At 53.3% G+C, this 57,671-nt stretch carries 50 protein-coding genes and 1 pseudogene (2 of these 51 cut by a window edge); 39 read left to right on the plus strand and 12 right to left on the minus strand.

Features of this window, described 5'->3' with window-relative positions; all coding sequences use genetic code 11:
* The 14 genes from F556_RS0117945 to F556_RS0118015 form a co-directional block, all read left to right on the plus strand.
* Positions 1-931 carry the 3' portion of a LacI family DNA-binding transcriptional regulator gene (locus F556_RS0117945; protein WP_020618368.1) on the plus strand. It extends 68 nt beyond the left edge of the window, so only the last 931 of its 999 coding nucleotides appear in the window; its start codon lies off the left edge, out of view; its stop codon occupies positions 929-931.
* Positions 932-1,216: 285 nt separating this feature from the next.
* Complete coding sequence (locus F556_RS0117950; RefSeq protein WP_020618369.1) at positions 1,217-2,146, plus strand: ABC transporter permease; 930 nt, start codon at positions 1,217-1,219, stop codon at positions 2,144-2,146.
* A gap of 3 nt (positions 2,147-2,149) precedes the next feature.
* A complete protein-coding gene (locus F556_RS0117955; protein WP_020618370.1) occupies positions 2,150-3,004 on the plus strand; it encodes a carbohydrate ABC transporter permease in 855 nt (284 codons plus the stop codon).
* A gap of 263 nt (positions 3,005-3,267) precedes the next feature.
* Positions 3,268-4,815 (plus strand): extracellular solute-binding protein, encoded by a 1,548-nt coding sequence (locus F556_RS0117965; protein ID WP_020618372.1) that lies wholly within the window; start codon positions 3,268-3,270, stop codon positions 4,813-4,815.
* 88 nt (positions 4,816-4,903) lie between these two features.
* Positions 4,904-5,947, plus strand: coding sequence for a Gfo/Idh/MocA family protein (locus tag F556_RS0117970; protein ID WP_020618373.1), 1,044 nt, complete (start codon positions 4,904-4,906; stop codon positions 5,945-5,947).
* Between the two features lie 78 nt (positions 5,948-6,025).
* Positions 6,026-7,018: a Gfo/Idh/MocA family protein gene (locus F556_RS0117975; protein WP_020618374.1), complete on the plus strand. Its 993-nt coding sequence runs from the start codon at positions 6,026-6,028 to the stop codon at positions 7,016-7,018.
* Positions 7,019-7,057: 39 nt separating this feature from the next.
* On the plus strand, positions 7,058-8,224 hold the full coding sequence (locus F556_RS0117980; RefSeq protein ID WP_020618375.1) for an MFS transporter: 1,167 nt from the start codon (positions 7,058-7,060) through the stop codon (positions 8,222-8,224).
* A 38-nt stretch (positions 8,225-8,262) separates the two neighbouring features.
* Complete coding sequence (locus F556_RS0117985; protein ID WP_020618376.1) at positions 8,263-9,207, plus strand: sugar phosphate isomerase/epimerase family protein; 945 nt, start codon at positions 8,263-8,265, stop codon at positions 9,205-9,207.
* Position 9,208: 1 nt separating this feature from the next.
* The gene (locus F556_RS0117990) at positions 9,209-9,721 is read left to right on the plus strand and encodes an MgtC/SapB family protein (RefSeq protein ID WP_020618377.1); all 513 of its coding nucleotides are present in this window, start codon (positions 9,209-9,211) and stop codon (positions 9,719-9,721) included.
* 379 nt (positions 9,722-10,100) lie between these two features.
* Positions 10,101-11,201: a metallophosphoesterase gene (locus F556_RS0117995; protein ID WP_020618378.1), complete on the plus strand. Its 1,101-nt coding sequence runs from the start codon at positions 10,101-10,103 to the stop codon at positions 11,199-11,201.
* A 72-nt stretch (positions 11,202-11,273) separates the two neighbouring features.
* On the plus strand, positions 11,274-11,819 hold the full coding sequence (locus F556_RS0118000) for a hypothetical protein (protein WP_157272809.1): 546 nt from the start codon (positions 11,274-11,276) through the stop codon (positions 11,817-11,819).
* Positions 11,820-11,823: 4 nt separating this feature from the next.
* Entirely contained in the window at positions 11,824-11,991 is a 168-nt protein-coding gene (locus F556_RS37840; protein ID WP_020618380.1) for a hypothetical protein, read from the plus strand.
* Positions 11,992-12,182: 191 nt separating this feature from the next.
* Positions 12,183-13,739 (plus strand): glycine betaine uptake BCCT transporter, encoded by a 1,557-nt coding sequence (locus F556_RS0118010; RefSeq protein ID WP_020618381.1) that lies wholly within the window; start codon positions 12,183-12,185, stop codon positions 13,737-13,739.
* Positions 13,740-13,761: 22 nt separating this feature from the next.
* On the plus strand, positions 13,762-14,157 hold the full coding sequence (locus tag F556_RS0118015; protein WP_020618382.1) for a hypothetical protein: 396 nt from the start codon (positions 13,762-13,764) through the stop codon (positions 14,155-14,157).
* Between the two features lie 187 nt (positions 14,158-14,344).
* On the opposite strand, the gene F556_RS38825 is transcribed toward F556_RS0118015, so the two are convergent.
* The 8 genes and pseudogenes from F556_RS38825 to F556_RS0118050 form a co-directional block, all read right to left on the minus strand.
* On the minus strand, positions 14,345-14,428 hold the full coding sequence (locus F556_RS38825; protein WP_281167912.1) for a putative holin-like toxin: 84 nt from the start codon (positions 14,426-14,428) through the stop codon (positions 14,345-14,347).
* 89 nt (positions 14,429-14,517) lie between these two features.
* Positions 14,518-15,363: pseudogene (locus F556_RS0118020) on the minus strand (formylglycine-generating enzyme family protein); the annotation flags it as partial.
* A gap of 265 nt (positions 15,364-15,628) precedes the next feature.
* Positions 15,629-16,957, minus strand: coding sequence for a hypothetical protein (locus F556_RS0118025; RefSeq protein WP_020618384.1), 1,329 nt, complete (start codon positions 16,955-16,957; stop codon positions 15,629-15,631).
* Complete coding sequence (locus tag F556_RS0118030) at positions 16,947-17,474, minus strand: sigma-70 family RNA polymerase sigma factor (protein WP_342663313.1); 528 nt, start codon at positions 17,472-17,474, stop codon at positions 16,947-16,949. The genes F556_RS0118025 and F556_RS0118030 overlap by 11 nt, the downstream gene beginning before the upstream one ends.
* Positions 17,475-17,550: 76 nt before the next feature.
* A complete protein-coding gene (locus tag F556_RS0118035; RefSeq protein WP_169447609.1) occupies positions 17,551-17,760 on the minus strand; it encodes a hypothetical protein in 210 nt (69 codons plus the stop codon).
* A 242-nt stretch (positions 17,761-18,002) separates the two neighbouring features.
* On the minus strand, positions 18,003-18,842 hold the full coding sequence (locus F556_RS0118040) for a carbohydrate ABC transporter permease (protein ID WP_020618387.1): 840 nt from the start codon (positions 18,840-18,842) through the stop codon (positions 18,003-18,005).
* The gene (locus tag F556_RS0118045) at positions 18,842-19,741 is read right to left on the minus strand and encodes a carbohydrate ABC transporter permease (protein WP_020618388.1); all 900 of its coding nucleotides are present in this window, start codon (positions 19,739-19,741) and stop codon (positions 18,842-18,844) included. Before F556_RS0118045 ends, F556_RS0118040 begins: the two co-directional genes overlap by 1 nt.
* Before the next feature lie 78 nt (positions 19,742-19,819).
* A complete protein-coding gene (locus tag F556_RS0118050; RefSeq protein ID WP_020618389.1) occupies positions 19,820-21,139 on the minus strand; it encodes an ABC transporter substrate-binding protein in 1,320 nt (439 codons plus the stop codon).
* Between the two features lie 318 nt (positions 21,140-21,457).
* On the opposite strand from F556_RS0118050, the gene F556_RS0118055 reads away from it, so the two are divergent.
* From F556_RS0118055 to F556_RS0118065, 3 genes are all read left to right on the plus strand, one after another.
* The gene (locus F556_RS0118055) at positions 21,458-22,213 is read left to right on the plus strand and encodes a response regulator transcription factor (RefSeq protein WP_020618390.1); all 756 of its coding nucleotides are present in this window, start codon (positions 21,458-21,460) and stop codon (positions 22,211-22,213) included.
* Positions 22,210-23,976 carry a sensor histidine kinase gene (locus tag F556_RS0118060; protein WP_020618391.1) on the plus strand — a complete coding sequence of 589 codons (1,767 nt, stop codon included), beginning with the start codon at positions 22,210-22,212 and terminating at the stop codon, positions 23,974-23,976. The genes F556_RS0118055 and F556_RS0118060 overlap by 4 nt, the downstream gene beginning before the upstream one ends.
* Before the next feature lie 62 nt (positions 23,977-24,038).
* On the plus strand, positions 24,039-24,923 hold the full coding sequence (locus F556_RS0118065) for an AraC family transcriptional regulator (RefSeq protein ID WP_020618392.1): 885 nt from the start codon (positions 24,039-24,041) through the stop codon (positions 24,921-24,923).
* A gap of 79 nt (positions 24,924-25,002) precedes the next feature.
* Here the strand turns inward: F556_RS0118065 and F556_RS38830 are convergent, their stop codons facing one another.
* Positions 25,003-25,770 (minus strand): LysM peptidoglycan-binding domain-containing protein, encoded by a 768-nt coding sequence (locus tag F556_RS38830; protein ID WP_020618393.1) that lies wholly within the window; start codon positions 25,768-25,770, stop codon positions 25,003-25,005.
* Between the two features lie 198 nt (positions 25,771-25,968).
* Positions 25,969-27,591 carry a helix-turn-helix domain-containing protein gene (locus F556_RS0118075; protein WP_020618394.1) on the minus strand — a complete coding sequence of 541 codons (1,623 nt, stop codon included), beginning with the start codon at positions 27,589-27,591 and terminating at the stop codon, positions 25,969-25,971.
* 183 nt (positions 27,592-27,774) lie between these two features.
* On the opposite strand from F556_RS0118075, the gene F556_RS0118080 reads away from it, so the two are divergent.
* The 9 genes from F556_RS0118080 to gtfA all read left to right on the plus strand — a co-directional run bounded on the left by F556_RS0118080 (position 27,775) and on the right by gtfA (position 36,993).
* Positions 27,775-28,755, plus strand: a complete 981-nt coding sequence (locus tag F556_RS0118080) for a LacI family DNA-binding transcriptional regulator (RefSeq protein ID WP_020618395.1) — start codon at positions 27,775-27,777, stop codon at positions 28,753-28,755.
* A 25-nt stretch (positions 28,756-28,780) separates the two neighbouring features.
* Entirely contained in the window at positions 28,781-29,479 is a 699-nt protein-coding gene (locus tag F556_RS0118085) for a tyrosine-protein phosphatase (RefSeq protein WP_020618396.1), read from the plus strand.
* 287 nt (positions 29,480-29,766) lie between these two features.
* Positions 29,767-31,080: an ABC transporter substrate-binding protein gene (locus tag F556_RS0118090; protein ID WP_020618397.1), complete on the plus strand. Its 1,314-nt coding sequence runs from the start codon at positions 29,767-29,769 to the stop codon at positions 31,078-31,080.
* 92 nt (positions 31,081-31,172) lie between these two features.
* The gene (locus F556_RS0118095) at positions 31,173-32,072 is read left to right on the plus strand and encodes a carbohydrate ABC transporter permease (RefSeq protein WP_020618398.1); all 900 of its coding nucleotides are present in this window, start codon (positions 31,173-31,175) and stop codon (positions 32,070-32,072) included.
* A gap of 4 nt (positions 32,073-32,076) precedes the next feature.
* Complete coding sequence (locus F556_RS0118100; RefSeq protein WP_020618399.1) at positions 32,077-32,931, plus strand: carbohydrate ABC transporter permease; 855 nt, start codon at positions 32,077-32,079, stop codon at positions 32,929-32,931.
* Between the two features lie 30 nt (positions 32,932-32,961).
* Positions 32,962-33,798 carry an MBL fold metallo-hydrolase gene (locus tag F556_RS0118105; protein ID WP_020618400.1) on the plus strand — a complete coding sequence of 279 codons (837 nt, stop codon included), beginning with the start codon at positions 32,962-32,964 and terminating at the stop codon, positions 33,796-33,798.
* A 19-nt stretch (positions 33,799-33,817) separates the two neighbouring features.
* The gene (locus tag F556_RS0118110; protein WP_020618401.1) at positions 33,818-34,531 is read left to right on the plus strand and encodes a metallophosphoesterase family protein; all 714 of its coding nucleotides are present in this window, start codon (positions 33,818-33,820) and stop codon (positions 34,529-34,531) included.
* 24 nt (positions 34,532-34,555) lie between these two features.
* Positions 34,556-35,527, plus strand: coding sequence for a carbohydrate kinase family protein (locus F556_RS0118115; RefSeq protein WP_020618402.1), 972 nt, complete (start codon positions 34,556-34,558; stop codon positions 35,525-35,527).
* On the plus strand, positions 35,524-36,993 hold the full coding sequence (gtfA, locus tag F556_RS0118120; protein WP_020618403.1) for a sucrose phosphorylase: 1,470 nt from the start codon (positions 35,524-35,526) through the stop codon (positions 36,991-36,993). Before F556_RS0118115 ends, gtfA begins: the two co-directional genes overlap by 4 nt.
* A gap of 71 nt (positions 36,994-37,064) precedes the next feature.
* Here the strand turns inward: gtfA and F556_RS0118125 are convergent, their stop codons facing one another.
* Positions 37,065-38,975, minus strand: coding sequence for a sensor histidine kinase (locus F556_RS0118125; protein WP_020618404.1), 1,911 nt, complete (start codon positions 38,973-38,975; stop codon positions 37,065-37,067).
* A gap of 253 nt (positions 38,976-39,228) precedes the next feature.
* Between F556_RS0118125 and F556_RS0118130 the strand changes: the two genes are divergently transcribed.
* The 4 genes from F556_RS0118130 to F556_RS0118145 all read left to right on the plus strand — a co-directional run bounded on the left by F556_RS0118130 (position 39,229) and on the right by F556_RS0118145 (position 44,457).
* Positions 39,229-40,032, plus strand: coding sequence for a carbohydrate ABC transporter permease (locus tag F556_RS0118130; RefSeq protein WP_425414009.1), 804 nt, complete (start codon positions 39,229-39,231; stop codon positions 40,030-40,032).
* On the plus strand, positions 40,032-40,865 hold the full coding sequence (locus F556_RS0118135) for a carbohydrate ABC transporter permease (protein ID WP_020618406.1): 834 nt from the start codon (positions 40,032-40,034) through the stop codon (positions 40,863-40,865). The genes F556_RS0118130 and F556_RS0118135 overlap by 1 nt, the downstream gene beginning before the upstream one ends.
* 68 nt (positions 40,866-40,933) lie before the next feature.
* Entirely contained in the window at positions 40,934-42,235 is a 1,302-nt protein-coding gene (locus tag F556_RS0118140; RefSeq protein WP_020618407.1) for an ABC transporter substrate-binding protein, read from the plus strand.
* A gap of 191 nt (positions 42,236-42,426) precedes the next feature.
* Complete coding sequence (locus F556_RS0118145; RefSeq protein WP_020618408.1) at positions 42,427-44,457, plus strand: beta-galactosidase; 2,031 nt, start codon at positions 42,427-42,429, stop codon at positions 44,455-44,457.
* A gap of 1,309 nt (positions 44,458-45,766) precedes the next feature.
* On the opposite strand, the gene F556_RS0118150 is transcribed toward F556_RS0118145, so the two are convergent.
* Positions 45,767-46,648 carry an SDR family oxidoreductase gene (locus F556_RS0118150; RefSeq protein WP_020618409.1) on the minus strand — a complete coding sequence of 294 codons (882 nt, stop codon included), beginning with the start codon at positions 46,646-46,648 and terminating at the stop codon, positions 45,767-45,769.
* A gap of 197 nt (positions 46,649-46,845) precedes the next feature.
* On the opposite strand from F556_RS0118150, the gene F556_RS0118155 reads away from it, so the two are divergent.
* The 9 genes from F556_RS0118155 to F556_RS36405 form a co-directional block, all read left to right on the plus strand.
* Positions 46,846-47,481, plus strand: coding sequence for a TetR/AcrR family transcriptional regulator (locus F556_RS0118155; protein ID WP_020618410.1), 636 nt, complete (start codon positions 46,846-46,848; stop codon positions 47,479-47,481).
* Positions 47,478-48,155, plus strand: a complete 678-nt coding sequence (locus F556_RS0118160) for an MBL fold metallo-hydrolase (protein ID WP_020618411.1) — start codon at positions 47,478-47,480, stop codon at positions 48,153-48,155. The genes F556_RS0118155 and F556_RS0118160 overlap by 4 nt, the downstream gene beginning before the upstream one ends.
* A gap of 27 nt (positions 48,156-48,182) precedes the next feature.
* Positions 48,183-49,055, plus strand: a complete 873-nt coding sequence (locus F556_RS0118165) for an AraC family transcriptional regulator (protein ID WP_020618412.1) — start codon at positions 48,183-48,185, stop codon at positions 49,053-49,055.
* Positions 49,056-49,385: 330 nt separating this feature from the next.
* Complete coding sequence (locus tag F556_RS0118170) at positions 49,386-50,306, plus strand: ABC transporter permease (RefSeq protein ID WP_020618413.1); 921 nt, start codon at positions 49,386-49,388, stop codon at positions 50,304-50,306.
* 22 nt (positions 50,307-50,328) lie between these two features.
* Positions 50,329-51,222: a carbohydrate ABC transporter permease gene (locus F556_RS0118175; RefSeq protein ID WP_020618414.1), complete on the plus strand. Its 894-nt coding sequence runs from the start codon at positions 50,329-50,331 to the stop codon at positions 51,220-51,222.
* Positions 51,223-51,347: 125 nt separating this feature from the next.
* Complete coding sequence (locus tag F556_RS0118180; RefSeq protein ID WP_051108739.1) at positions 51,348-52,946, plus strand: extracellular solute-binding protein; 1,599 nt, start codon at positions 51,348-51,350, stop codon at positions 52,944-52,946.
* 270 nt (positions 52,947-53,216) lie between these two features.
* Positions 53,217-54,200 (plus strand): N-acetylglucosamine kinase, encoded by a 984-nt coding sequence (locus F556_RS0118185; protein WP_020618416.1) that lies wholly within the window; start codon positions 53,217-53,219, stop codon positions 54,198-54,200.
* A complete protein-coding gene (locus F556_RS0118190) occupies positions 54,197-55,507 on the plus strand; it encodes a 6-phospho-beta-glucosidase (protein ID WP_020618417.1) in 1,311 nt (436 codons plus the stop codon). Before F556_RS0118185 ends, F556_RS0118190 begins: the two co-directional genes overlap by 4 nt.
* Positions 55,508-56,141: 634 nt before the next feature.
* Positions 56,142-57,671, plus strand: the 5' portion of a protein-coding gene (locus tag F556_RS36405; RefSeq protein WP_020618418.1) for an S-layer homology domain-containing protein. It continues 1,809 nt past the right edge of the window; only the first 1,530 of its 3,339 coding nucleotides appear in the window; its start codon is at positions 56,142-56,144; the stop codon falls past the right edge of the window.

Raw genomic sequence — 57,671 nt, forward strand, 5'->3', positions numbered from 1 at the left:
CAACCGGACCGGCAATATCAGCGAAGCCACACGCTCCAAGGTGATGCGGATCAGCCGCGAACTGAACTACAAGCCCAGTATGGTCGCTTCGGCGCTGGCGGGCAAGAATACCTTCTCGTTAGGATTGCTGATTCCGGACTTGGTCAATCCGTTCTTTGCCGAGCTGGCTCGGCATGTCGAGGATAGAGCACATGAACAGGGATACAATCTCATTATCTGTAATACGGACAACGATCTGAACAAGGAGACCCAATACATCCAACTGCTGCGCCAAAAGAGTGTCGATGGCATCCTTGTAGCTACCGGGGTAAGAGATGATGATGCACTAAAAGAGCTGATCGATCAGCGTGTGCCGGTTGCGCTCGTTGCCCGGGAGATGTCGGTGCTGGCGGTGAGCACGGTGCTGGTGGACGATTTTGCCGGCGGTTACAGTGCAGCGTCCTATCTGCTCGAGCTTGGGCATCGCCGAATCGGGGTAGTAGCCGAGAGTCTGACCGTATCGAGCAGTAAAGCACGTGTCAAGGGGTATCGATTAGCACTGGAAGAAGCGGGACTAACGTACGAAGAGGGGCTGCTCGCCGTAAGCGACTTCTCGGTGGAAGGCGGCAAAGCAGCAGCAGCCACATTGCTGCAAGAGGCGCCAACGGCCATTTTTGCCTGTAATGATGTGCTGGCCATCGGTGCCATGCAGGCGGCCAAGGAAGCAGGACTCTCGATCCCTGGGGATCTCTCGATCGTCGGATTCGACAACACCATTCTGGCCACAATCACGGATCCGCCGATGACCACGATTGCCCAGCCGATTCGGGCGATGGGTCACCAGGTGGTGGACTTAATCATACGAGAAATTCAGGAAGATCAGGTGATCAAACAACGGGTAGTCTTGCTGCCGGAGTTAATCAAGCGCGGCTCCGCCCAGAGCCGTAAATAGCAAGGCTTCTTTACGCCCGTTTTTGAAAGCGGTTTAAATTTATCGGGAAAGTAACCGTTTAACCCATGGAGCCTGATTGATCGGGTTGATTTGATAGGAAATAAAAACAATTATTAAGGAATTGCAAAGAAAGTATTGACTCCAAGCGGGGTTTATTCTATGCTTTCTAGGTAAGCGGTTACTCTCCAGTTATTAACTTGTATACGTTTACTTTGTCTATACACGCAAGATTTTTAGAACAACCTCTATAAACTCAATAAGCGAGGGGTAGCGATGACACAACCAATGCAGTCTACAATTCCTGACAAAAAGAAACCGCTTGCAATTAGGATGTGGAAGGAGCGCTGGCTCTATCTGTTCCTGACGCCGGGCCTGATCTACTTCATCATCTTCAAGTACATGCCGATGTGGGGCGTACTGATGTCCTTCCAAAACTATCAGCCCCATCAAGGGTTGCTGGGCAGCCAGTGGGTTGGCTTGCGGCATTTCGAACGCTTTTTCAACGAACCGGAGTTCTGGATGCTGTTCCGCAATACGCTGTACATTGCCTTTATGGACTTGGGCATTTTCTTCCCGCTCACGATTATTCTGGCACTGATGCTCAATGAGATTGGCAGGGAGCTTTTCAAGAAAACGTTCCAGACGCTGATCTATGTCCCTCACTTCCTGTCATGGGTCGTCGTCGTCGGTATCTGCTACCTGCTTCTCACAACAGAGGGCGGCACGATCAACGAGTTGCTCGCTGCCATGGGTTTTGAGAAGGTCAACTTCCTGATGAGTGAATCCTGGTTCCGGCCGCTCATCATCATGCAGATGATCTGGAAGGACGCGGGATGGGGCACGATTATCTTCCTGGCTGCCCTGGCGGGCGTCAGCCCCCACCTGTATGAGGCTGCACGCATTGACGGCGCGAGCCGGATGCGGATGATGTGGCATGTCACACTCCCATCGATTCGCAGTGTCATCGTCATTCTGCTCATTCTGCGTCTGGGCAACTTCATTGATCTCGGCTTCGAGCAGATCTTCCTGATGGTCAACGCGCTGAACCGGGAAGTCGGCGAGGTATTCGATACTTATGTCTACCGGGTCGGTATGCAGCAGGGACAATTTAGTTACAGTGCCGCCGTCGGTCTGTTCAAATCATCGGTCGGTCTTGTGCTAATCGTGGTCGCCAACTGGCTGGCCAAAAAATTCGGTGAGGAAGGGGTGTACTAATCCATGGTTAAAGACAGAAGCATTGGCGGCCGCCTGTTTGATACGTTTAACTATATCTTTCTAGGCGCCTTCGCCCTCGTGACTTTCCTGCCGTTCCTGTACGTGGTGACCTCCTCCTTCTCGCTGACGCCAACGCTCTTTCCTCGGGAGTTTAACCTGGACGCCTACATCTACATTTTCTCGGCGCCAACCTTTACCCGCAGTTTGCTCATCTCGATTTATATCACCGTTTTTGGAACAGCGATTCAGTTGCTGCTCACGGTATTGATGGGCTATTCGCTCTCGTACAAGCATCTGCCTGGACGGCGGTTGATCCTGCTGGGTGTCCTGTTCACGATGGTATTCAGCGGTGGCATGATCCCGACGTATTTCGTTGTCAAATCGGTCGGGATCATGAATACGCTATGGGCCTTGATGCTGCCAAGCGCAATCAGTGCATTCTATCTGATCATCCTGAAGAACTTCTTCCAGGCGATCCCCGATGAGCTGAAGGAAGCGGCCAAGATCGACGGCTGTCACGAGGTCGGTATTCTGTTCCGCATCATTCTCCCGCTCTCCCTGCCGGCATTGGCTGCATTCGGTCTCTTCTATTCCGTCGGTATCTGGAACCAATATTTCAGTGCGATTCTCTATATTACAGATTCCAGCAAGTATCCGGTGCAGGTGCTGCTGCGGCAGGTTATTATTCTCAGTCAGGGCTCCATCGGCGACTCGACGGAGATCGAGACTGTCCCGGCGTATGCCAAGTCGATCAAAATGGCGGTCATCGTGGTTGCGACGCTGCCCATTATGGTGGTCTACCCATTCCTGCAGAAGCATTTTGCCAAAGGTGTACTGATAGGCTCAGTTAAAGGATGAGTTTCTCGTAGAGGATGCTCAGCAAATACGGGTGAAAGCAAGGCATTGAGGTTACGGGTCGTTCTTCCGATCGCTGTTGTCCCCAGATTTCTTGATTTATTAACCGCTTGAGCGGTTGAAATCCGGGGACAAAGGCGAACATTCCATTTCTCCAGAACCGACCCGCACCTCTTTACCGCTTTTCAACCAAGCTGACCACACACTAATAGGGCCTCATCATTTAATAGCATCACAAAAAAACTATGAAGAAGCGAGGGGTACGAATGAACAAGGGACAGAGACAGATGAAGCAGTTCATGGTAGGTACGATCGCACTGGCGATGTTGGTAACAGGTTGCTCTTCCGGTAATGAGGGTCCTGCGACGGGTACGAATGGCACGAATACGGGCAATGGCAATAGCAATGGAGGCAGCGAAGCCCCGTTTGAAATGCACTTGATGTATAACTTCGATGGTGTGGAATTCCCGCCGGCTGGCAATGAAGTGCATCAGCGTATTGAGCAGCTGACGAACACGACGCTGCGCATTGAGCAGCTGCCAGGCTCGGCATTTGAAGAGCGCTTGCCTGTCATGCTGGCATCCGGTGACCTGCCGAGTGCTGTACCGATTCCAAGACGGCATCAGAAGCTGCCTTATGTAGTCAATGCGGTAAACTCCGGCTTGTTCTGGGAGATTGGCCCGTACCTGGATCAGTTCCCGAATCTGTCCCAGATTAATCCGGTCATCAACGAGAACATCATGTATGACGGGAAGACGTACGGGCTGCCACGCGTGCGGCCGCTGGCGCGCCGGGCGTTCCATTACCGGGCGGACTGGACAGAGAACCTGGGCATGGAAGAGCCGAAGACGATTGAAGAATTCTACAACATGCTGGTTGCATTCAAGAATGATGACCCCGACGGCAATGGTCAGGATGACACGAATGGCATGGTGATGATGCAAAATCAGATCGGCCGCTACTTCACCCCATTCTTCGGTGCGCCGAACCAATGGGAAGAGCGGGACGGAGAATTCATCCGTGATGCGATGACCGAAGAGTTCCTCGAAGCGCTCAAATTTGAGAAGCGTCTCTATGATGAGAACTTGCTGAACCGCGACTTCGCGATCATGGACCGTCCGGAATGGACAGCCGCTATCGAGACGGGTCGGGCTGGCGCGCGTAATGATGTGACAGGCTCAGCGATTGTAATCCAGGAACCCCTGCAGCAGAATAATCCGGATGCCCGAATCGGCCTGTTCAGTATTCTGGAAGGCGATCATGGCAAGCGTGTATTCGCAGAGGGTGGTCACAACGGGTTCTTCCTGTTCCCGAAATCTTCGTTGCCTACCGAGGATGATCTGTTGAAGGCGCTGCGCTTCTTCGACACACTGGCGGGCGAAGAAGGTGCCAACCTGCTCTTGTGGGGAATTGAAGGCACGCATTATGAAATGGTAGACGGCAAACCGCAACATATTGAGGCAGGCAACTATGGAGAAATGGTTGGTTCTCCTTACTCCGCGCCGCTCTCTACATTACCCGGTACTGTGAATGCGATGGAAGGGGACAAGGAAGAGCTGGAGATCCGGGCGACCGAGATCGAGCTGGAGAACGAAGAGTTCATGGTATCCGATCCGACATTGCCACTTATTTCCGAGACGTTCCTGGAGAGCGGAGCTCAGATTGAAACCATTCTGGAAGATGCGCATGTGAAGTTCGTCATGGGCGAAATCAATGAGGAGCAATGGCGTGCCCAGGTTGAGGTGTGGCGTTCGCGGGGCGGCGACCAGATTGCAGCTGAGTATGCAGAGGCGTTTGCTCGCGCCAGTGAATAATTCAATGTAAATGATCCCAGGAAGCAGAGCAGGCGGTTCGCCCTTGCTCTGCTTCCATGCAACAAGAGAAGCTCAGGAGGACAATCGCATGACAAAACGTTTGAAGGTAGGCATTATCGGCGCCGGCGGCATCGCCCGGGGCGCACATATCCCCGGTTATCTCAAATTGTCAGATCAAGTCGAAGTGGTTGCTGTGGCCGATGTCGTTAGACGCAACGCAGAAGACTGCGCGACAAGCTTCGGCATTCCGAACGTCTACGATCGTTATGAAGACATGCTGGCAGCGGGCGGATTAGACGCCGTGAGTATCTGCACACCAAACAAATTTCATGCGGCGGCTGCTATCGCTGCGATGGAGGCTGGTTGTCATGTGCTATGCGAGAAGCCGCCAGGCATTACACCGGAGGAAGCCGAAGCAATGGCGGCGACTGCACAAAAACACGAGCGGCTGCTCACCTATGGTTTCCATTACCGCTACGCTGTGGAGGTCGAGACGCTGAAGCGGTTCATCCGCGCTGGCGAGCTGGGCGACATCTACATGTCGCGGGTCACGGCAGTCAGACGTCGCGGCATTCCAAGCTGGGGCGTCTTCACCAACAAAGAGCTGCAAGGCGGCGGCGCCTTGATCGATATCGGTGTCCATATGCTCGACGCGGCACTGTATTTGATGGATTACCCCGAGCCGGAGCAGGTGCTGGCCCGGACGTATCAGAAGCTGGGCAGCCGCCCCGGCGTCGGTCTGGGCGGGCAGTGGGACTGGGAGAACTTCTCAGTCGAGGATACGGCGGTTGGGATGATTACCTTCAAGAACGGGGCCAGCCTCATGCTGGAGACCGCCTTCGCAGCCAATGTCGAACAGGACAAGCAGATGCAAGTCTCGCTGATGGGCGATCAGGGCGGGGCCGATGTCTTTCCGCTCAAGATCTACCAAGAGAAGCATGAGACGCTCCTCGATGTGACGCCGGCCTACCTGAAGGCAGGTAAGCCGCGCGAGGCAGAAATCGCGGCCTTTGTCCGGGGCTGTCTGGGTGGTGAGACCCCGGCAAGCACTCCACGCGAAGGTATCCTGCTGCAACGGATCGTAGATGCCCTCTACCGCTCCGCCGAAACGGGCGAAGCGATTCGTTTATGATTCGATGTCGAAATTACTTCTCCGAACCACTTCGTGATCAAAAGCGGACTTTTTGAACAACATTATGGGAGGCGTGGTATGATAGGAGTAGCTATGTTAAGCAGGTGGCATGTCCATGCCGATGATTATGCCCTGCAGGCCGCCGCTCATCCGGAGCTGGAGATTCGTGCCGTGTGGGACGAGGAGCCGGAGCGCGGCAAGGCTTGGGCAGAGGAAATGGGCGTGCCTTTCGTGACGGAGCTGACGGAAGTGCTGGCGAATCCTGCAATCGATGCAGTGATTGTAGCCGCGCCAACCACACTCCACAAAGACATTCTGATTCAGGCCGCGAGAAGCGGCAAGCATATCTTCAGCGAGAAGGTGCTGGCGCCAACCGAGCAGGACTGCGAAGCCATATTATCTGAAGTGCGCGCACAGGGGGTACACCTGATGCTCTCACTCAAACGATTGACGGACGATTACTATGTGTACGCGCAAGACGCGCTCGACCGAGGCCTGTTAGGGCGGTTGCTGCAAGTCCGGTGCCGACTGGCTCATAATGGGGCTCTGCCCAAGGAGGGCAAGCCATTTGGTATTCTGCCCGCGACGTTTTTTGATCCAGCAGTGAGTGGAGGCGGTGCGCTAATCGATCTGGGCTCGCATCCGGTCTATCTGACCAACCGGCTCGCCGGCAAGGTCAAGCACCTCTACGCTCAGATGGATTACGCGTTGGGTCACCCGGTTGAGGATAGCGCGGTCATCGTCGCCGAGTATGAATCCGGTGCACTGGGCATCATCGAGGCGAGCCTTGCGGCCAGCGGGAACTTTCTGCTGGAGCTGCACGGGACAGAAGGGACACTGATGATTGAGAAAGGACGGCCACTCCGTATCCGGAGCAGTCGGCTGGGAGATGGCTCCTGGCAGACCCCGTCTTTGCCTGATTCGTTGCCTTCGGCAATGGAGCAGTGGGTGGCCCAGATGAGCACGGGTACGCCGCCGACAATTACGCATGAAGATTTCGTGGAGCTGACACGAGTAATTGAAGCCGCCGCGCACTCCTATGAGGCAGGAGGCAGAGTGAGCTTGAACTAACTAACCAAGACGCACCCAGGAGCAGGAAGGTGAAACCGCATGATACCCAGCAAATATTCCGTCCATCTCTACGTAGCCTTCTTCTATATGACGCATGCGACGTTTAGTCCTTTCCTGGGGTATTGGTTTTCGGAGCAAGGGCTCTCCAGCCAGCAGATTGGTCTGCTCTTCTCGCTTGGGCCGGTAGTTGGCTTGCTGGCTCAGCCGATGTGGGGGATGCTGTGCGATCGGTTTGGCGCCGAGAAGCGGGTGCTGGCGATCAGCCTGGTTGCTGCGCCTCTGCTTGCTTTCGGTTACGTGTTAGCCGGCGGCGTGTTCGCTGTTTTCATCCTGACTGCGATGGCTTATGCCGTATTTTACTCCTCGCTTATGCCGATCTCGGATGCCATAACGGTCAGTCATGCCCGCAGATACGGCTTGAGTTATGGGGGAATTCGCTTTTTAGGCTCGCTTAGCTTTGCCTTGGTGATTACACCTTTTGGGCTACTATATGAAGGCATCGGCATTCAGGCGATGTTTGTCATGCAGTTAATTATGATGCTGGTGGCGCTGCTGGTGCTCATGCAAGTGGAGCAGCCCTCCGTCCAGATGCGTCGTCCCGGTAATTTGCTGCAAGGACTGGGGCAGCTGCTCCGCCAGCCGTACTTCGGTTTGTTTCTGGTGCTCGTGTTTTTAGTGTCGATCGGCAATCATTTCTATAATGTATTCTTTTCGGTTTTTGTTGGGGGCATGGGCGGGCAAGTGGCCGGGCAGATTGGCTGGCTGAATTCCATATCCGCACTTAGCGAGCTGCCTTTCTTCCTGCTATCCGGACTTCTCATCCGGCGGTGGGGCTACTTCCCGATGCTGTGTGTGACGGCCTTGGCCGGCACGGTGCGCTGGGGTATTTTGTCCATGGAACCGACCTTTGGCGTCATGATGGCGAGCCAGCTGCTGCACGGCCTGACGTTTGCGCTGTTTATGGCGGCTGGTGTCAATTTTGCTTTTGAACGAAGCCCGGAAGGGATGAAGAATACAGGACAGACCGTGTTCGCACTGGTTTATATGAATTTAGCCAATATTACCGCCAGTAATGGCGGTGGTTGGCTGCTTGATCAATACGGTTTTCAGACGTTGTTCCGGACAGGCTCGGTCCTGTGTCTACTTGGAGCAGTAGGCTTCATTGTGCTGTCTTTAAGAATGAGACGTGAGCAGCGAATCGCATGATCAAGAATACAGCTTAGAAAAGGAATGGAGGATCACCGATGCTTAACAAGCAAGCGTATTCTTTCTCGACAATGTGGAACCTGCGCAAGCATACGCGCGGCCATGAGATGATTGAAGAAATCCTGAACCTCGGCTTCCACAATGTCGAGTTGAATTATAATGTGACCACAGCATTTCTGGAAACCATTGAGCCGATGATTGAGAAAGGGCAAGTCAACATTTCCAGCGTGCATAATGTCTTCCCGTTCATTAATGACAAGGACTACGATACGGACTCGGTCATGCTGGGCTTTGACGATCTGGAGAAACGGAAGCGCTCGGTGGAGCTGCTGATTCAGTCCATCGATTATGCGGACCGTTATGGTGCCAAGGGCGTAGTGGTTCATCCGGGCGAGGTCCCGTTCGACTACAATATCGATGCCAAGCTGAAGAAGCTGTGGGTAGAAGAGGGCAAGGACTCTCCAGCCTACCGCCAGCTGTGGAGTGAAATGAAGGAGAGGCGCGACCAACTGGCGCCCATTCATGTGCAGCGGATTCAGGATAGTCTGGAGACCGTCTGTGATTACATCGCACGTAAAGGGCTCGATATCAAGATCGGCATTGAGACCCGTTCGCGCTGCTATCAGATTCCGACGCTGCAGGAAGCGGATCAGATTATTACGGGGCTGAATGGCGCGCCGGTCTACATCTGGTACGATATTGGACACGGCATGATGATGGAACGGATGGGGCTGTACGACAATGCTGCGGAGATCCAGAAGCTGAAGGACAAAGTGCTCGGCGTTCATATTCATGAGACGGTGGGACTGGTCGACCATTGGTGTCCTTATGTACACAGTGAGGATAATGAGACCTTCGATGCGTTTCTTGAGGTGATTGATAGCGCTCCTATTAAGGTATACGAGCTGCGGGCCCCGTGTACGGAGGAGCAGATTGAACAGAGCTATCGTATCATGACGGACAAAATCGCGGCGATGAAGTAACGTGAGCTACCTCGATGAACTCCTGATCGGCTGGCTGGGAGACTTTGAGCTGTTGGTCCGCATCCTGGTCAGTGCGCTCTGCGGCTTCCTGATCGGATTGGACCGCACCCACAAGCATAAGCCAGCTGGGGTCAAAACCTATACCTTTGTCACAGCGGCCTCCACCTTAATTACGATTGTCTCGATCCACAGTGTCGAGGTGTACAGCGGCATGCAGGAGCATACGATGATGGATCCGATGCGGCTTGCTGCCCAGATAGTGACAGGGCTTGGCTTCATCGGAGCAGGCATCATTCTCAAGAATGGCGAGCGAGTCGTCGGTTTGACCTCGGCCGCGATGATTCTGTTTGCCGGTGGTGTCGGCATCGGCTTCGGTGCAGGCTTTTACAGCATCGTGCTGTGCACCATCCTTATTACGTTTGCCTTTGTCCGGCTCGGCACGTGGGCCGACCGTCGCGAACGCCGCAAGCTGGGACAACGACGAAGTGGATCAGCCAACAGCCCTCCGATGTAATCGGGGGGCTGTTCGTATGTGTTACTTTGGAAGATAAGCCCCTTCTACGGCAACCTCGCGTTCACCAGCCTGCTCGAGGTATTTCACACGAACCTTCTTGCCCGGCTGGAACTACTACACAAGCACCGATTATAATCCACTCTGCCGTCTCCATCGTTTACACAACCTTTCCCATCAATCCACCTATAATAATCTTCCGGCTCCCATGATACCCCCTAACTCGCTCCGTACGTCCTTGGCGGATGACGAGTCCGAATATGATGGTGCGATACCCTTCCTTACGGCTAAAGTTGCGAAACGTTTCGGCAATCCCCATAATAAATAGATAGATGTACGACGTTAGGATAAGGTGACGGATAGAATGGGGGAGAACGGACTTATGTTTGTGTTGGTTGGTATTGGCGTGTTACTGGTGTATGCCTTACTTGTGTTCTATATTGGCTGGAGCGGCTGGAGCTGGATGAAGCCGGTTATCTCCAACCGGTTTAAAGCGGCTTATATTGTGTTGTTAATTTTCTTGGCAACCTCGTTCATTTCGGGGAGGCTCCTGGGTAACTTCTCGGCATTGAACATAATCGGCAATTACTGGTTGGCGATCTTTTCCCTGCTCTTAATCATGCTGCCGATTGTTCACGTGTGTCTGTGGTTGTCGAGATTGACCCGTCTGCCTCGTCATCATACACAGAAGTGGGCGGGGTGGATCACGCTCACGGCCTTGATTGCGTTGATAGGCTATGGATCCTTCAATGCCTACAGCCCGGTTGTCCGCGAATATAATCTGGAGATTAAGAAGCCAGTCGAAGGAATGGATGAGCTAAAAATTATTATGGCCGCAGACATGCATTTCGGCTTGCTCTCCGGAGCGGCGCATGCGCGGCGGATGGTTGAGGGCATCAATGCGCTGGAGCCGGACATCGTCCTGTACCCGGGAGATATCATCGATGACGACCTGGATGCTTATATGAACCAGGGCATTCCCGACATCATCGCCGATGTGGAAGCCACCTATGGTGTCTATGCCTCGCTGGGCAACCATGACAAAACGGAACCGATCGAGAAACTGATCGCTGCACTGGAGCTCAGCAACATGCAGGTGCTCTATGATGATGTTCTCGTTATTGAAGATACATTTACATTGATTGGACGCAAGGACCGTACGGAGACCGATCGTGCGGAGGTGTCCACGTTGGTGTCTACGGTGGAGATGGACAAGCCGGTCATTATGCTGGACCATCAACCATACGAGTTGGATGTCGCTCAGGAGAACGGCATTGATCTGATGGTATCTGGCCATACGCACCGGGGGCAGATCGCACCTGCCCATCTGATTACAAGAGCTCTTTACGAGAATGACTGGGGCCATCTGCAAAAGGGTGAGTTCCATTCCGTTGTCACCTCCGGCTTCGGCTTCTGGGGACCGCCGATTCGGATCGGCAGCCGCTCCGAAATTGTGCAGATCAACGTGCGCTTTACGGGCTAACGAGACTAGCAGCGGTTCTGAATACTCCGCCTCCCTCATACAATGTAAGCACATGTCGGGAGAGCGGAGAAGGTGGCCGAGATGGAGGAGCAGATCACATCCATTCCACAGTTTATTCAATGGTTCGGGCTACCCATCGCAATGAGCCTGATTGGGGGCCTAATCGGTCATTTCGTCAAAAATGGGATTATCGAACTGCCAAAGTTTGTCATAGAATATACCGAGGACCCCGCCTCGTGGCCGGCCAACTGGTTTCTGCGTTCGCTGCAGCGAACAGGTCGGTTCTTGCTCTTCTTGCTTGGCTACCGGAATCGGACGAATGCGACCGACAAGGTATTTTTCGACTTGGGCTTCCTGGGTGATCTGCTGATTGCTATCGGTACCGGGATTCTTGCGAAGACGGCACTGGCACTTGCCAACACGGATAGTCCCTACGCTGTGATCAGCAGTTCCCTACTTGCAGGGTATGCCGGACTGTCTTATCTCAAGACCAAGCAGAACAAGGAGATAGCCAGTACGGTCATCGAGACGCTGGACGAACCAGAGGAGACGGGGGTTGAAGTAGGCAGCTCGGACGGACGGAAGGAACGATTGACCAGAACCGTGGATAAGGGGTGAGGAGATGCAGCGGACGACAGTTAAGGTCACCCAGCACGAACTGCAGGAGTTGAAGAAGCTAGCCGGCATTATTAAGAACGTACGTCTTCCGCTCTCACAGCGGCGTATTGCGAAGTCGCAGTACGAGACCATTATTAAATACGCCAAACATTCGGATCGCTTAATCATGTAATGTCGCCGGTGGTACCTGACGCCGCCTCTGCCCTTGCTGGGCGGGGGCGGCGTGTTTGGCATGCTCAAAAATTGTTTAGAGAGATAGGCGATACGGTTACAATATCAAGACGGGCTCTGCCTGTCATACATAATTGGCATGAGAAACGAGACAAGAGAGTCATCTGAGTTAGACAGACAGGGAGGCATAGCATGAGGAAACAAAGGGAAAACGGAGCCGTCTTCTACATATCGGTAGTAGTGGTGCTATTAGTTGTAGGGTGGGGCTTTCTGTTACCAGACAATTTGGCTTCCGTGGCCGAAGAGGCTTATGCTTTTGTAACCAGCACATTTGGCTGGTTTTATCTGACGACGACATTTTTATTTTTGATGTTCGCCATTTTCTTGTTCTTCAGCCCTGCCAGCCGCATTCGGCTGGGCAAGGACAATGATGAACCGCAGTACCCTTATTTCACTTGGCTGGCCATGTTGTTCTCGGCCGGCATGGGGATTGGTCTCGTCTTCTACGGCGTGGCCGAACCGATCTATCATTACATTACGCCTCCAGAGGGCATAGCTCCAGAGACACCTGCGGCAGCCCGCGCTTCTCTGCGTTATTCATTCTTCCACTGGGGCCTGCAGCCATGGGCCATCTATACGGTGATTGCCCTGGCTATCGCGTATACGCAATTCCGCAAAGGGGATACGGGGCTGATTAGTGCGACTTTTCGGCCAATCATGGGCAAGCGAGTAGACGGCGCACTGGGCAAAGGGATTGATACTCTGGCATCCGTCGCCACTGCCTTCGGAGTCGCGACGTCACTTGGCTTGGGGACGCTGCAGATCAATGGCGGGTTGGAGTATGTGTTCGGGATTCCTAATAATCCGAGCGTGAATCTGATCATTATCCTCGTCGTGACGATGTTGTTCCTGCTCTCCGCAATCAGTGGTCTGGACCGCGGGATTCGCTATCTCAGTAATATGAACTTGTCGTTGGCAGGCATGCTAGCGCTGTTTGTGCTGATTACGGGTCCAACCTTGTTCATCATGGACAACTTGACGGCAACCATCGGCTCGTATCTGGGCAACATCGTAACGATGAGCTTCCTGATGACGCCTTTTTCCCAGGGTACATTCGTTGGGGACTGGACGATCTTCTACTGGGCGTGGTGGATTGCCTGGGCACCGTTTGTTGGATCGTTCATCGCACGTGTCTCCAAGGGACGAACGATCAAGGAATTCGTGGGCGGCGTGTTGTTGGTACCGACCGTGCTAAGTATGGTGTGGTTCTCCATCTTTGGCGGCACAGCGCTGCATATGGAGATTTTTCAGGAACTACCGATTACTGCGGCCGTAGAAGAAGACATGACCTCGGCTTTGTTTGTCACCTTGAATTATTTGCCTTGGGGGACGTTCATCGGTGTCCTCGCCATCTTGCTGATTACGATGTTCTTCGTTACCTCTGCCGACTCGGCAACCTTCGTGCTTGGCATGTTGACCTCGCGTGGCACACAGAACCCGCGGATCTCCGTTAAAGTCATCTGGGGTTTGCTCATGTCGGGTATTGCTGGAGCGCTCATCTTCACAGAGACGGGGTTAGGCGGCTTGCAGACGGCCTCGCTTGTTATCGCACTGCCGTTTACCGTAATTCTGCTGCTCATGATGTATTCCATCTACAAGGCACTGAAGCGAGAGGTACACGACAGCAGGCGCAAGGAGCGTAAACGACTGCAGAAGCTGGAACGCTTACTGGAACGTGAGGAGGACTAAATTCAGGGAGGAGTAGGCAGCCATGAAGCGTGGTTGGATCGGATTGTCGGTGGGAGTCGTCGTGCTGGCGTTAGCGGCTGGAGGATATATGATGTTCGTGAACCCGCCTGGCGACATCGATGTCGAAGGACGCTGGGAGCTGGTGAGCGGGTCAGAGCCGTGTTATGCCGGCGTGCGGTTTATGCGGGGAATGACCCCTGCAGAGGGGGGCGTATCGACAGAGGCCCACGAGGGCAATGTTGTGCAGATGGCCTACGGCACCTACGTCAAGACAGGCGAGCGACTGACACTGAACCTGAACAATCCACCTACTGAACCAATAGAAATGATGATCGCACGTGAGGAAGAGCAACTACAGCTTCACTATGTGCAAGACGGCGAGCAGTTGAGATGCACGTATGCTGTAGTGGGTGAATAGGTTCAGCAGATGGAACAGTCTGGCCAATGCGACCTAAGATGTAATTGCACGTCTAAACTACCTGTGATATGCTTACAATAGAAAAAGGGAGCTGCGTTAACAGCCCCCGGATACACAGCCGCTTTTAAGAGCGGTCGGCTATCGGATAACAGTCGTGAGAATAGACCGATTCCTTGGGCGGGGCGGTCTATTTCTTTTTGTTGGTTATGGCAAGCACGATTTTAACGATCAGTCCGATAAGTGAAATCGTAAACATACCGAACGCAATCATCAACGTTGTTGTATATCAATAAGATCGCTCCAAAGCCAAACGCAGGGCTGGAGAGCGATCTTTTTTGTGAGTTTTAGCCCTACTGTAAGTTAGGGATTCAACCGATCTGCAGCAACCCGGAAGCCAGCATTGCCTGTCGAGGTGTCCGGTGTATTGGAGCTGCGGGCGGCGAGGCGATACCGATTGCAGTAGGAACGGTGGCACAGGTAGGAGCCGCCCCGCATGGAGCGTCGATCCGTCTGACGGCTGTAGAATGGATTATCCGCAGAGGTCTCGTGATGATAGCCGGGACTCCAATAGTCGGCACACCACTCCCAGACGTTGCCGGACATGTTATACAGGCCATAGCCGTTAGGTTCATACGTGTCCACGGGTGCGGTTCCAATATAGCCGTCTTGCGCTGAATTTTTGACTGGGAAGCGGCCTTGCCAGATGTTGCAGCGGTGCTCACCGCCAGGCTTCAGCTCGTCCCCCCACGGATAGCGTCTGCCCGCCAGTCCACCCCGAGCCGCAAATTCCCATTCCGCTTCAGTAGGCAGGCGCGTGCCCGTGAAGTCACAGAAAGCCACGGCATCGTTCCACGATACATGAATGACGGGATGATTCAGCCGCGCTTCGATGTCAGAGTCCGGTCCCTCGGGGTGAGCCCAATCTGCGCCTTGCACGGCATACCACCACGGTGTCTCATGCGGCGCTTGCTTCACTGCTGCCTTGGTGGATTCTGACACTAGCAGATGAAAAACATACGACCAGCCAAACCGTTCCGCTTCTGTTACATAACCCGTGGCTTCGACGAACTGGCGGAACTGCGCATTAGTCACAGCGTAGGACGAGATCCGGAATGGGCGGACCGATACCTCGCGGGAAGGGCCTTCGCCGTCGGCAGGGAAGCCGTCCGGGTCGTCGCTGCCCATCCGGAATGTGCCGCCTGCGAGCTCGGCCCAGTTCAAATGTATCTTGGTGCCAGCAGTCTCAGTGCTGACAGGGGACTCTGAAACCTCGGGATGACCCGAACTCGGATGAAGCGCATGTTCTGAAGCCTCCTGAGGTGTTAGGCTGACAGCGGCTCTCCCGGCCGCGCAGCAGGGTTTCTTAGGTTCCACGCTCGATCCCTCCGTCCAACATTGTCTGCCCACATCATATCATACATCGCGGGACTGGAGCCATGCGCTGCTGTGCGCGGGGAAGGGAAGTAGCTGGTCAGGGCTGCAGCTCGAATACCCAAGGTCCCCGCACGACAGCGACAGGTCTCTCCAGATGGAGGGTTACCTCGTTCTTGCCTGCCGGTGCATCGAACTCTAGGTATAGGAATGCTCCTGTCGTCTCGTCATAATGTGCCGAATGACTCTGTCCCTGCAGTTCGAGCTGAAGCAGCGATACAGGTGCATCAGGATTATAATGGACATCCACGTAGATCCGCAGTCGATCCTCGACACGCTCTGTGCGGGTGAGAGTAACTGGGAAACCGGCCAACTCTACCTCGCGGTTCAACTGCTCGTGGGTCTCTGTCGGCATCTTGATCTTAACGCTCTCCAGGGGATATTCGATGAGTACTTCCGGCAGCGTCAGCTCGTACGGGTCATCTCCGCCGGTTAGCGGGATGTAGAACTCCCGAGCCGGGCCGGTGACGCCCATGTCCCTGGTGATTTCCACCTGCTTGCCCTCCGGGTTGGTCACCTGCAGCACAGGGTCTCCTCCGTAAAATCCATGGATACCATAATTGTTTATTATATATTCGGCGCCAGAAGGAGTTAAGAGTGTCACTCGTAACTGAGCGCCGATTCGCTGGTGTGCGGCGGTAATCGAGAGTCCGTGATGGATCTGGGTCGGCCCGAGATCCTCGTAGCTGGCAACAGAATCGGCCGGAGCAAGATCGACATCTACTTCGATTGGTTGATCAAGAGGGATTGTCAGTCGGACCTGGCCTTTCGTTTCGACGGGACCCTTGAACCAATAGCCGGAGCTCCACGTGTCACCGCCTCTGATAGTCGTAGAGCTTGTCAGCTCGTAGCTATCTCCTTGTTCATTGGTTAACACCAAATGATCTGGCACACGGGTCTTCTGGCCGTAAATCGTGAAGTAGGTTTCGCGTTCATCAGACATGCCGCCAGTGATTGTCAGCGAACCCTCTCCGACGCTTAGCCGCACAGGCTCCTCCAGCACATAGAGGTTCGCAGAATCCTCCTGTACGATGCCGATGCCTGGCACGAATTGAAGCGCGCGAGCGAGCGCCGCCCATACCTGGGGCTGCTGGATGAGCACGGCCGCCAGCACCAACGCCCCGGCCAGCGAGGCGACTGTCCAAAGCCGCCGTCGTCTCGGCTTGGTCTGCCGCTCATTGCTGGCACGTCGTGCGTCACTATCTAGCTGCTCCAACTGGTTCCCAACCCGCTGCTCATTACCGGCTTGCTGATCCATCGCCATCCGTGACTCCACCGCTGCCTGCCCAATACCAGCGCGACTTCGCTCCCTTAGAGCAGCAGGGATTTCAATCGTCTCCATCTCTTTCTTTACCTTATTAGAATCCATCTTGTCCCTCCTCCTGCACACGGCTTCTCAGCTTGCCCAGCGCCCGGTACAACAATGTCTTGGCAGTGCCTAACGGCACCTCCATCAGTTCAGCAGCCTCCTTGATGGTCAAGTCATAATAAAATCGCAGAATGATTACGTGTTTCTCATCCGCATTCAGTGTGTCGATAAGCTGCCTCAACGTGAGCGTAAGCGGCACGTCTTCGCTCTCCGGAATTGCCAGCCGCTCGGTATATTCCGGTTTCCAAGCGATCTCCCGCTTGCGTTTACGCAGCATATCGATGGCGCAGCTGATTGTAATGCGGATCAGCCAGGTTTTGTGATAACGCGGCTCTTGCAAGCTGCCGATCCCTTTGAAGGAACGGTAAGCAGCCTCCTGCACGACATCCAGTGCATCCTCGGTATTGCCCATATACACATAGGCGGTGCGGTATAGGTCTGCTTCATAAGTTTGAAAAACAGCGAGAAACGCATCTTCGTCGCCTTGTTGTGCCTGTCGTACCAACTCAATAATCACAATCACCCCTTCAGCTCTTGCCTATCAACCACAGCCCCTGTACGCGCCACAATCGAGATCTCCAAATAAAGTTTCCTTATCTGCAGCCCCCGTACGCGCCCCGGCCGAGGTCTCCAAGTAAAGTTTCTTTAACTGCAGCCCCCACACACGTCCCAATCGAGATCTCCAAGTAAAGTTTCTTTAACTGCAGCCCCCGCACACGTCCCAGCCGAGCCCTCTTCTCGCCGGCATGCATCAGTCCCCCACCAGTCCCCCACCAGCCTGCTTCTATTCCTGTCATTGTCATTCTCACAGTGAGTCAAGCCCTGCCTCGCAGCAGCCACAGAAACGCTATTCCAGGCTAGAATACCATGCCCTGTTGCAATCGATCTAACTATTAGACGGCGCATGGCTGCGGTTTGGCTTTAGGGTATCACCTTTTTTTTAGTTTGGCTTTATTGCCCCGGAAATAAATAGGGGTGAGATGCTGCTCCCGGTCCACAGCAAAAAGACGCCGCAGACGAAGCTGCGGCGCCTAAATGAACTCCACTAGCCTTTAAGGCCAGTGGTGGATATCCCCTCAACAAAATACTTTTGCGCGAGGAAGAACAGCAGGATACAGGGCAGAACTGCGACCACGGACATCGCCAGCACCTGGTTCCAGGAGACGGCCGAGGAGGCGTCCAGTGAGAGCCGCAGGCCCAGGGAGACGGTGAACTTGCTGACACTGCTGATGTAGATGATGGAGTTGAAGAAATCATTCCACGTCCACATAAACTGGAACAGGCCAACTGAGAAGATCGCCGGTTTACAGAGTGGTAACAGCACACGAGTCAGGATCGTGAACGAGTTACACCCGTCGATGGTCGCTGACTCATCAAGATCGCGCGGCAGCCCCCGGTAGAATTGGATCATCAGGTAGATGAAGAACGCCGAGGTGGCAAACGCCGCAGGGACGATGAACGGCAGATACGTGTCCAGCCAACCCAGTTCATTGAACAGAATGTACCGTGGAATCAGGATGGTCGCATCCGGCAGCATCAGGGTCGCCATCATGAGCGAGAACAGCAGCGTCTTCAGTGGGAAATTGAAGCGGGCAAAGCCGTACGCCACAATGACACTGGAGACGATGGTGAAGATGACGACGGGGATGACGAGAATCAACGTGTTTTTGAAAAAGGTGTCAAACCCATACAGCCCCGTACCTTGCCAGCCTAACTTATACGAATCCCACACGTACGTGTCCGCGAACAGCCGGCTGGAGCCAAAAATGTCCTGGTTGGTCTTGAACGAGGAGACGAAGAGCCAGATCAGCGGGTAGATCATGACCAGTCCGAACAAGATGAGCAGAAGGTAGGATAGCCACTTGTTGCGTGGTTCGCTGCGCATTAGCTCTTCCCCCCATCCTCATAGTAGACCCAGCGGTTGGACGTCTTGAAGATAATACCCGTGACGACCATGATAATAACGAACAATATCCACGACAACGCTGAGGCATAGCCCATCTTGAAGAACGTGAAGGCTTCTTCATAGAGCTTCAACGCATACAGATACGTGGACTTCATTGGCCCGCCATTGGTGATGACAAAAGCGCCGGTAAACTCCTGGAACGCATTAACCATTTGCATAATCAGGTTGAACAGCACAATCGGTGTCAGCATCGGTACGGTGATCTTGAAGAACATCCGGGTCTTGGAAGCTCCGTCAATGGAGCCAGCCTCGTACAAATCCCCAGGAATCTGCTGGATGCCCGCAAGGAACAAGACCATGGACGAGCCGAACTGCCATACGGAGAGCAAGCCCAGCGTATAGAGTGCGACATCCGGATTACCCAGCCAGTCGATGGACGGGATGCCCAGATTGCCAAGCATATTGTTGACCACGCCGTCCCGCATGAACAGGAAGCGCCATAATACGGCAATTGCTACGCTGCCGCCGAGAATCGAGGGCAGATAATAGACCGTACGGAACAAATTGATGCCCTTCAGCTTGGCGCTGAGAATTAAGGCAATGAACAAGGCGAAGGCCAGCTTGACCGGTACGGCCAGGATGACATACAGGCTGGTGACTTTGAGTGCCTGTGTGAAGCCGGGGTCATTGGTGAAAATTTCCTTGTAATTATCCAGCCCTATGAAGCTTGGCGGCGCCACCATGTTGAAATTCGTAAAGGAATAATAGAACGACATAAAGAACGGGTAGAGCTGAAAAATCATCAAGCCGATCAGCCAAGGCAGAATATAAAGTAGACCGATATACCGGTAATTCTTGCGTTTCGTTCGCTTGAACAACGGAAATCACTTCCTCTCTTGCGCATGCGATAGCAGGGACACGCAGCCCCTATCAGGCCTGCCGTGTCCGCAGATGTCTTATTGCCTAGCTTGCAGATCGCTCAGCTTACGCTCCAGCGCAGCAATCAGCTCCGTTGCGCCTTGCTCCGGCGTAGCCCGGCCAAAGGCAACCTTCTCAATCGAATCCTGGAGAATCGAGGTGACCTCCGAATTGGTAGAGAGTGCGTTGTCGAGCAAACCCGTTGCGTTGGCTAGCCCCATCTCGACAGCACGGGCTATCGCCGGATCGATCTTGCCAGCATCCACTGCGGCTTGCTGAGCGGCAGACGAGGCTGGCACCGAACGGACGTCGCCTAGAATGGCTGCCGCTTCGGCATCATGAAGCAGCCAGTTCAGGAAGGCAGCCGCTTCCTCCGGATGCTGGGACTTGGCGCTAATAGCATAGAGCTGAGATGGTCGTACCTGAACAGCCGTGTCCTTCGCATCCTTGGCGATGACCGGTAGTGCGGTTATCACTTCGACATCCTCGGGAAATACGGAGCGCAGGGGCAGCAAGGTGCTGCTCATGGCCGAGATCATCGCGATCTCCTGGTTGATCCATTTGGGGTTCTGCTCCGTCTTGCCGTAGAACAGATCGGCCTCGCCGAGCGGCTGATAGACGCCTGCCCGCATGGCTTCATCGAGCCAGGTTAGCGCAGCGACTGCGTCTTCCTGGGTAAATCCAAGCGTGTAATCCTCCTGCACCCATTGCTCGCCTGTCCGTTGCATGAGGAATTTGTTGAAATCCTGCATCAGCACCCCATGGTCAGCCAGCAGCAGATGCTTGGAGCTGTCACGCTCGTGCAGCTTCTTGCCCTCTTCATAGATGGTCTCCCAATCCCATTCGATATCAGTCGGCACGCCCAATGCGTCCGCTGCCGTCTTGTTAATGACTAGCGCATAGGCGTTGACGCCGCTGGGCAGGGCCACCAGCTTGTCGTTATAGGTACTGAAATTAGTCAAGAAATCTGCATCAAACTCATCAAGCGAGAGTTCACTCTGGTCACTGAGATCGAGGAAGAAGTCGCTTTGCGTCAGATCCTCCATCCATGGGACGTCCAGCTGCATGATATCTGCCGAGGTGGAGCTGGCTAATTGGGTTTTCACCTTCTGCTCATAGCCGTCGAAGCCCTGGTATTCTGGTTCAATCCGGACATTCGGAGCCACCTGCTTGTACGCTTCAATCGCTTCCAATGTCTGCTGATGCCGTCCGTCGCCGCCCCACCAACTGAAGCGCAGCGTCACTTGCCCACCGTTGTCTTCGCCGCTGCCGGCCGTTCCGTTGCCGCCGGAGCAGCCGGCAATTAGTGCTGCCGACATCACGACTGCCAGCGATCCGGTCCACCATTGTTTTCTCATTGTGAATCCCCCTTGATGATGAAATGATTACGTTTGAAAACGCTTATCCAAAGTATAAGCCGGTCTATGCACCGGCGTAAGGGAGCTAATCTTAGATAAAAGACTCAATATATTAGACATTCGCTTACAACGTATCATTATCTCAGAGAACGTATCCTTATGTATGGATCTTGAGTCCAGAAGTCATCAACAGAGAGAGGAAGGGGAGGTGCTGTGGTATACTACGTCTACATAAAAATTCAGGATATCGAACGATCCGTTACCTTGAGGCCTCATTTGAGGCAATCCTGAAAGTGTAGCCAACATGAGGTGAAGACCATGCATCATTTATTGCTAGTGGACGATGAGGCAGATGCCAGAGAAGCGCTGGCAGCTTATTTTCCGTGGCATACGGTAGGGTTCCGAGTCGTCGGACAAGCTGGCAACGGCCAGGAGGCGCTGACCTTGATTCATGGCGGCTTGCAGGTCGATTGCGTCCTTGCAGATATCCGGATGCCTGTGATGTCGGGAATTGAGCTGGCCGAGCAGCTATACAAGGAACGACGTGAGATTCAGCTGATTTTTCTCAGCAGCTACCGGGAGTTTGAATATGCACAGCAAGCGCTTCAATATCGGGTCAAGAACTATATTCTCAAGCCTGCGAAGTACCAGATGCTCATGGAGGTGTTCGGCAGACTGGGGGAGGAGTTGAAGGAACAGCGGCGTCTACTTGTGCCGGAACCTGTGGAGGACATCCATGCCGACCGAGAGAAGGGGATCCTCATCCGCCGGGTTGAGGACTATATCCACCAGTCCTATAAGGAAGCTACGCTGGAGGAAGCAGCGCGCGTAGTGCATCTGAATCCCAATTATCTGAGCGTGCTATTCAAGCAGAAAACTGGCAGCAGCTTCACCGATTATTTGATTAAGACCAAGATGGAGACCGCCTACCGGCTGCTGCAGACAACCGAGTACAAAACATACGAAATCAGCGAAATGGTTGGCTACAGCAACGCTAAGAATTTCACACGAACCTTCAAAAGCTTCTATGGTACGACGCCAAGCGCCTGCCGCGGCGGCGAGGGTCCCAGATGAAGGAACGGTATTTTGTCAAAAACCTAGCTGCCTTCCTGATTCCCATGCTGTTGCCGCTCATCATTCTTGGCTCGCTTTCCTTCCTGACGACGCAACGTGATATGAAACGAGATATCAACCAGAGCAGTCAGTATCTCTTGCTTCAATCGCAGCGGCAGTTGGAGCTGATTCTCGGGGAGCTGGATTCCCTCAAGCTGGCGTTATTCCAGAATCCCAAGGTATTCAACGAACTCTCGACCATTTTGCAGCAGCCTACCTACACATATGAGAGCTCGACCTCCTATCAGATTATCTATAGTTATCTTAATGCATTGACCAGTGGCAAGCCGTATATTCACTCGGTCTATTTCTACGTGGACAATCCGCTCCAGCGCTATATTTCTTCTCTGGGCGGATTGCTTACTCCGAGGGAGTCTAGGGATATGGCCTGGTTCGAAGCCTTCATGAGCCCGCCGCCAGGCAGCGAGGAGTGGACCGTGAGGCGCGAGGTGAAGCTATATGAATTCGAGACGGAACCGACGTCGTTTGTAACCATCTACCAGGCATTGGTTCCACGGCAGATTGGTATTGTCATGAACATCCGGCCCGATTATATGGAGACGTTTCTGGGAGATGTCACAACCTATGAAGGACAGAAAATACTGGTGCTCAGTGAAGACAATCAGATTCTGTTCGCCAATGACCCGAGCGGTCAGCCGACCGGCGAGCTGTTGGAGCGAATAGTGGCGGATGAGTCGACGTTCTTCGACCTGGAGACGAGCAAGGGACTGGTGAACGTGACAAAAATCAGTTCGGACCGTCACAATTGGAAATACGTGTCGATTATTCCCCACACCTCGCTGTATGAGGCACCGTCGCGCATTTTGTCGTATACGCTGCTATTCAGCGGGCTAGCCCTACTGAGCGGTCTGGCGTTGACGTATTACCTGACCCGGCGCAATTACCGGCAGCTCCTCAATATTACCCGGCTGCTCCGGCAGGCAGAGAATAACCGTGTCGCCTTGAAGCGGCCAAGCAAGGTGAAGGATGAATATTCATATATTATCGAAAATATGGTCGCTCATTTTATCGAACACCGCTATATAAGGACGCAGCTCTCGGAAGAGAAATATCGACTGCAAGTCATGGAGATGCAGGCACTGCAGGCTCAGATTAATCCCCATTTTCTGTACAACACGATGAATTCGATCTACTGGGAGACGGTAGCACTCACGGGGAAGACGAACCGGGCAAGCGACATGATTGAGGATTTATCGGATCTGCTATCCTACTCCTTCAGTCAGCCATCGGCGACGGTCACCTGGAGCGAGGAGATCGCCAATACCGTAAGCTATGTGAACATTCAGAAGAAGCGGTTCAAGGATAAATTCACGCTTATTCTGGAATATGACGAAGAAATCAAGCTGCTGAAGACGATGAAGCTGCTGCTGCAACCCTTGGTGGAGAATAGTATCTATCACGGCTTCCGGGAGATGGAGGCTGGGGGGCTTGTCAAAATCAAACTGGAGCAGCGCGTTGCCGGAATCCATCTCCATGTCATCGACAACGGCTGCGGAATGTCCGCCCAGCGGCTGAACGAGGTGCGGCAGTCGTTAACTCCGGACGGGGAGAAGGCGGCCATCCCATCTTCCGATTCCGAACATATCGGCCTGCGCAATACGTATAGACGGCTGCGTCTTAGCTGTGAAGGGAGCACGATGCGCATCCGCAGCAAGCCGGGCTTGGGCACGGTCATCTCGATAGAGATTCCGAACCCGCTATGATATAGTAGGTTATATTTCTAGCTGTCAGCGGGTCTGACAGCTTGTTCGGGAGGGGCGCCTGCATGTTCAAATCCATACGCCACGGGATGTACGGCTACCGTTTTGCCGAGGGGGCAAACCAGCCGTTATACCAGTTGTACTCGGTGGGCTATGACCGTGTGACGGATCCCGAGTATAGCTGGCATGGCCTGCACCGGCAAGACGGCCCGCTGTATCTGTTTCAATACACAGTCTCAGGGCATGGCAGGGTCGACATTGCAGGCACGTCCCATCAGGTGGGTTCGAACCAGGCGCTCCTGGTCGAGATACCTGGAGATCACCGGTACTACATGCCGGCAGACACGACGTACTGGGAGTTTATATACGTTCTTTTTCGGCCTTTTCATCTACAGCAGTTGTGGCAGGACATGCTGGAGCAGGTAGGGCCGACTCCAGTCATTCCTATGGATAGTCCCGTCATCCACGCCATCAACAATCTGTATAACGAGGCGAGCAGCAACCGAATTCATGACGTGTACCGGGCGTCTGCTCTGGTCTACCACTTCTTCATGGAGCTCTACCGCTTCAGCTGCCTCCCGTCTTACTCCGAGCATGAATGGCACCCCGCCGTACAGGAATCGATTGAATTTATGCAAAAGAATTACCATCTCGCTATCGGTCTCGATCAAATCGCAGCGCACGCGGGCTTATCCAAATATCATTACACGCGCCTGTTTACAAAAACGACGGGCCGTACGCCGCTCCAGCATCTCACCCGGACCCGGCTGGAGAAAGCGGTCGAGCTCATCCGTTCCTCGACTTGGTCGATGGAGGAGATTGCGCATCGGATCGGCTTTACCAGTGGAAGCTATTTCACCAAGGTCTTCAAGCTTCACGTGGGATGCAGCCCGAGCGAGTTCCGACAAGGCCAGGCGGTGCTGCCTGTCCATCGAATGACCTTCACATGAGCAAGATTGCACGCTCACCGGTTAGTAAAAAGGTACGGCCTCCCTAGTTCTGGGATGCCGTACCTTTTCATTTCGAGCGCTAAGGAATCCGCACCACTTCGCCAACACGGAGCTGATGATCCTCTGCAAGGCCATTGTGTGCAGCGATTCGCTTGGCTCCGCTGTTATCCCCATAATACTGGCGTGAGAGGCTGAACAAAGTCTCTCCTTCGCGTACGGTATGCGTTTTGGACTCAGTGCTGCTGCCGGATGTACCGCCGGAGCTGGGTGCCTGGGCTCCGCCGCCGCCGTTCTTCGGAGACGGGATCGTCAGATTCGCTCCTGCCCGGAGGCCGTCGGGGCCGCCCAGATTATTGCGGGACACGATCAAATCGACATAGTCTGGCGAATTATAGAACATCCTGGAGATGCTGTATAAGGTATCCCCGGGTTGAACCAGATAGGTGGCTGGGAAGCCGTTGCCCGGCGAGACCGATTCATTGGGTTGTTCCTGCGTATCGGGGCTGGGCTCCTCTTCAGGCGGCGGACTGCGATCGATGCCGGGTGCATCGATCTCCTGCATCGGATCCTCGCCTTCCCGCGGCATGCCCTCTGCTTGTCCATTGTCGGGCCATAGCTCCGTGGATGGATCATTGGTTGCCTCGGTCGGTTCTTCTCCCCCCAGAGAGCCTTCGGCGAGTTCGGTGTCTTCGTTATTCGTCTGACTCAGAGCGGTTCCTGCCTGCTGCAGGTAGATGCTGTATAAGACGGCACAGACGACAAGCAGGAAGCCGAGCAGCGAGAGCAGGACATAGAAGGTTGTCCGGCCGCCCCTGGCATCCGCAGTGCTTGCTTTGTTCTTGCTCATGTGCGGTCAATCTCCTTTGATTCGTGTGACATAAGAACAGAAAAACGGCTTTACTCTTATATTACTACAATTTTTGCAGGGTGAAACGGGCGAGAGGATAGATTTACCTGGTAACAAGGAATCATATTGGGATAGATCTTCACAAAAAATCGTCCGTCCCGTAGGACGAACGAAAGATTGCAATCTATGCTCGCCTCCTCAGCTCTCGAGTTGGCTCCGGTACGCTTTGGGAGAGAGGCCCTCCTGCTTCTTGAAGACCTTGCTAAAATATTTCACGTCGCGGTAGCCGACCATCTCGGCAATCCGGGTCACGCTCAGGTTCGGGTTGGACATGAGACGCTTGGCCTTGTCGATTCGGTAGCCGGTCAGATAATCAGTGAAGCCAATGCCATACTCCTGCTTGAAGCGTCGGGATACATACTCGCGACTGACGTTAAAGGCAGATGCTATGTCCTGCAGCGCTAGTTCTTCGGTATAGCGTTCTTCAACAAAAGAAAGCATATCCCGCCACGTGGAGGAGGACTCTCTGCTCTGACGACTGGTTATCATTCGCGAGAGACGGGTCAGCCAAGCCTCGGCCCAATCCCGCCATAGAAAATGGGAGAAGGTGTAGCTGTCAGCATCCGGAGCTGGGTACTCTTTGTCCTCGCGCTCGGCCTCGGTTAGCAGCGGTGCAGCCTGCTCCGCTACCGTCTCCCGGAGCAGTGCGGCCCGGAAGGAGGCGGCTTCGGTTTTCCACTGACTCAGCTGCTCGGGGGTAACCGTGCCGGAGCGGGTCAGTTCGTCGACCCAACCTTGAGCCGCTTCGGCCAGCTGGCTGCTGCTGCCGCTGAGTACAGCTACGCGAGTCATATCCTGAATCCCGGAAAACCCGGGAGGCTTCGGGAGCCCTTGCTCCGCCGCAGCGGCATGGAGATACGAACCGGTATCCAGCATATTGCGTCGTCTTAGACCGCGCAGAGCCTCACTGTACTGCCCAGGCAAACTGCCTGGCAATGCTCCGCCGCTGCCTACACCAAAGAGCATCCTTCTCTGCAGCGTCACAAACAGTCCTTCGTTAATTCTCGCCACCAATGCCTGGACATCCTGCTCCAGGTCCCACAACAGCAAGATCACGCCGCCGGTAGAAGCCCAGTAACTAAAGGCAGTGCCGCGATGCTCCGGATGGAGGAATTCGTTGCAGATGTTAGTCAGGACAAAATGCAGCAGATCCATATCATTGCCCATCCGCTCCAACAACTGCTTGTCCCCTGCGTCCAGGTGCAGCAGAAGCAGTCTCACGTGTCCAGCAGATTCGGGAATAACACCTTCCTGCTTGAGACGCCGCATCGCGGATTCAGAGGTGGCGGGATCATGAATGAGCGAAGACAGGAGCTTCTCGCCATAGATGGGCTTGAACTCGTTGAGTTGAATGCTCTGCCGCTGCTGCTGTGCGCGTTCGTGCTCATCCTCGCGCCAGGAGCGGGCCGCCTTGGCCACAGCTGCGTTGATCGTCTCCGGCTCAATTGGTTTCAGGATATAATCGACCCCACCATGCCGCACGGTGCTTCGAACAAAATCAAAATCATTATGCCCGCTAACCACGATAAACTTGGTCATATCCGCATATTCATTCATCCACGACATCAGCTCAAGGCCGTGGCCATCTTCCATCATCATATCCATAATGACAAGTCCCGGGACACTTTCCTGAATAAGCGCGATCGCCTCGTGTCCGCTCGCGGCTTCCCTGACATCCGTAATGCCATGCGTCTCCCAGTCCACAAGCAGGCTAATGGCACGGCGTACTCGGGCCTCATCATCAACGATCAATGCTCTCATCTGTCTCACGCTCCACAACATGCTTTGTCCACAGTATAACGCAAGTGACAAGTTGGCCGCAAAAAAGGCTGGTGGGAGGGGGCGGATGCGAGCCGCAGTCACATATCTTCCCAACCTATAGGGATTATGGTAGTATGGCATAGTAATTTTATATCCATCCAGCAAGGAAAGGAGAGTGCTGCAGTGGCTGCTACAATCAAGGATATTGCGAATAAGGTCGGCGTAAATGTCTCTACGGTGTCGAGAGTTCTTAATAATCGCGGCTATATTAGTGATACGTTGCGGGAGAATATTTACAAGGCGATGAAAGAACTGAATTATCAGCCTAACGAGGTGGCCCGGACCTTGTTTCGAAAAAAAAGCAATATGATCGGGTTGATTATCCCGACCGTCGCACATCCCTTTTTTGCCGAACTGTGCAGCCATATTGAAGACTATGCCTACCAGCATCAGTACAAGATGGTGCTATGCAATTCACAGCATGATAAAGAAAAAGAACGCATGTACCTGAACTACCTGAAAGCCAACCAGGTAGAGGGGATCATCTTGGGGAGTCATACAGTCGACGTGGAGGAATTCTCGAAGATTGGGCTGCCACTAGTCACCTTTGACAGAGCCATAGGCGATAATATTCCATACGTCAGCTCCGATAACTATGAGGGCGGGCGGATGGCAACGGAGCTATTAATCTCCTCCGGATGCAAGCGGATTGCAATGATTACAGGCAGCCTTGATCTCCCGATGCTCTCCAATGACCGTCATACGGCATTTACAGAGGTCGCCTCTAGACATGGGGTGTGGCATACGGTCGTGGAGACAGATATCTTTGGGTTTAACCCTGAAAATTATGAAGGGGTGATCAGCAAGCTGTTCGAATCCCATCCAGAGATTGACGGCATTTTTGCCAGCAGTGACGTTATCGCAGCGTATATCTTGAAAACTTGTTCAAAGTACAATAAGTCTGTACCTGAGGATGTCAAATTGGTAGGTTATGATGGAATAGCCTTCTCCGAGGCGCTGGTTCCGCCATTGACTACGGTCAAACAACCGATCCGGCAGATGGCAGAGTTGGCTTTGGACCTGCTGATTAAACAGGTGAACCAGGAGCCGGTCAATGTGACCAATATTCTTGCCAACGAACTGGCCATCCGACAGACAACTTGAGGAACTCAAAAAAGAGAGGGATACTGTGAATACGAAAAACTATAAACGGTTGCCGTTCAGGCATGTAGCCAATGTGCGTGATTTGGGTGGATACCCTACCCTCGATGGAGGCATTACGCGATATGGGGTGTTCTATCGTTCCGGCAACCTTCACAAGGCAAGCCCCAAGGAAGTAGAGCTGATCAAGGAGCTGGGCATCCGTACGATTGTGGATTTGCGTTATAAAGATGAATGTGAGCGTATGCCCAATGCGGATCTAGGGGAAGAAATTGAGACCCGCAACATTTCCCTATTCGCTGATTTAGCACCGGAACGACTAGCCGTCAATCATGGTGAGCCAGATACGCAGTCACTCATTCATATGTACATTCAGGTTTTATCGGATTGCAGTGACAAGCTGTACGAGGTCTTCACTGCCCTGGCTGAGGCAGAAGAGGGGGCAAGCCTGATTCATTGTGCAGTAGGCAAGGATCGTACTGGCATTGTTGTCATGTTCTTACTTGCGATTGCTGGTGTGGAGGAGGCAGATATTATTGCCGACTATGAAGTAAGCCGAACTTATATTGCAGCGTACTCAGAGGATCTAACAGGATCCCATTACAGCAATATTATGAAGCTGTTAGCTTACTTGGACGAGCACTATGGTTCGCCAGCACGCTATTTGGAATCAATTGGTGTGGATAAGAAAAAGCTGGAATCTATCAAAAGCAGGCTAGTACTGTAGGGATAGATTATTTTTAAGGGTTGTATGTCAAACGGTTGACATATTCGTGAATATGATTTATAACTATCAATGTAAGCGATATGCAAAGCGGTTGGCTCAATATGTCAACCGCTTTGCATATAGCTGCACATTCCTTCCCGAACGGGGAAAGGGAGCGTAGATTGCTCTTAAATTAAAACGTTTTCATGCATTGGGGGGAGGCGTACATAGGCTGATTAACACTCGGCCACTTCCGGCAATATTGTCCTACCATCATGTCATCCACTAGAGAGGGGTTAGCATTTATCATGAAAGCTAAATCATTAATTGGAACTACACTTGCACTTTCCCTGCTGTTAGCAGGTTGTTCGTCTACTGCACCTGCAAATTCCGGCCAGGCAGGTGCCGACAACGGGGAGAAGCCTGCGAAGCAGGCTGTTATTAAGCTGTGGGGACTCGAAGGCGCGGAGACGGAAGTCTACAATGAAATTCTTCCTGAGATCAATGCGAAGTACCCAGAACTGAAAGTTGACTATTCCTTCTATCCGAACGAAGAGTTCTATAACAAATTGAAGATGTCTCCGGTTGCAGGCGATACACCGGATATCGTCATTATGGATGCCACGGAGCTATCCTACTACGTTGAAGCAGGCATGCTGCTTTCTCTCGATTCCTATATGACTGACGACATCCGAGAGGATATGCTGCCTTCCGTCATCAACGAAGGTACCTACAAGGACAGTCTGTATGCGACGGCGCAATTCGATTCCGGTATGAGTCTGTGGGCTAACAAGTCCATGCTCGAATCGGCGGGAATCCGGATTCCGACCAGCTACACCGATGCATGGGACCGTGCAGAGTTTGAGGATGCTCTGGCTAAGCTGAAGGCAGACGGCGTGCCTTACCCGATCTACATCCGTCAGAATTCACCCAAGACGCTCTACTATACTTATACTCCAATCGTCAAGAGCTTTGGCGGGGATATGATGAACCGCGAGACGATGCTGACGGACGGGGCGCTTAACAGCGAAGAAACCATTGCGGCCTTTGATTACATCAGCTGGATGATCGAGCAGGACTATATTAATCCTGTGGCCGATTACGAAGATGCATTTTATGGTAGACAAGAAAGTGCATTGGCTCTGATTGGTCATTGGAAATCCAAGGAGCATTTCGAGTACCTCGGAGACGATGCGATTCTGATTCCGATTCCTGACTTCGGCAACGGTGTTTATACCGGAAGCGGTTCGGTGATCTGGGCCATCACGACAGCTGCCGAGAAAAACGGGGTTGCTGACGAGAGCTGGAAGGTATTGGAGGAAGCTGTTTCTGTAGAGTACATCGACCGGATGACGGATGTAAACGGAGGCATTCCAGCTCGCCTGTCCGTACTGGACAGCAAGGAAGAATATCAGGAGGGGGGCAGACTCCATCTGTACCGCGAGCAGCTCGAAGCGGGCATTGGCTACCTCCGGCCGCAGACGCCGGCTCACAATGAAATCTACAATGTGATGCGGGCAGTTGTTGGCAATCTCTTGCTTGGCAGTGACGCGCGTGAGGAATTGACGAGAGCCTCGAAGGATCTGGATGAAGTCATTACTGAAAATGGATGGAACAACTAAATAAGCTCCACTGGTCGGGTCGAGCGGATTGACTGCTCGGCCTGATTCGTCCGTATGTGTTTTGCAGATTGAAACATGAGGTGGCTAAGAACATGAAGAAGAACAGGCCGAACCGTATCGCAGACGGCCAGACTCTGGCGGCGTGGCTGCTGAGCGCGCCATCGCTCCTGATTATTTTGACCTTTATGGTTATTCCTTTTGCAATGTCTATCGTTTATTCATTTACGAATAAAATGCTGATCCCGAACCCCAACAATCCGTTTCAGTTTGTGGGGCTCTACAACTACATCAAAGTATTTACCAATGATGTATCGGTGCAGGCTTTTATCAATACAGGATTTTTTGCGCTGTTATTTGTACCGTTCACTGTCGCAATCTCGACCGTACTGGCCGTGCTGGTGAACAAACGTATCAAGGGAATCGGCATTATTCGCCTGATTTACTTCAGTCCGCAGATCGTTTCCATTACTGTCGTTGCCGTGATCTGGGCGTTTATCTTCTCCCCGAGCGCAGACGGCTTGCTCAACTCCCTCCTGCATTCGCTAGGCCTGGAACCCCAGCTGTGGCTCAAGGATCCGAAGCTGGCCATGTACGGCATTGCGGTTATGTCGATCTGGCAGGCTATCGGGATGCAGATGATCATCATCCTTGGGGGATTGCAGTATATTCCCGAGGAGATCTATGAGGCTGCCAAGGTGGACGGCGCTAAACGCTGGCAGACGTTTATCTCCATTACAGTTCCGATGCTCAAGAATACACTTAACTTTGTCATCATAACCAATACGATAGCGGCACTGAAACTGTTCACACAGGTATTCATGCTGACGGAGGGCGGCCCGCAGAACAGTACCAATACAGTGGTATATTTTATGTATAATATCGGCTTCTCACGGAATCAGATTGGATACTCTTCGGCAATGGCGGTTGTATTCTTTGTCATCGTCCTCATCATTTCCCTCATTCAAAATAGAATCATCACGAAGGGAGAATAGACAGGTGCAGTCACAGATCTTCAAACCAGGCAAGGGCATGCGTGTCGCCCTGATGTATGTCATGTATATTCTGATTGCGATTTTGTTCGCTGGCCCCATGATCTATCTGTTCGTAGCCTCGTTCAAAACGGACAATCAGATCGTGGCAGATATGTCTTCTATTAAAGGCTTTATACCCTACGGTGATCTGAGCTGGGACAACTACAGAGCGATTTTCCGCAAGATGGACTTTGTCAAGTACTTCATGAACTCGGCTATATCTTCTCTGCTGGTCGTACTATTCGGTACCCTGATTAATTCGATGATTGGCTATTCCCTGGGTCTCCTTGATTTCAAGGGAAAGTCGGTCATTGTAGCCATGATTATCGCGCTCATGATTATTCCTTCGGAAGCTGTCATTATCAACCGGATGATGGTAGCAACCGAGCTTAACATGCTTAATACCATGTCCGTTCTGGTCATACCGGCTCTGGCTTATCCGGTGTATGTCTTCTTGTTCTACAACCATTATAAGGGCATCCCCAAGGAATTGCTTCAAGCGGCCGTCATTGACGGATCAGGTTATATTCGCAGCTTCTGGACGATCATGCTGCCGTTGTCTAAGCCCATTCTAGCTACAGTAGGTATTCTGACCTTCATTCGACGCTGGGGGGATCTCATCTGGCCTACGCTGGTGACACGGGATGATACGTATCGTACCTTGCCGCAAGCGATGAAAGCTTTGTATTCAGATGCTTATGTGTACTGGGGGGAAATCTTCGCATTCGGAACGATGGTCACGATCCCGACGCTTGTCATCTTCCTGATCTTCCAACGCCAATTCATTCAGTCTGTCGCTTCATCCGGTATCAAGGGATGACCAAGTCTCTATTCATAAGGAGTCTTTTCGATGAAACTACATTACTTGGGTACAGGTGCGTCTGAGGGCTTTCCGGCAGTGTATTGTGAATGCGACGTGTGTGAGCGTGCGCTCCAGAGCGGCGGCAACAATATTAAACGCCGCTCCAGCGTCCTGATCAATGATCGGATTCTAATGGATGTCTCACCGGATTTGTATATGCAGAAGCTTAAATTCGGACTCCAACTGGCGCGGGTTGAGAGTGTCGTCGTCACGCATGCCGATGAAGATCATTTTGACGTATTTTCTCTGATGCTGCGCGGCAAGCCGAATTATTGCACCATTCATTACGACCGTGGAGGGACCCGGCAAGTTCAGGTCTATGGTAATCAGACGGTCGAAAGTCTGTTCTATTGGGGAGTGAAGAAGAAGCTCAGAGGCTATCAGGAGCAACTGGCGTATCAACGGGTTGAACCCTTCCGCGCCTTCGAGGCTTCCGGTATGGTTTTCACTCCACTGATAGCCAACCATCGGGTGGATGAATTGTGTTATATCTATATGATTGAGCAAGGCGGTAAACGGGTGCTCTATGCCAACGATACGGATGCCATTGAAGAGCGGAACTACGAAGCGATCCGAGGGCTGCATTTTGACCTGGTCAGCATGGACTGTGCTCGCGGTATACTGCCTGGCGACGGGCATATGGGGCTGGCCGAGAATGTAGAGATGAAGCGGAAGCTGGAACAATACGGCTGTGTTAATGAGAATACGCGCTATCTCCTTACTCACATCTCGCATATGTGCGGTATGACACATGATGAACTGGCCATAGAGGCGGGCAAGTATGGCTTTGAATTGGCTTATGATGGATTAATCCTCGAACTATAAAGACCTGGAGCTGATGAGCATGAAAGCACTGATTCTATCGGATATTCACAGTAATGTAGTGGCATTGGAAGCGATCGTGAAGGCAGAGCCGGAATACGATGTCATCTATTGCGCGGGTGATCTGGTCGATTACGGACCATTTCCCGCAGAGGTTATAGGCTGGATGCAGGAGCACCGCGTAACCTGTGTGCGGGGCAATCATGACGATATCATTATTGATGTCTATCGTAATGGCGGCCATCTGCATGAGCTGACGGATGGAGAGAGCAAGTGGGCTCATCATAATGCCCGTCTGTTAGGCGAGTCCGAGATTACCTACCTGGAACAGAATCCAACTGCGCTGTCCTTCGAAATGGATGGCATTCATTATACGATGCAACATCTGTATCAGGACTATCTGACGATCGATAGTCTACCCAAATTCGACGCATTCTGGAACAGCCATCATCCGGATCAGCCGGACATGGAGCAGCAGCGGCGGCTGATCTTCGGGCACACCCATCGCCGCTGTGTCCATTATCTGAGCGACAATAGCTTATGGCTCAATCCAGGGAGTGTCTCGTACCGCCGGCCAGATGATCCGACCAAAGCTGCACATTATTGTACAATCACCGACGGCGTCATTTCGCTCAAGCACGTTGTCTATGACAGAACCCCGCTGTGGGAGGCGACGGAGAAGCTGCGATTGAGAGAAGATGAGATGCGCGTCGCTCGTGTTTTTTTTAGAGACTAGAAGACTTATCCTTGGAGGGATACTGTGCTTAATTTTGAAGACCGTTTGGCCTTTGATGAAAGAAGCCTGGATTTATTGACAATCGGCGATATGCTGATTGATATGATATCGACGGAATATGATGAGAATGTGGATTGCGATACTTACAGCCGTTTTTTTGGTGGATCGCCAGCCAATATTGCAATGAATACGAAGAAGCTGGGCATCCGCTCGCTGGTCGCTTCAGCCGTGGGCGATGATGGTCTGGGAACGTTCCTCATCAAGCATCTGCACCGTGCCGGTATGGATACGCGTTGTATACAGAAGGTAGATTACTCTACTAGCATGGTTGTGGTGACCAAGAGTCAGTCAACACCCGTGCCCATCTTCTATCGAGGCGCTGATTATCATCTGGCCTATACTGAAGAGCTGAGAGAGGCCCTTCAAGCAGCCAAGATCGTTCATTTCTCCTGCTGGCCGCTTTCGATGATGCCCGTGCGGCGCACAACCGAACGCGTTCTGCATGAGGCGCGCCAAGCCGGTACGTTGATCGGCTTTGATCCGAATTATCATCCGATGATCTGGCAGAAGGGCGAGGATGGCGTAGCCTACGTGAAATCAATTATTAGCCAAGTGGACATTGTGAAGCCTTCTGAGGATGATGCGGAGCGCCTGTTTGGCAAGGACACGCATGAGAATCAGCTTCAGAAATTCCTCGACCTTGGGGCGAAAATGGTGATTATGACCTTGGGCAAGGAGGGGGCGATAGCCTCTAACGGCCAGGAAACGGTTCGTTTTGATACGTTGGCAGAAGAAGTGGTAGACACGACGGGAGCAGGCGATGCCTTCTGGTCTGGTTTTTACGCGGGAATCATTGAGGGGGCCAGTCTGCGGGAAGCGATGAACCTGGGATTTGCAGTTAGTGCGTATAAGCTGAGATATACCGGAGCCGTCGTTGAACTGCCTGAGCTGGAGGACATTCGTACGATGTACGGTTTGCAGGAGGTAAGAGCATGAGCGTGAAGAATCAGGTACAACTTATTACGTATCCCGATTCGTTGGGGGGTAATCTACGGAAGCTGCATGAGGTACTAGAACAGCATTTGCCAGAGGTATTCAAGGGCGGAATTCATATCTTGCCGCCGTTTCCTTCCTCTGGGGACAGAGGCTTTGCACCATTAACCTACCTGGAGATCGAACCAGAATTCGGCAGCTGGGAGGATATCCGTGCCATAGGCGAACACTACGATGTGCTGGTAGATTTGATGGTCAATCATATCTCTGCACAGTCCGAGTATTTCCAGGATTTCCTTAAGCATGGGCGAGATTCGCACTACGCAGATCTGTTCATCACCCTGGATAAGATATGGGAGAACGGAGAGCCTGTAGCAGAGGATATCGATCGGATTTTTCTGCGCAGACCCGTGCCTTATTCTGCTTATGCGACTTCGGCACAAGGCTTGGAAGAAAGGGTATGGACAACCTTTGGCAAGACCGACCCTTCGGAACAGGTGGATCTGGATCTCAAGTCGGAGCTGACCAAAGAACTGTTGACGCGCTTTTTCGAGAATTTCAAGAACAATAACATTAAAATCGTCCGTCTGGATGCTGTTGGCTACGTGATTAAGAAGCTCGGAACCAGCTGCTTTTTCGTCGAGCCGGAAATCTGGACCTTTATGGACTGGATCGCTGAGCTGGCGGAGCGTCTGGATATGGAGCTGTTGCCTGAGGTTCATGCTCATCATTCTATCCAGTACAAGCTGGCGGAGCGGGGCTATTGGATCTATGATTTCATCCTGCCTTACCGCATTCTGGAAACCTTGCTGGGGGGTCGCTCGTCGCAGTTGCTGGACTATTTGAGGGAACGTCCGTCGAAGCAGTTCACGATGCTTGACTGTCACGACGGCGTACCTGTCAAGCCGGATATGGACGGACTCATTGATACTCAGGAAGCACGCAAGTTGGTCGATACTTGCCTGGAGCGCGGAGCCAATCTGAGCCTGATCGTCTCCGACGAGCATAAGGCGGAGGACGGCTTCGATGTTCACCAGATCCGGGGCTCCTACTATTCGTTGCTGGGCTGTGATGACAATGCTTATTTGGCTGCCCGCGCCATCCAATTCTTTACGCCAGGCATTCCTCAGGTCTACTACGTAGGGCTCCTTGCAGGCAAGCATGATAATGAGCGCGTCCAGCAGACCGGCGAAGGCCGTGAAATCAACCGCCACAACTACAGTATGGGTGAGATCGAGTCGGCACTTGGACAGCAGTCCGTGCAACGGCTGATCCGATTAATTCGTTTCCGCAATGACTATGCGGCCTTCCAAGGGGCTTTTTCAGTGGAGTCTGCGGAGGATCATGAAATTCGTTTGAGCTGGAGCGCACCAGAAGCTCAGTGTGAGCTTTACATTAACCTATCCACCATGGTTCCTGTCATTACTTATATAGATGAATCGGGGGCCAAGGTCACGTATCACGTATAATTTTGCTGCCTTTAGGCGAAGAACGGCTTGCTCATGTTGAGCAAGCCGTTTTTGTCTTAGCTTTGGCCGTGTTATTCCGAATCATAGGAGTCTTCACCACCCGGAATATAGACGGTGATACGTACGCCGTGGGGTAGCACATTCTCGACCTTCATTGTGGCCTCATCGCCCTTGAACAGCTTCAGCCTCTCCAGCACATTGGCCAACCCGATCGAGGAAGAGCCTTCAGCGCCGGGGCTCTGGGCGGGCGTCAGCCGCTCTGGAATGGAGGCATCCCTGGAGCGGCGAACCCCGTCACTATCCTGGTCTACCGAGGATTCAAGCCCGGCCAGCGGCAACGCGGCATCGGCTGCGGGCTGCCAGGTATCGGCGGCAATCTTGGCCAGCTCCTCCTGCAGCGCGGCAAGGCGCTCCTCAGGTATAGAGAGGCCGTTATTCTCTATCGTGACGAGAGCTCCGCCAGATGCACCTTGTCTTGCGGTAATGGTTATCCGTCCGTTGGTCTCCAAGGCCTTGTAACCATGCTTGAAGTAATTCTCCAGAATGGGCTGGAGGATCATTTTTGGCATAGTCACATTTCCTACCCTTTCATCCCCATCATAACTGAAATGAAAGCGGTTTTCAAACCGTTCCATCTGCAGATCGATATACGCCTGAATATGGTCCAACTCCTCGCGCAGCGTGACAATCCGGTCCTCGTTATGCATGCTGTAACGCATCATCTTGGCAAGCGAAGCCAGCAGCGCATAGACCTGCGGCACCTTGAGTTCCAAGGCCAGTGTCCCGATTATTTGCAAGGTATTATTCAAGAAATGCGGATTAATCTGGGCTTGCATCGCACGCAGCTGGTTGGTCTTGCCGGCTAGCTCCAGCTTGTATTCACGAAGGATGAGATTATTAATCGTGTCCATCATGCCGCGGAAGCGAACGGTCAGGGATCCAATTTCATCGTTGCTGCTCGGCTGGATATCCACATCGAGCTTACCGGCCTGGATCTGGTTCATGTAGCGGGCTAGCCGCTTGATGGGTGCCGTAATTCGAATTGAAATAATGACGGTGGCTGCGGCAATAATAATCAGGGATACGGCGAGCAGCAGCAGATTAAGACCAGCGGCCCGGCTCGCTTCCCTCGTAATGTAGGATAGTGGAATCTGCTTGACGAGCGTCCAGGTGGTGGTGCGATCCTGAATCGTTTCATAGACGTAGACGCTGCCGTCATGCTCGAAATGACCACTTGGCTGATCAAGGGAGTCCAGTCGTTTGCTATACCACGATGCCTCCAGTGTTTCACCCAACCGATCCGTGTCGTCGGTGTAGATCAATTGGCCATCCTCGTTGATCAGATAGATCTTCTCCCTGCCCTGAACATACAATTGGTCTGCGATATCCGAGAGTGCGGACATGTCCACATCAATAGCCAGATAGCCGATGCCCTCACTGGAAGGTACATTCTCAATCCGCCGGTGCAGGGTGAAGACGGGACGGGCGGGATAGCGGATCACCGAGTTGGTGAACCCGTACAACGTGCTCATATGACTGGCCTCTATGCCAACGCTGGGGCCGGTCCGCAGGACACTCTCATAGGGCTCGGTCTCGTATTGGCGCTGCGGCGTGTCCAGCATAACGAGGGTAGCCTTGCGGCTAACATTCTCGTAGAGGTAGATCTGGAATACATCCGGAAGGGATGAAGCGATCGAATAAAGGACGTTGTACACCCGGGCGCTGCTCTGTGAATCTTCATAGCCCCCTTGCAGCAGATGAAGGACAGAATAGATGTTGGACGAGCTGCGGTTCAGATCATCGAGCAGATTCGTCAGGTTCCGTCCACCCTGGTAGAGCAGGTTGGCATTTTCGGTTGCAACCCTGGTTTTCAAGGATTGTGTCGTATAGCTATACGTGATAAACATCGTTGCTACGATAGGGATCACGGTGGCTAGCAGCAGGAATATGATCAGTTTGGAGCGTATGCTCTTCCATTTCACATGTCATCCCCCCCGATCAATATATTGCACCTTATAGTTCACATAAGTCGGTGTTTATTGTACCTCATTCAAGTCATACTAACCATACAAACAGTTTTAGAGGTTGTTAAAAGGGTGCTGAAAACCGAACTTTTTGAACCCGTATTTATACAGAAAGAAAGGGGGCTGTGCCGTGCGCAACAGGAACTTCGCAAAAGAGCTCGGTCTGCAGTCATTTTTTGTTGGACCCGTGCTCATCTTTTTCACCTTGATTATGGTGGTTCCCTTTTTCCTGGGGATGTATTATTCCTTAACCGACTGGAACGGGGTGGCTCGGTCCGTAAACTGGGTTGGCCTGCAAAATTTCAAAACCATTTTCACCAATGATCCTGACTTTTGGAAATCGTTCTCGTTTACCGTACGCTTTACGGTGCTGGGTGTCATCTTGACCAACGTCGTCGGCTTCGCGCTGGCTTATCTCTTGACCCGGGCGCTCAAGCTGCGTAATCTGATGCGTACGATCTTTTTCATGCCCAACGTCATTGGTGGTTTGCTGCTGGGTTTTATCTTCCAGTTCATTTTCATCAAAGGCTTCGATACGATGTACGACATTACGGGCTGGTCGTTCTTCGGCCTGCCATGGCTCGGTGACGCAACGACGGGCTTCTGGGGCATTACGATGGTCTTCATCTGGCATCAGGCCGGTTATCTGATGGTCATCTACATCGCCTCTCTTACCAATGTGCCAACTGAAATTCTGGAAGCCGCCGAAATTGATGGCGCGAGCCGCTGGCAGTTGCTGCGCAGCATCATCATTCCGCTGATTATGCCAGCTGTAACGATCTGTCTGTTCCTGGCAATCTCGTGGGCGTTCAAGATTTTTGACTTGAATCTCTCGCTGACCCGGGGCGGTCCGTTCAAATCGACAGAGTCTGTCGCCATGAACATCTATAACGAAGCATTCCAAAATAACCGATACGGACTGGGTACGGCCAAAGCGATGCTGTTCTTTGTCATCGTGGCCTTCATTACGATCATTCAGGTTCGTCTGACGAAGAAGAGGGAGGTCGAAGCCTGATGAATTCAAAAGCCTATACGGGTCGCACGCTGATTACGGAAATCATCATGGTGCTTGTGGCCTTGCTATTCCTCTCGCCGTTCTACTTCCTCTTCGTGAACTCGGTGAAGACGTTCGGCGAAATTATGACGAATTCGGCTACTTGGCCAGCGGTTTTCCAATGGGAGAACTTCAGCAGAGCCTGGTCCTTGACTAACTTTCCGTTAGTCTTTACCAACTCTCTGATTGTTACAGTTGTCAGTGTCATTCTGGTCGCGATCATCAGTGCGATGGGCGCCTACCGGATGGTACGTCACAATACACGCTTTAACCGGATCTTCTTCCTGATTCTGATTGCTTCGATGGTCGTTCCGTTCCAGTCCATCATGATGCCGCTGCTTCGTGTGGTAAATGAGCTGGGACTGACCAATACCCGTACCGGTCTGGTCATGACCTATCTCGGACTGGGCGGACCGATGGCACTCTTCCTCTTCCACGGCTTCGTGAAGTCGATTCCGCTGGAGATTGAAGAGGCGGCTACGGTGGATGGATGCAACCGGATCAGCGTATTCTTCCGGATCGTACTGCCCATGCTCAAGCCGATGCTGATGACGATTATCGTCCTGAATTGTCTCTGGGTCTGGAATGACTATCTGTTGCCATCCCTGATTCTGCAAAGTCCGAATCTGCGGACGATCCCGCTGGCGACGTTCTCCTTCTTCGGAGAATACTCCAAGCAATGGGATCTGGCGCTGCCGATGCTCGTCATGGGTATCGCACCGATTATTATCTTCTTCTTGTTCCTGCAACGCTATATTGTCGAAGGAATCGCGGCAGGCTCGGTCAAAGGTTAATGCCTTTGACCTGGCCCTATCGCTTCCCAATAGAAACAACTACAATTATTAAGTAGGGGGAAACACACATGAACAAAAAGCATACGGTTGTGGCTTCATCGGTACTGGCTATGTCTCTCGTTCTCGGTGCTTGCGGCGGTGGCGGCAACAACGCAACTGACGGCAACACAGGCGGCGCAAATGGCGGTAACGCTGGCGGAGAACAGAAAACGGTTACGCTGTTCCAATTCAAGACGGAAATCGTGGAAGGGCTTAACGAGCTGAAGGTTGAGTTCGAAAAAGAATACCCGAATATCAAGCTGGACGTGCAAACGGTAGGCGGCGGTGCCGACTACGACGCAGCACTGAAAACCAAATTTGCCTCCGGCGACGCGCCTGATATTTTCTCCAATAACGGCTATGCCAAGCTGGATCTGTGGGAAGAGCGCCTGGAAGATCTGTCCGACCAGCCTTGGGTAGGCGATCTGGTACCATTGGCTGCAGAAGCCATTACGAAGGACGACAAAGTCTACGGCCTGCCGCTTAACCTTGAAGGTTTTGGCTATATCTATAACAAAGACATCTTCGAGCAAGTAGGCATTGAATCGCCGCCTATGACGTACTCCGAGCTGGAAGCGGCTGCGAAGAAGATTCAAGAAGCAGGCATTACACCTTTTGCTAACGCGTATCAAGAATGGTGGCTGCTGGGTAGCCAAGGGATCAGCAATGCCTTCGCGAACCAAGATGATACGGATGCGTTCATCGCGGGCCTCAATGACGGCAGCGAAACCATCGCAGGCAACGAGCACTTTGCCAACTGGGCGAAGCTGATGGAGCTGACACTGGAGTACGGTAACCGTAACCCATTGACGACTGACTACAACACAGCCGTATCCATGTTTGCTAACGGTGAAGTAGCCATGACACAGAACGGTAACTGGGCACAATCGATGATCGACGGCATTACACCAGACATGAACATTGGCTTCCTGCCAATGGCACTGAGCGACGATGCAGAGCGTTCCGGTAAAGTTACGATTGGCGTACCAGTAAACCTGGTTGTCAATAACGAGTCCGATGCCAAAGAAGAAGCGAAAATCTTCCTCAACTGGCTCGTTACTTCTGAAGTAGGTCAAGAGTACATCGTGAAGAAGTTCATGTTCATTCCGCCACTCACAACGATTGAGTCGACACCGGAAGACATGGGTGCTCTGGCAACCTCGCTGCAAGAGTACATCGACCGTGGCGATATCTTCGCTCACAATGCTGGTAAGTACCCAGACGGTGTAGCACAAGAGTTCGGCAGCGCTATTCAGGAATTCCTGGCAGGGCGTGTTGACGTCCAGGCTTGGTCCGAAAACATGCAAGCGGCTTGGGACAAATTGAAGTAATACCAAGACGTACTTTATATCACCTAGTGTTACTTTTGGGTGGCATGTGGACTTTTTGTCGATATGCTACACTCAAGCTTAGAACATTCCCTTTTTAAAAACTGCTCCTGTGCCCGGCCGCTTCGGTCAGTGTGCAGGGGCAGTTTTGGTATACTTATTGCTATCAGCTTACCAGGAGGAGGAGCAAGGGCATGAACTACAAGCAAGCGGAGCAGGTTCAGATCGGTGTCGTCTATTACCCGGAGCAATGGGACCGGTCGATGTGGGAGGACGACATCCGGCGGATGAGCGAGACGGGTGTCAAAGTGGTGCGAATGGCGGAATTTGCGTGGAGCCGGATGGAGCCGACGCCGGGTGTCTACGAGTGGGCGTGGCTGGACGAAGCGGTTGAGTTGTGCGGACGTTACGGCCTGCAGGTGGTCCTATGTACGCCGACCGCAACACCGCCCCGTTGGCTGACTGAGCAGCATCCCGACATTTTGCCGATCCGGCCAGATGGCAGCACCTATCACGCAGGTGTGCGTGGTCACCGCTGCTACAGCAGTGCTTCCATTCGCAGTCATGGGCAGCGAATCACTGAAGCGTTGGCGCGGCGTTATGCCGGGCACCCTGCGGTCATCGGCTGGCAGACGGATAATGAATTCGGCATGAATGATTGTCATTGTGATGCCTGCAGCGAGGCATTCCGTCAGTGGACACGGGCGAACTATGGCTCACTTGAGGCGGTTAATCGCGAGTGGGGGACCGTGGTCTGGAGCGGTGAATATAATGAATGGGAGCAGATCGCAGCCCCCTATGGCGGTTCCCGGTTCCAAAATCCTTCGTACCTGCTCGATTTTGCCCGCTTTCAGTGGGACAGTATCGTAGTCTTTCAGCGGGAGCAGGTCGAGATTCTGCGGCGCGAATGCCCGGACCATTTCATCACGCATAACTTTCACACGTATCCGCAGCGTATGGACCAATACCGGGTAGCCGAGGATCTGGATCTGGCCTCCTTCGATTATTATCCCAACACAGCACCGGACAAGCAGTCCACGGGTCCCTACAGCGGTGCGTTGTCGCTGGATCTAACCCGGGGCATTAAACGCCGTAACTTCTGGATTATGGAGCAACTGAGCGGCCCCCCGGGAGCTTGGTTTGCTACGTGGCGGGCGCCTTATCCAGGCTTCATCCGGGCGTTTGTCTGGCAAGCGATTGCCAAGGGCGCTGATACGGTAGTCCACTTCCGCTGGCGTTCAGCAGCCATCGGGGCGGAGCAATTCTGGCATGGCCTGATTGATCCGAGCAACGTGCCGGGTCGACGCTTCGCGGAATTTGAGCGGCTGTGCGCAGAGGTGAATCGCCTGTCGGATCACTTGCAGGGTACCGAACCGAAGCATGAGGTGGCGCTCCTGTTCTCGCATGAGCAATTGGAGGCGCTGCGTATCCAGCACCAGGCGGAGGGCATGAGCTATTACGAGAACATCAAGGATTATCACCGAGCGCTTACCAAGCTAGGGATCGGCTGCGACGTCATTGAATGGACGCAGCCGCTGGATGGGTACCGGGTCGTCATCGCTCCGGGTTTCTTCCTTATGAATGAACAAGTGGCGGCAACACTGGAGCGGTTCGCAGCCGGTGGGGGCACGGTGCTGGTGACAATGCGGGCCGGCGTCAAGGAGATGAACAACCAGCATGTCCAGATGCTGCTGCCAGGCAGATTGGCAGAGCTGACGGGCATCCGGGTGGAGGAGTACGATGCGATTGGACATGATGCGCATACAATTAGGGATGCAGAAGGCCGTTCGTACAGCTGCTTACAATGGTGCGATATTCTTCGTCTGGAGGGGGCAGAGGCGATTGCTTGTTACGAGGGCGACTTCTACGACGGTACACCTGCGGTGACGGTGAATGCCTACGGCGAGGGCCGAGCCTATTATGTGGCGACCCATCCGGACGAAGCGTATCTCAGGGATCTGCTGCTGCGGGTAGCAGGTGAGCAGGAGGTGAGGGTGTACCCCGACTTGCCTGAGGGCGTGCAATTGGCGGAGCGAACGGGGGACAACGGAACGTACCTCTTCGTCATGAACCTCTGCCGCGAGCCGCGGGAGGTCCACCTGAATGGCGCATATGCGAGCGTGCTGGATGGGGAGCCGCACGAGGCTGTCGTGCCGCTGGAGCCTTACGGGGTAGAGATTTTGAAGCATGCGTCGGATGAAGCGGGTAGCGCTGTTGCCCAATAAACGCTGAAGATGACGGGCCGGAAGCCACATGGCTTCCGGCCTGTGGTCTGTCTGCTTGAACTGTTGCGGCCTTCCACCCAGTCTGCTGTGCCCCAGTCCGTACTGCTGTTTGCACCTCCACTAGCTTGCTGTTAACACCGAACTGTGGCGGCCCTCTACCAGCACCACTTCGGCTATCCGCCAACATTCCCGTGCCCCGTCCGAACTACTGTGATTTTCCACTAACCTACTGTTACTCGCCTGCACAAATGCGGTTCTCCACTAGCTTGCTGTTCACCACGGACTGCCGCGACCCACTAAAGTCCCCACCAACATTCCCATGCCCCGCCTTACCGCTAACGGCCATATGTACGCTTATTTGTGCCGAAAAGGGGGCTAATAATTTCTAACGGCCATATATGCGCCTATTGTGATCAAACAGACCGCCAGAGCCTCGAAAACCCTCCAATAACTGCGCTGGTGGCCGTTAGAATCCAAAGTGACTCGATTTGGGCAAAATAGCGGCTGTGGTGGCCGTTAGAGTTGAGGAGGTGGTTGTCCAGCCGCCGACCTCCTGCTAGGCATCGCCCAGTCAGCGCGTCCTCGCTGCACTCCCGGCTAACCGCCATATATACCCTTATTTGCCCTGAAAAGGGGGCTAATAATTTCTAACGGCCATATATGCGCCTATTGTGGCAAAACAGACCGCCGGAGCCTCAAAAACCCTCCAATAACTGCGCTGGTGGCCGTTAGAGTTCAAAGTGACTCGATTTGGGCAAAATAGCGGCTGTGGTGGCCGTTAGAGCTGAGGAGGTGGTTGTCCAGGCGCCGACCTCCTGCTAGGCATCGACCAGTCAGCGCGTCCTCGCTGCACTCCCGGCTAACGGCCATATATACCCTTATTTGCCCTGAAAAGGGGGCTAATAATTTCTAACGGCCATATATGCGCCTATTGTGGCAAAACAGACCGCCAGAGCCTCGAAAACCCTCCAATAACTGCGCTGGTGGCCGTTAGAGTTCAAAGTGACTCGATTTGGGCAAAATAGCGGCTGTGGTGGCCGTTAGAGCAGAGAGTTGGACAATGAGCAGAGATGGCGGCTGCAGATGATGAAGGGGACGGTGGCTGTAGTGGGTATTATCAGTGCGGAGTAACATTAGTTAGTGGAGAAGTGCGGTTAGGCGAGATTAGATGAAATGAGGCGGTATGTGACGGATGCGGCAGAAGAGGGAGTTGGCGGCGAAGGGCATTGTGATACGTAGGGAATGCCGCCCGGTTTCACGTCGGCCCGCCATTCGGCGTCCCGGTCACCTCGCCCTTCCGCCCGCCCCGCTAGGAGGTTTTCATCGCCAGCCCTTCGCGGACCAGCTCCTGCAGCGGCGTTGGTTCGCCGATCAGATGCTCCAGATCCTTGCCTGTCCGGGAGGAGCCGCCCGAAGCGATGAAGTCGTTGATGCCAGACAGCATCCCTGCTACTTCCTTCGGTAAGCCAGCCTGCACGAGCAGCGCTTGGTTCTCTTCCGATGTAATAGGCTCATAACCAACGGGCTTGCCTGCGACAGAGGCGATGGCGTCCGCCAGCTCGCGGAAGGTCCAGGTTCGGCCGAGAACCAACTCATAGGTCTTATTCTCATGCCCTTCACCAGTCAATACCGCTGCTCCGGCACGCGCGAGATCATAGCGGCTCGGGGAATGGATGGCGCCTTCGCCGGTGTTGGCTTTGAGCGTGCCGTACTGGGCCGCTGCTTGCAGAGACTGCGGATCCAGGAATACATCCGCATACAGTGGATTTCGCAAGAACGTATACGGAATGCCAGTCGAGCGCAGAATGCCCTCCGTCAGCAGATGTGTCGCAGCCAGAGGCAGCTTGGACTCCTCGGCAAAGGCATATCCGTAATACACAATATGAGGAACGCCCGCATCTCTGGCGGCTATAGCAACGTGGGTGTGCTGCAACAGGCGCAGTGTCTCGTCGTGAGCGTCGGGGCTTGGAATGAATAACAGCTTGTCCGCGCCAGCGAAGGCGCTTTGTAAGGAAAACCGGTCATTATAGTCTCCATAACGCAGCTCCAAACCAAGCTCGGCGAGATGTGCTGCTTTTTCTGGATGGCGGACGAGTGCCACAATATGCTCAGCAGGCACTTCCTGCTTCAGCAATTGACCAATGACTCTGCTGCCCAACTGACCCGTAGCTCCTGTGATGATAATCGACATGTACCTCATCCTCTCATTAGTTCATATTCCCTCTTCATGATTAACCTTACCCTATGCCAGCCGTGGAGAACAAGTCTAAGGCAACCCGCCACACTTTTGTACCCTGAATGCCATGCGGTGGGGCGGTTTGACATTGGAATAACCGTTGGTTATATTATAACCAATGGTTACAAAATAAGCGGCGGGAGCTATACATAATGAATCGACAAGAGCAACGATCGGAAGAAACAAAACAGTTCATATTGAAGGCAGCCAGGGGACTGTTTGCCTCCATGGGGTACGAATCGGTGACGATTCGGCAGATTGCCAAAGCGGCGGGTTGCTCGCATACGACCATTTACATCTATTTCAAGGATAAGGAAGCGCTGTTGCAGGCACTGACGATTCCTGGACTTCTGGAGCTGCAGGCTTCCCTAGAGTCGATTTTGAACGATACCTCACTTACTGGTCTGCAAGCGGTCAAGCGCATGAGTTCGGAGTTAATCCGATTCTGCCTCATGCATCGGACGATGTATACGGTGTTTTTTATGGTTAAGGCTGACCGGGTGGATGAGCGAGAGCCTGCGATGGACATGAACAAGCTCCGCAATCAGCTGTTTGCGTTATTGTCTGAGGGGCTGGGACGGTGTTTTGATGAACAGCTGCCCGAATCACGGCTCCTCGCATACAGCAGAATCTACTATTATATGCTTCAAGGGATTGTCAGCACTTACGCGTATTCCGAGGAGTCTACAGAGTCGCTGATGGGGCGGTTGGGAGAAACCTTCGATGAAGCAACGGATGTGGTATTGTCAGGATTGCTGCAGCGGCACCTTGAGGAGGGGCAGATATGAAAATCGAACAGATCTCCCCGCATATCTGGCGTCTGCGAAGCTGGGTGTTTATCCCGATCACAGTATGGCTTGTCGAGGAGAAGCAGGGACTCGTGCTGGTCGATACGGGAATGGATGCGATGGGCAAGGATATCCTGAAACATATACTGGCGCTGAAAAAGGGCCCGCTCAAGCGTATTCTGCTCACGCACGGACACTCGGACCATGCGGGCGGGCTGCGCCGAATTCTTACCGATACTTCGGTGCCCGTGTATGCCCACAAGCGGGAGCTGCGGTACCTGGAGGGAATCCAGCCCTACCCCCGCCGGAGCAAGGCGCAGCAGATGATTGCTCCCGGTATTGTGCAGACCCTGCCAATGGGCGGAATCGGCGAAGAAGGCTCGCTCGGCAGTCTGGCCATGTATTGGACACCGGGCCATTCGCCGGGCCATGTCGTGTACTACCACGAGGAAGACAAGGTCCTCCTGGCAGGAGATCTGTTCACGAGCCGCAGCGGCAAACTGCGGCGACCCATGCCGATGTTCACCGCGGATATGGAGGAAGCGATAGACAGCAGCAGAGTCGTTCAGCGGCTGCAGCCGGATCGGATGGAGATCTGCCACGGAGATGCTGTCCTGCATCCAGCGGAACAGATGGAGCGTTATCTGGCCCGGTATGCTGGGGCTGAGGAATGAGCCGGTGGAGAGGAGGAGCAGGCTGACATGCGGATAGAGGATATCCCTCGGGAGAAAATTGTCTATGACAAGCAGTATCCGATTTATATCGGCGATACCGCTGGCGTCTCCACCCCTTATCAGAAGCTGCACTGGCACGATGCGCTGGAGATTAACCGGATCAAGTCCGGCAAGGGGTACTACAATATCAACGGACGAATCTATGAGTTTCAAGAAGGCGATGTGCTGCTGATTAACTCTAACGACTTGCACTGTGCCTACGAGACGGAACCGCTGCTCATGCAGGTCATTACCTTTGATCTGTCCTGGTTGCTGGGTATCATGCGCTTCGATCCGCAAATTGTGGCTCCGTTCAAGGAAATGGGTATGCACTATACGAACCTGCTGGATCGCAATCATCCAGGAATGACGGAGCTGCGCCGGCTGCTTACCCGGATGCAGGAGGAGCATAATGGTCAGACGGACTGCTACCGGGTCATGGTATTGGCGTACCTGGTCGAATTCCTGGCGTATGTGAACCGGCATTTTCGGGTGCCTTGCGTCGAAGAGGCGCGTGCCTCCCTCGGCTCTGCCCAACTGGTCAAGATTCGCAAGGTCATTACGGCCATGGAGGAGGACGCTGCCTACCCTTGGTCGCTGGAAGAGCTAGCGGCGCTGGCGTTTCTGAGTCCATCTCGGTTTAGTGATATTTTCCGCCAGGCGGTGGACATGCCGCCCTTGGCTTACCTTATTGTCCTGCGGATTGAGCGTTCGCAGCAGCTGCTCGATACCACATCGATGAAAATCTCAGAGATCGCGCTGGATTGCGGTTTCCCAAGTCTCTCTAACTTTAACCGTCTGTTCAAAAAACACCTCGGCGTCACTCCGATGCTCTACCGCTCTCGTGCAAGTCGCTCATAACCATGGTTGTCTGAATTCGGATCAAGAATAGTCTGATATAAAAACGGCAAAGAGGACGTTTGTAAGGGGTGGAACCCGCACAAACGTCCTTTTTGTCGTTATTTTAGATGTGTTAGATTCATGTAATATAACTACAAGTTTCATGGCGGACATTTGAGTTTTGCGTCATGAAAATTATCTCTAATATATGAAAACAGTAAGATTCAGTTAGTTTTTACTTGAAATTGCGTAGCTTAAGGAGGTTTCATAAGAGTAAAATGTAATAAAAGTTGACATATGAGATTGGCAGTTGTAAGTGAAAGAGGGAGTTGTTTAAAGGGGGAGAGTATTATGCGCATCAAAGAAAACCGTTGGCTGAGGCTGATGCGGCAATGGGATGTTCAGCTGATGGTTGTACCGGCTTTGCTGTTTATATTGGTCTTCCATTATATCCCGATGTACGGAGTGTTGATGTCGTTTCAAGACTACAGCTTGTTCCGGGGCTTCAGTGGCAGTCCGTGGGTTGGCTTCAAGCATTTCCGGATGTTCTTCGAAGCCCCGGAGTTCTGGACCATCATGCGCAATACGCTGGTTATCAGTGTGCTCAAGCTGGTCATCGGCTTTCCTGCACCCATCATGCTGGCATTGATGCTCAATGAGGTGAAGCACCGCGCCTTCAAGCGACTGATTCAGACGATTAGCTATCTGCCTCACTTTCTGTCGTGGGTCATCGTCTCAGGCTTTGTCATTTCCATGCTGTCTACGGACAATGGCAGTCTCAACATTCTGCTGCAGCAGTTGAATCTGATCGACCAGCCCATCAATTTCCTCTCCATTCCGGAGTATTTCTGGGCCATCCTCGTGGGCACCGGGCTCTGGAAAGAGATCGGCTTCTCTTCCATCGTGTACCTGGCCGCAATAGCGGGGGTCAATCCTCAGCTATATGAAGCAGCGGAGATGGACGGAGCGAGCCGCTTGAGACAGATGGTTTCGATTACGATTCCATGTATTATGCCGGTCATTATCATTTTCTCGATTCTGGCCATTGGCAATCTGCTGAATGCCGGGTTCGAGGACATCCTGCTCCTGGGCGCCAATCCGGTGCTGCGCGATGTGAGTGATGTCATCGATACGTATGTGTACCGAATCGGTATTCAGAATGCGAGATATTCCTATGCGACGGCTGCGGGATTGTTCAAAGCCGTCATCAGCGTCGGTCTGCTGGCCGCAGCCAATTACGCCGCGCGCCGTTCGGGCAACAGCTTGTGGTAGACAGGAAGGGAGACGGTGTGCAATGAGAAGGGGAGCAGGCGATCAAGTGCTGATCGCATCAATTTATACGCTGTTGGCGGTGCTGGGCTTTGCAGCGGTATATCCGTTCTGGAATGCCGCAGTTATCTCATTCAACAGCGGCCAGGATACGGCGCTTGGCGGCGTGACCTTCTGGCCAAGAGCTTTTTCGCTGGAGAACTATGCGGTTGTCTTTCGGGATGAACGTCTTATGAATGGCTTCATGATCTCCATCCTGCGGACAGCGATTGGCACGCTGCTCTCGATCATGGCGACGGCGATCTTCGCTTACGGGATGACGAAGCGGGATCTCATGGGCCGAAAATACTACATGATTATCTGTATTGTCACCATGTATTTTAGCGGTGGACTGATCCCTACATACCTGCTCATCCGTGAGCTTCAGCTGCTAGATACATTCTGGGTGATGGTCATTCCTGGGCTGATCAGCGTATGGAACATGATTATCTTCCGCACATTCTTCCAGGGTATCCCCGGCGGGTTGGAGGAATCCGCACGAATTGACGGCTGCTCCAACTGGGGCGTGCTGATGCGAATTGTCCTGCCGTTGTCGGGACCCGTGGTGGCGACCCTGTCGCTGTTCACCGCAGTGTACCACTGGAACGATTGGTTTGCGCCGAGTATCTACATTACCAATGTCGATCTGCTGCCGATTCAGACCAAGCTGCAGCAGATTCTGAATTCCAATATTATGAGCGAACAGATGTCCCAGTTGGACTCCGCCGCACAGGGGCGTTTGAACGATATGCGCTCAGTTACGAGCAAGTCGTTGTCCATGGCAACGATGATGGTGGCAACCGTCCCCATCTTGTGTGTCTATCCGTTTGTGCAGAAGTATTTCGTCAAAGGCGTGCTGATCGGGTCTCTGAAGGAATAGCGATACCGGTCTTGCGAAGAAGGGTTGGGAGCGCGCAGCGCTTGGACCATAGCATGGTAAAAAGAAGGGAGTTGGCGCAAGTGAAGACACGCAGCGTAACGGGGAAATGGTGGTTGACGGCATTGATGGTGCCAGTGATCTTGGCTGGCTGTTCCAACAACGGGGCGACGCAGCCGGAGGACGCAGGGAATGGCAATACAGGCGAGAGAGAGACTTCAGCAGTATATGAGCTGGGCCAAGAGCCGTTGTCCTTCTCCTTCTATGGTCATTATGACTGGTACACGATGCCGACTTGGGGCGGTGATCTGTCCACGAAGTGGATTCAGGAAAATATGAAGGTGGATGTCACCCCGGTCAGCTCGGGTGGCAATGCCAGCCAGAAGTTCAGCACGATGATCGTCTCAGACTCGCTGCCTGATGTGATCTGGATGGAGCGGGGGCCGGATGTGGAGAAGCTGCGGGCCGAGGGGCTGCTGGTGGCTTTTGACGACTACTTGGACAAATACCCGAACCTCAAGGAATGGGCGGGCGACTCTACACTGGATATGCTGCGCTCACCGGACGGCAAGCTGTATCAGTTCCCGAACTGGTACACGACCCAGCCGAACGGCAATGCAGGGTATCTGGTGAATAAAAAAATCTACAACGACCTCGGCCAGCCGCCGCTGGCGACTACCGATGATCTCTATGCCTACCTGAAGCTGGTAAAAGAAAATTACCCGAACGTCGTCCCGCTGGAGGTCGGTCAGAGCGGCACGGGCCTGGATATTCTCAGCACGTCCTTTGCCGAGGACCGTCCCTACATCTTCAATACGATGATGGCCGTTCCTAACGGCGACGAGTTCACCTCTATTTTCACCGATCCGGTGTATCGCGAAGCCATGCAGTACAGCAGCAAGCTGTACCGCGAGGGGCTGATTACCCAGGATGCCTTCACGCAAAAGCTGGAGCAGGTCGAGCAAAAGGTGCTCAACGGACAAATTGCAGTCTATGCTGCATCTTCACCAACCGAATTTGGGGCGATCGGCCACTCGCTTCTGTCTGCTGAGGATCCGGAGGCCGGGTACATCATGGTGTGGCCGTTCCACAAGCAAGGGCTGGACAAGGACCGGATCTATCCGGGCGACTACAAGCAATTGGGCTGGAATGTGAGTGTCATCACCAAGGCGGCCGAGGATCCGGAAGCGATTTTTGCCTTCCTTGACTGGCTGACGGGACCGGAAGGCCAACGGATTATTTTCTGGGGACCCGAAGGGATCTACTGGGAAGGGACGGATGAGGAGGGCGCGCCGCTCTTCACTGAGGCATTCACGACCGATCATAAGGGACGCGACGAGCTGATGAATGCGACAGTTAACTTCCAATGGAATGGCAATACGGTCTATATTGATAATTCCAAAATGAAATTCGAATCGACGCTGCCGCCGGAGGATCAGAGCTGGGAGACATACTGGCAGTCCGAGATTACGTGGAAGACGCAATTCAACACGACCGAGTATGTGAATCTCGATCCGGCTGGCGATTCCAATGAGGGAATTATCGCGCAGAACGTATCCGAGATCTATGACAAAGCCAGAGCCCAAGCCATCCTTAATGCCAAAAGCGATGAAGAGGTTGCCGCGATTCTGGATCGCGCCGAGCAGGATGCACAGCGTGCAAACTATGCTGAGCTGCTTGCGTACAAGACGGAGCGTTGGCAGGAGAATAAGAGCAAGCTGGATTAATCGAAGGGTGTAGGTGGAGTGTGAGGAGAGCGACATGTTCTTCTCTCGTCTACACTGTGCGAGCTGTGCGTATGCTGGCAGATTCGTGATTGTTGAAATGCCTTCTCGGCAGTGGCCGGGGAGGCATTTTTGAAGACGGGAGCGGCTGAGCGATAGTGACATAAATCGTAAGATTGAGGTAGTTTTCGCTTGGATTCGCGTAGAATCGAGTCGTTTTAAGGGTGTAGAATGAACGAAGCAAACTTAACTAGCATAGGACGTGATCAACCGGTGACAACCTATTATTTGGGGGTAGATGGCGGGGGGAGCAAGACACTCGCATATATTACCGACGAAACGGGACGAATCGTCGGCACAGGCGCCGCAGGCTGCGGCAACCATCAGCTGGGGGTTGAGCTGGCGCGCACCAATATTGACGCTGCAGTGCGGGAAGCGTTGACCGCGGCAGACCTGACACATGCGGATATTGCGTATGCCCTCTTCGGTCTGGCAGGCGCAGACCGTGAGGCGGATTACCGAATTTTGAGGCCGCTTGCGGCGTCGCTTGGCTTCGAGCGGCATGACGTGGTGTGCGATACGGATATCGGCCTGCGTGCGGGAACTCGTCAGCCCGATGGCGTCGTGCTCATCTGCGGCAGCGGGACCAACAGCTTCGGCATCAACCGGACTGGCCAAGGGTATCAATGTGGAGGCTTCGGCTACCTGTATGGCGATTTTGGTGGTGGCGGCGATCTGGCGGTAGAGGTATTCCGCGCTGTTATTCGTGCGTGGGAAGGCCGGGAGCAGCCTACGCTGCTGACCGCACCTGTGCTGCGCATCCTTGGCTATACCTCCGTTGAAGAGATGTATCATGCTTACCTCGATCATGGCAGCCGACCGCCGCGTACCCTGGCTCAGGCGCTGTTCGAGGTCGAAGCGGAGGATGCGGTGGCCCAGCAGATCCTGCGGCGGCAAGCCAGTGAGCTGGCGTTGGCGGCGGGTGCTGTCATCCGCAAGCTGAAGATGGCGGAGGATACGTTTGATGTGGTGCTCGTCGGAAGCATTCTGACCCGTGGCCGCAGTCCGGTCCTGTTCGCTCAGTTGGAGCAGGATCTGCGCTTGAGCGCACCGCAAGCAACATTGACTGTATTGCATATGGAACCAGCCGCAGGCGCACTGCTCCTGGCCATGGAGCGGACAGGTGTCGTGGTATCGACCGAAGTCTATGAACAACTGGAGCAACAACTTACGATCAAGGAGGCAGCGACATCATGACTAACGGACTAAAAATCGTCGTCATCGGCGGCGGCTCATCGTATACCCCGGAGCTTATTGAGGGCTTCATCCGCAATTATGACACCTTCCCGGTCGGGAAGCTGATCCTGGTGGATATCGAAGCAGGAAAAGAGAAGCTGGAGACGGTGGGACGTCTGGCGCAGCGGATGGTAGCTGCTGCTGGCGTGCCCATGACCGTTGAGCTAACCCTGGATCGCCGCGCGGCGCTGCCGGGTGCGGACTTCGTCACCACGCAGATGCGGGTCGGCCTACTGGAAGCGCGCGGTTGGGATGAATCCATCCCGCTCAAATACGGGATGATCGGCCAGGAGACGACAGGACCGGGCGGCATGCTAAAGGCACTCCGGACAATTCCGGTGCTGCTGGAGCTGTGCCGTGAAATGGAGGAACTATGCCCGGATGCCTGGCTGCTGAACTTCACCAATCCGGCAGGCATGGTTACCGAAGCGATTCAAAAGTATTCCAAAATCCGTTCGGTCGGCCTGTGCAACTCACCGATCGCGGCTTACAAATGGCTTTCAAAATTATATGATGTGCCAGAATCGCAAATTCACTGCGAGTTTGTGGGCCTCAATCATCTGCACTGGATCACGGATATCCAGGTGAATGGCGAATCCAAGCTGCCGGAGCTGCTGGACAACCGTAGCGGCTATTCGGCGGCCAATGTGCCACAATTCGCTTGGAATGGCACCCTGTTGCAAGGGCTGGGCGCCATCCCGTCGTACTATCTTAAGTACTTCTACCTGCATCGCGAAACGCTGGCCGAGCAGGAAGCCGCCTTGGCGAAGGGCGAGTCTCGGGCCCAGACGGTGCAGCGGCTCGAGGATGAGCTGTTTGAGCTCTACAAGGACCCCGAGCTGAAGGAGAAGCCCAAGCAATTGGAGCAGCGGGGCGGTGCGTTCTACTCCGAGGCAGCGGTCCGGCTCATGCATTCTCTCTACAACGACACTGGCGACATCCAGACGCTCAATGTCTCCAATAACGGCATGCTCGACTTCTTGCCGGACGACGCGAGCATCGAGGTCAACTGCAAAGTGACGGCCGAGGGCCCGATCCCGCAGCGGCCCGAGGTCGTGCCAGATGCGGTGAAGGGGCTGATCCGCCAGGTGAAGACCTACGAATCCCTGGCGATTGAAGCCGCCGTCACGGGTGACCGCCAGAAGGCGCTGCTGGCGCTGGCGCATCACCCGCTTGTCAACTCCGTCGGCGCCGCCGAGCAGATGCTCGACGAGATGCTGGAGCGCAGCAAAGCCTTCCTGCCGCAGTTTTTCGCTGCTGCGGAATAGTAGAAGTGAGGCCTCCCTGGGCTTGTTTGTGGCCGGGGAGGCTTTTTCGCGTTAGTAGGTCAGCCAGATTGTTCGGGGTGAGCTACTGATGAAGGCTAGAGAATCGCCAGACGTCGTACCCTTTTTGCGTGCTGTTGGGGGGCATTGTGCTCGCATGCGCCCGTGCCCAAGCAATTGGTGCCCGTGTCTACGCCGAGCACCGACACCAAACCACCAACCCCCTCCGTTACGCACTCGCACTCGCATCCCGCGCCGACGGCCGAGCGCCTACCCCGCACCCCGCGAACTCGCGGCCCGTGTCCGCCCCAACCCCAACTTAAGGAAACTATATATCGTTATTTGGCCAACTTACAGCTGTTTTGGAATCTAACGAAACTACAGATTCTTATTGCGCAATTTGGGCTAAGTAATCCGTTAAATCGTTGATATAACGTTACACAGTTTCGTTAGAATCTCAAACTGGTCAATTAGAGGTCATTAGAGCTCTGTAGTTTCATTAGAAGTTTTCTAGATAAAAACGGTGCTTAGAAAATTAATTCGGGTCCATGGTAGGGATAAATGTGATAAAAGACCTATTTTTTTATTTACAATTAGAAAGTACAAGCATACAATTAATAGGAGGAAATGGAGGATCATGGTTTCAGTTCCAAGACAACCTCTGGTAGAAGAAGAAATAAAGGGCGAGGGAGCGAAAACTCAGTTGGTTAAAAAGTTGAAGCGAATTACAGCCATGGTATTAATGATGGTGATGCTGGTGCCGTACATGGCGTATGGACAAGAGTCTGCAGCGAGAAGTACATTCACGGATATTACAGGGCATTGGGCGGAAGAAACCATCATTAAATGGTCGAATATGGGCTTGGTTAATGGCCAATCCGCAGACCGGTTTAACCCAAATGCATCGATAACGAGGGCAGAGCTAGCGGCACTAATTAATAAAGTAGCGGATGTGAGCGGGGAAGCGTCAATTAGCTTCACAGATGTAGCTTCGAGCAAATGGTATTACATAGAAGTAGCTAAGGCTGTATCAGCTGGCTACATGCAAGGATATGCTGATGGCACGTTCAAGCCAGAGGCGCCAATTACCCGTCAAGAGCTGGCGGTGCTCATCACCCGCTTGCTGGGGATCACGGAGCAGGAGCCTGACGCAGCGTACACGGATGTTGCTAATGCTCCAGCATGGAGCAAAGGTGCGATTGGCGCGATGATCAACAGTGGCATCATGAGCGGCAAAAGTGCGGGACAATTCAGTCCGCTAACCTCCACGACACGTGCGGAAGCGGTCGTTATTCTGGATCGCATCGCTAGCCGCGTAGTGACTCCGGAAGTGCCAGCGCTGACGGTCACATATGACGAAGCAGGCACTTATGGTGGAGAAGCACAGGAGACGGTTGAAGGCGCGGTTATCATTAGCGCAGCAGACGTTATTCTCCAGAACACGACGATTGCTGGCGATCTGACCATCACTGCGGATGTGGGTGAAGGTGATGTTACCCTGCGTGGAGTGACAGTCCGCGGCCGGACACTTATTCAAGGCGGCGGCGAGAATAGCATTCATTTCGAGGGCAGCAGCTTAGGCCAAGTCGAGGTGAACAAAGCAGGTGGCAAGGTGCGTGTAACGTTCGACGAGACATCCGAAGCGGAACTCGTTCGTTTGCAGTCACCAACTAAGGTAGAAGCCGCTGAAGGCAGTGAAGTTGGCGAAGTAGAGCTGGGCGAGCAATTGCCTGCTGGCGCTGAGATTGTGCTGGATGGGTCATTTGGACGTGTGGTCGTAGGCTCGCAGCAATCCAACATTACGGCGGATAACGGAACAATCGGCACTTTCCAAGTGAAGAAAGAAGCTAAAGGCAGCAAGGTTCAACTGGGCAAGAACAGCAAAGTGACCCAGCTGACACTAGACTCGGGCACTTCGGTTACAGGTGAAGGCTCGGTAGACAAAGCAACAATCAACGCCGAGGGCTCGACGCTCTCGAAGAAACCAGGCAATGTTGTTGTAGCTGACGGAGTCCAAGCTTCTGTAGGTGGCTCGACGGTTGGTGGTACAACAACGACTCCTCCAGCTGTTGGCGGAGGCGGAGGCTTCGTGCCGAACCCGGGAAATCCGGGTGGTGGGGGGGCTGGGCCGAATCCAAACCCAGGCACTCCTGGAGAAACATTGTAT

This window comes from Paenibacillus daejeonensis DSM 15491 (genome assembly GCF_000378385.1).
Classification (GTDB): Bacteria; Bacillota; Bacilli; order Paenibacillales; family Paenibacillaceae; genus Paenibacillus_D; species Paenibacillus_D daejeonensis.

Bases quoted from the DNA above. Each gene is read 5' to 3' on its own strand.
- F556_RS0118105 (WP_020618400.1), top strand. From the start codon at position 32,962: ATGAAACTACATTACTTGGGTACAGGTGCGTCTGAGGGCTTTCCGGCA.
- F556_RS0118065 (WP_020618392.1), top strand. From the start codon at position 24,039: ATGTTCAAATCCATACGCCACGGGATGTACGGCTACCGTTTTGCCGAG.
- F556_RS0118175 (WP_020618414.1), top strand. From the start codon at position 50,329: ATGAGAAGGGGAGCAGGCGATCAAGTGCTGATCGCATCAATTTATACG.
- F556_RS0118035 (WP_169447609.1), bottom strand. From the start codon at position 17,760: ATGACAATGACAGGAATAGAAGCAGGCTGGTGGGGGACTGGTGGGGGA.
- F556_RS0118050 (WP_020618389.1), bottom strand. From the start codon at position 21,139: ATGAGAAAACAATGGTGGACCGGATCGCTGGCAGTCGTGATGTCGGCA.
- F556_RS0118190 (WP_020618417.1), top strand. From the start codon at position 54,197: ATGACTAACGGACTAAAAATCGTCGTCATCGGCGGCGGCTCATCGTAT.
- F556_RS37840 (WP_020618380.1), top strand. From the start codon at position 11,824: ATGCAGCGGACGACAGTTAAGGTCACCCAGCACGAACTGCAGGAGTTG.
- F556_RS0118135 (WP_020618406.1), top strand. From the start codon at position 40,032: ATGAATTCAAAAGCCTATACGGGTCGCACGCTGATTACGGAAATCATC.
- F556_RS0118055 (WP_020618390.1), top strand. From the start codon at position 21,458: ATGCATCATTTATTGCTAGTGGACGATGAGGCAGATGCCAGAGAAGCG.
- F556_RS0118155 (WP_020618410.1), top strand. From the start codon at position 46,846: ATGAATCGACAAGAGCAACGATCGGAAGAAACAAAACAGTTCATATTG.
- F556_RS0118025 (WP_020618384.1), bottom strand. From the start codon at position 16,957: ATGGATTCTAATAAGGTAAAGAAAGAGATGGAGACGATTGAAATCCCT.
- F556_RS0118165 (WP_020618412.1), top strand. From the start codon at position 48,183: ATGCGGATAGAGGATATCCCTCGGGAGAAAATTGTCTATGACAAGCAG.
- F556_RS0118060 (WP_020618391.1), top strand. From the start codon at position 22,210: ATGAAGGAACGGTATTTTGTCAAAAACCTAGCTGCCTTCCTGATTCCC.
- F556_RS0118015 (WP_020618382.1), top strand. From the start codon at position 13,762: ATGAAGCGTGGTTGGATCGGATTGTCGGTGGGAGTCGTCGTGCTGGCG.
- F556_RS0117985 (WP_020618376.1), top strand. From the start codon at position 8,263: ATGCTTAACAAGCAAGCGTATTCTTTCTCGACAATGTGGAACCTGCGC.
- F556_RS0118110 (WP_020618401.1), top strand. From the start codon at position 33,818: ATGAAAGCACTGATTCTATCGGATATTCACAGTAATGTAGTGGCATTG.
- F556_RS38825 (WP_281167912.1), bottom strand. From the start codon at position 14,428: ATGATTGCGTTCGGTATGTTTACGATTTCACTTATCGGACTGATCGTT.
- F556_RS0118145 (WP_020618408.1), top strand. From the start codon at position 42,427: ATGAACTACAAGCAAGCGGAGCAGGTTCAGATCGGTGTCGTCTATTAC.
- F556_RS0118075 (WP_020618394.1), bottom strand. From the start codon at position 27,591: ATGAGAGCATTGATCGTTGATGATGAGGCCCGAGTACGCCGTGCCATT.
- F556_RS0117950 (WP_020618369.1), top strand. From the start codon at position 1,217: ATGCAGTCTACAATTCCTGACAAAAAGAAACCGCTTGCAATTAGGATG.
- F556_RS0117965 (WP_020618372.1), top strand. From the start codon at position 3,268: ATGAACAAGGGACAGAGACAGATGAAGCAGTTCATGGTAGGTACGATC.
- F556_RS0118130 (WP_425414009.1), top strand. From the start codon at position 39,229: ATGGTGGTTCCCTTTTTCCTGGGGATGTATTATTCCTTAACCGACTGG.
- F556_RS0117995 (WP_020618378.1), top strand. From the start codon at position 10,101: ATGTTTGTGTTGGTTGGTATTGGCGTGTTACTGGTGTATGCCTTACTT.
- F556_RS0117970 (WP_020618373.1), top strand. From the start codon at position 4,904: ATGACAAAACGTTTGAAGGTAGGCATTATCGGCGCCGGCGGCATCGCC.
- F556_RS38830 (WP_020618393.1), bottom strand. From the start codon at position 25,770: ATGAGCAAGAACAAAGCAAGCACTGCGGATGCCAGGGGCGGCCGGACA.
- F556_RS0118150 (WP_020618409.1), bottom strand. From the start codon at position 46,648: ATGTCGATTATCATCACAGGAGCTACGGGTCAGTTGGGCAGCAGAGTC.
- F556_RS0117980 (WP_020618375.1), top strand. From the start codon at position 7,058: ATGATACCCAGCAAATATTCCGTCCATCTCTACGTAGCCTTCTTCTAT.
- F556_RS0118160 (WP_020618411.1), top strand. From the start codon at position 47,478: ATGAAAATCGAACAGATCTCCCCGCATATCTGGCGTCTGCGAAGCTGG.
- F556_RS0118170 (WP_020618413.1), top strand. From the start codon at position 49,386: ATGCGCATCAAAGAAAACCGTTGGCTGAGGCTGATGCGGCAATGGGAT.
- F556_RS0117955 (WP_020618370.1), top strand. From the start codon at position 2,150: ATGGTTAAAGACAGAAGCATTGGCGGCCGCCTGTTTGATACGTTTAAC.
- gtfA (WP_020618403.1), top strand. From the start codon at position 35,524: ATGAGCGTGAAGAATCAGGTACAACTTATTACGTATCCCGATTCGTTG.
- F556_RS0118010 (WP_020618381.1), top strand. From the start codon at position 12,183: ATGAGGAAACAAAGGGAAAACGGAGCCGTCTTCTACATATCGGTAGTA.
- F556_RS0118040 (WP_020618387.1), bottom strand. From the start codon at position 18,842: ATGCGCAGCGAACCACGCAACAAGTGGCTATCCTACCTTCTGCTCATC.
- F556_RS0117975 (WP_020618374.1), top strand. From the start codon at position 6,026: ATGATAGGAGTAGCTATGTTAAGCAGGTGGCATGTCCATGCCGATGAT.
- F556_RS0118180 (WP_051108739.1), top strand. From the start codon at position 51,348: ATGGTGCCAGTGATCTTGGCTGGCTGTTCCAACAACGGGGCGACGCAG.
- F556_RS0118095 (WP_020618398.1), top strand. From the start codon at position 31,173: ATGAAGAAGAACAGGCCGAACCGTATCGCAGACGGCCAGACTCTGGCG.
- F556_RS0118140 (WP_020618407.1), top strand. From the start codon at position 40,934: ATGAACAAAAAGCATACGGTTGTGGCTTCATCGGTACTGGCTATGTCT.
- F556_RS0118090 (WP_020618397.1), top strand. From the start codon at position 29,767: ATGAAAGCTAAATCATTAATTGGAACTACACTTGCACTTTCCCTGCTG.